Raw genomic sequence first — 46,549 nt, 5'->3', positions numbered from 1 at the left:
CCAGATTCAAGCGATCGAGTGCAAGGGTTTTGAGCCTTTCAACGTCAAAACCTTGCACTTAATTTCTGAAAAAAGGCTCAAAACCCTTGCAGTGATTGGCTTGCTGAGATCTTCAGCAAGCCCTATAATATTTGTAGGGTGGGCACTGCCCACCACATACGTTTCAGCCGATCGAGTCCAATCTAACTCAACACCCAATTCACCAAAGTTCTGACTGGATGACCCGTCGCGCCAGCATTATTCACGCCGCTCTCCTTGTCGCTCCAAACTGGCCCAGCCACGTCTAAATGCGCCCAGGGCGTATCCTTGACAAACTGTTTGAGGAAGAGAGCCGCCGTGATCGAACCACCACCGCGCGGGCCAGTATTTTTGAGATCGGCGATGGGTGACTTAATCCCATCGAAATACTTATCTGCTAAGGGCATTTGCCAGAAGTTTTCACCTGCGAGTTCGGCTGCTGCGAGAATCCCATCGGCGAGGGACTTGTCGGGACTCCACAAGCCGGAAATATCATCACCCAGCGCGACGATACAGGCACCTGTGAGCGTTGCGAGATCGACGATCGCGTCCAGTCCCAATTTATCGGCATAAACTAACGCGTCAGCCAATGTTAACCGCCCCTCAGCGTCGGTGTTGTTGATTTCGATCGTTTTGCCATTGGAAGCAGTGAGGATATCCCCAGGGTGCATGGCGCGACCGCTAATCATGTTTTCAGTCACCGCACTGATGAAGTGGACTTCGACATCGGGTTTGATTTGGCCGATCGCTTTGGCAGCTCCAAACATCGCCGCAGCACCACCCATATCCATTTTCATGGTTTCGATGCCGCTACCTGCGCCTTTGATATTGAGTCCGCCGGAATCGAAGGTTAAACCTTTACCGACGATCGCGATTTTGCGGCGGGGTGTACCTGCGGGTGTATATGTAAGATGGATAAATTTCGGCGGCATTTCCGAGGCTTGAGCTACGCCTAAAAATGCACCCATCCCGAGAGCTTCACATTCTGCTTGCTCCAAGATTTTGAGCGCGAATCCATATTCTTTGGACATCTGTTCGGCGGTTTCCGCCATACTCATCGGCGTGACGATATTCGCAGGTGCGGCGACTAGTTCCCGCGCTAAGATGACGCCATCAGCGATCGCTTGTGCTTTAGCAATCGCCGCATCATTTCCGGCGGACTCTAATAAATGCACTTCGGCGAGCTTGAGCTGACTTTCAGGTTTTACTTCGGACTTGAAGCGATTGTCTTGATGTAGTGCTAGGAGCAGTCCTTCGCTAATGGCTTGAGTAGTTGCAGCAGCATCGCCATTCCAGACGGGGAGACTGATACCTAGGGTTTTTGCTTTTTCGCGTTTGGCGGTGCGGGCAATTGTCGCACCAGCCTTGCGGAGGGTATCGAGCTTCATTTCCGCCTCCTTACCCAAACCCACGAGCATGATTTTTTCGACAGGGGTATTTACGCCGACACGAGTTACGGCACTGCTGCTTGAGCTGCCCTTAAATTCAGTTTCAGAGATCAGTGCTTCGATCGCACCTGATAACTTGATATTTAGTTCGGCAAGATCGCCGCCCAGTTCGACAGCATCCTCATAGAACCCAATCGCCAATAGATTTCCAGCCCATTCTAGACGGGGGGTAGCGATCGCTTTGATATCCATATTTATGTTTACGTAAGGGTAATTTCAATAGTTTTTGGTTGCTGGAGTTTGAAGCAACATCCTGCTAGTACTGACTCCGCGATTCTCCAGTGGAGAGCCGAGAGCGAGTGCAACACGCCCTTATTGTAGCAATTTTGATGAAAATCATCTTTCACTACACCCCATCGGGCAGTTACACAATCGAACGAGACAACCGCATAATTTTGATGTTCGATCGAAGTGGATGTTGAATTTTGCGACGATCTCACCAACAGTCGTCCGATCGACACCAAACATCAGAGTTGCAATATGATTAGATTGATACAACGTTGAAGAACGGTTAAAGGTATTAACGGATGGATAGAGGGGAAGTGCCAAGCCAATCCCCGTACCAGATAATTTGGATGATTTATCAACAAAGCTGAATACATAAGAGGATTTTGGGAATAATAGGACTACTAATCTTGGAGAAAGCCAGTGCGAAAAATATAGATGGACAACTCTCCATACGACTTTGCTAAACAGAAAGCTGCTATTGCAGGGCATATTGAAAGAGACTACGAGTTTACTCTTCAGTGGTTGCCACAGTACATAGATGAGTTCCCACAAGCGATGCAAAATGTGTCACTGAATTGGCAGAAATGTAATTTTATTCGTGATGCTCAAAGCATGGTGCCAGACAACTATGGTGTGTACTGCTTTTCCACCAAACTAGGAATGCCATTTGCCGATGATTTACATATTCCTCTGTACATTGGCAAAGCTGCTCAACAACATCTTTCCGAAAGATTCAAAGACTATCTTACAGAGTCTAAAAATATCAAAGGTCGCGAAAAAGTGGTGATTATGCTTAATAAGTATCATAATCGGCTAGTTTTTTGGTGGGCTGAGTTGCCTCGAATCCATGTAGATGCGATGGAAGAACATTTGCTGATGTGTTGTCGGACTCCATGTAATAAAATTTTTCCCGATCGAAAAAAGCATTGGGGTAAAGCATTTTAATAATAAATATAGTTAATTAGGACAAAAATCATGCCAGATTACGTACCAGCCTTACAAGCCCGCATGGGGGATTGGAAATACTATGTCACTGTGATGAAAATCGGGAAGATTGCTCGTGAATGTAGGCTTGCAGAAGAAATTCATACAGACAAAGATCTCGATGATTTGATCCAAAGAGCAATTACAGATCGTGTTGCAAAAGAGATGGTTCCCTATCTTTTAAATGAACCTCAACGATTTTATGGTGCTTTAGTTGTTGCTGTTTATGGAGGTGAGCCAGAGTTTTCGCTAGTAAGAGTTGATGAGCACGAACTCTTAAATGATAAAGATAGAAGCAGTTATGGCTTTGGGCTACTTCGTTTTGATGGAAGCCAAGTCTATTATGCCTTGGATGGTCAGCATCGCCTAAAGTCTATGCAAGAAGCAATAAGAATGCAACCTGACTTGGCAAAGGAAGAAATTACTGTAATCATCCTTAAACATGAAGAATCGGAAGAAGGATTGCGACGAACCCGTAGATTATTTTCTACCCTTAATAGAACAGCGAAGCTAACGTCTTCTGGAATGAATATTGCTATCGATGAAGATGATGCAGTTGCAATTGTCACACGTCGTTTAGTAAAGGAGAGTGATATATTCAAGGGAATGGTTTCAAATACCTTGGGAAGCAAGCAGATTAACCCAGGCAAGAAAAATGACCCTTATATCACAACACTTACTGTATTATATGAGGTAAATGAAATTTTACTTGGTACTTATAATGAAGGAATGCAAATTGACAATAAATTTAAGCAATTTCGTCCTTCAGATGACAATCTAGATGAATATTATATATTTCTGGAAAATATCTGGAAAGAGATGCTTGATTGTTGTCCTGATTTTAACCATGTTAAAAGTGGAATTAAAAAACCAGGTGAGCTTCGTCTTCTGACTGATTCAAATAGTCAGCCTATCTTGGATGATGGCCAAAAACCTATTCCTGGTGGAAATGTCTTCATGCGTCCAATTGGTCAATATGTCATTGCCGAAGTTGTCAAACAAGCTGGTATTCAAAGAAAGTCAATCCCAGATGTAATCCAAGCAATCATGACCCATGTATCTATGGATATTGATAATGCACCTTGGGTAGATCTAATCTGGGATTCATCCAAAAGAACTATCATGGGTACAAAAAAAGAACAGGCAATTATCGTGGCGATAATCTGTCATGCGTTAGGATTGAAAATACCACACAATGTAAAATCGAAAAAATCGCTCAAAGTGCGCGATCTTAAACAAGAATATCGTGATATGATTGGCGATCAAAAAGCTTCTTTACTTCAACCTATTGATTGGTCTGGTAGAATCACCCAGATTCATGAGAAAGATGAGGAGGAAGAGAATATTTAACGCACCTTGAATTTCAGAGAATGAGACTCAATCCAATTAGCGATCTTCCAAGCTAAATCTCTGAAATGTTTAGTAAATTCCTCCACATGGGAATGTTGTGTGCCACATTCAGCCGAGAGGCTAAAAACTTATGGCATAAGTTTACTCATTTTTAAACCATTTACCAGGTAGCTATCGATTTCAACTATTCAGATAGCATATCGTTAACTCTCGCTCGCGTAGCGTGCCAAAGGCAATCGATCTAATTAACTCAACGTGTCGATATCTTCTGAATCTGCCGTTACAATTTCTGTTTCTTGACCTGAGAGTCTCTCCCCAAGAGAATCTATTTCTATTTCATATTTCCCGATTAGATCTTCCACTTCTTTATTGCTAATATTACTCCTATCTGATTTAGAGTAAATTGTCGTAAGTAATATTGATTCAGGCGTTGCCGTGTAGTATATAACTCGATAACCGCTACTTTTTCCTTTTCGAGTATCACTATTTGGTACTCTAACCTTATAGACGGGATATTTATTTTCAGCAATTCTATCTCCTGGAGTTTCACCAGCTTCTAATTGTTGAATTAGAGGTTTAATATCTTTATCGATCGAACGATATCTTTTGTTTAGCTTTTTTAGCTCTTTTTTATATGAAATACTTTCGTAAATCTTGATTGTCGGTATTCGATCCTGCATGGACTATCTTCTGGCTTCGCTGAGTTCTTTAACAAGAGCCAAATGCTGTTCGTAGCTGTTTTCCTCAAATTCATCGAATTTATTCGGAGATTTAGCATCTTTAATAAACCACATCACAACATCAACATATTGAGGTTTAGTTTCTTTCAGTGGCTGGTCGAGGATAAGCTGCCCTTCTTCATTAATTTCTCCTGTAGTTTTAATCTTAATATCATCCCACATCTCTGAGACAGGGGTACACTCGCCTCTGGAATATTCGCGTAAGCTCTCAACAATATCCGCAAGAATCTCAGCTTTAGTTGGTTCGCGATAATCTTCTTCATCATCGTCACAAAATACAATATCAATTTCAACCTGCTGAGGCTTGATTTCCTTTAGTGACTCATGCAGGATGAGTCGATTATTTCCATCTATTTCTCCTGGTACTTCGATATATCTCATATAGCTTCAGGTATTGTTTTAGCTCAACTCTAGTTTAACATTAACTTCTAAATGAAGTTCTCGATCGCGTAGCGTACCGAAGGTAATCGAATCTCCCACGATCGTCGATTCTTACTGGTGGGGTGGGCGGGTTCGTTCTACATTTGTTGGTAGCAATCTAGACTGACTAGCATAAACCCGCCCCTACAACGTATAGAAATAAGTTTGAATTTGGAATTGCTGTCGAATCCACCCAATTCAATCATTTAACTCATCTTCCTCTAGATCCAAATCGATTCCCTCGTTCGCGGAGCGTCTCTGAAAGAGAATCGAAGCCTCCGCCAATTCCTCATCCACAGGATGAGATTCAACCGCCATAACTTGACGGACAAACGCCGGACATTTCGCAGTTGGATCGACATCGCGCTTGTAGAGGGGACTATCCTCCCCGCGACAGAGATAACCGTCGAAAAACTCGCATACCGCGCAACAATCCATCCCACTCAAGATCGCCGAGTCAACTGCAAAAGATTTATGACTGGCGGGTTTGAGCATCAATCCGCCCTTCGTCCACTTTGCTGATAATAGTCCCGTAGCGGCTAAATGTTGCCAACGGGGATCTTCGAGGACGCTATCGGCGATGCGTAGCCATGCACCATCGAATTCGGCTTCGATTTCGATGTCAAATTCTTGTCCCGCATCGACTCGCGCTACCTGGGCTTTAGAGAGGTGTTCGGGTGCTTGTCCGAAGGTAATGGTATCGCCGACTTCGGGGATGTGAATCCAATATTTATCGCGCAAATCTCCGGCGCGAGAGAGTTCGTGGAGGGCGGATTTGGAGCCGTGGATTAGGATTAGGTGTTGGGGATTAACGCGGTGGATGACTTGGGTAATCCCGACTCGATCGGCATGAGCAGATAGATTGAAGCGTTGAATCTTGGCTCTGACTGTGAGCGGGGTACCGTCGAGTTCGATTTCAGTTCCTGGTTCTAGGCTTTGCAATAAGCGTCCGGGGGACTCTTCATCGGTATAGCCGGAGATGAAAATAGCCGCATTTTTTCGATCTAATAATGTTTTAGCATAGCCGATACTCGCTCCACCTGTCAACATGCCGGAACTGGCGATGATTACTGAGGGATGGGCGATCGCTAGCGGGCGTTCTCTGGGCGAACCGATCGAGATGATCCGTGGTGAGGATTTCTCGCTGAAGAAGGGGGACTGGGTTTTGGCGAAATTCTGGACGGATGCGGGGAGTAAGTCTAATTGCGTCTGGAATAAGTCGGTGACTTCGCGGACTAAGCCATCGACGTAGACGGGGACGTTGATGCTATGGAATAAGGGGCTGGTACGGATGGCGAGGATGATTTCTTGGGCGCGTCCGAGAGCGAAGGCGGGGATTAAGACATTACCACCTGCGCCGACGACTTCAACGATGGCTTTTATCAAATCACTCTCTTGGCTGCGGCGGGATGGGTGGGTATCTGCGCCGTAGGTAGATTCGGTAATGAGGATGTCGGCTTCGGGTAAATCGGCGAGTTTCAAGCCCTCTGCGGTGCGGCTGCTGGTGGTATTGTAGTCGCCTGTATAGAGGATCGATCGATTGCCGTATTGCAGATAGATACAGGCTGCGCCGACGATATGCCCAGCATGAATAAAGCGAACTGTCAACCCTGGGAGAGGCGAAAAGTCCACGCCGACGGGTTGGGTTTGGAGGGTGAACAGGGTACGATCGAGATCGTCAGCAGAAAATACCTGTCCGAAGTCTTCATTTCCCTGCTTTTGCTGGGCTGCTTGGACTTTCAAACCATCAGTCAGCATCACATGGGCGATTTCGCGGGTGCCGTGGGTACAAATCATCGGCACATCGGGAAAATCCCGATGGAAAATCGGTAACGCTCCAATATGATCCAGGTGAGCGTGGGTAATTAAGATTAGATTAGGACGTTCTAATAATTCAAATGCAGGTAAAGGATCGCTCCCTTTGGGGCGAGTCCCTGCATCCATCACGATTTCGTACGGCCCAATTTGCACCCGAAAACAAGACGCACCAATCCCTCGCGCTGCACCTAATGGTGTGACAATTAACCTGTCTAAATACTTATCACCCTCATCGGTGGTTACTTTTTCCCCATCAACAGGGATGCTATTAGCGGGGGCGAATTTACTCTGACGAGGATAAGCATAAACCCGCGCCACTTTTGTCCGCGCATGTACTTGAACTCGCGCTCGTAATTCTGTAGGGACTAAACTTTGGGCTTCCCATTCCCAGATTGGCTCCTTGACTCTGGTAAGGGATAGCTCCCAATCTCGCTCGGTTAGCTCCAAATTCAGGGCGGAGAGGGCGATCGGGGTAATTTGTTGCTGGCGATCGTTGTCGAGGTTGCGAGCATTGTAGACGGTCTTGGGGGCAACACTAGAAAGAGATTTAACGGTCGATTCCTCACTTGCGATCCGATCGAGTTGGGTGGCTTTGAGAATCTCTAAGGTATTGCCCACTCGCTGGGCGACAAGCTGCCACAATTGCCCTGATTTAATCGCTTCAGGCGGATTGAGCAGTGTCGGACGGATAGTTTGTTCGCCGTGTCGATCGATCTTCACCGAGACAATGTTATGCTTGCGACTGACTTGGCAAGTTCTACCAACACAGACAAACTTATCAGCTTCAAGCGCATTCTGAGACTGCTGGGCGACGATTTGCAACCGACTAATATTACCATCGGTTTGCATAATCGGAATCACCCGCCACTGTTTATCGCCCTCGATCGTGCTGACATCGCCCAAAGGTGCAGCGCGAAAATGATAACCATCGGGGGTAGTTAAGACTAGTTTATTCGGATCGCGATCGTCAGGGGCAATAATTCCACTAACTGTCATTTCACAATAATGTTCGAGTGAAACTGCGATCGTGTTGGTGGACATAGGATGATGACGGTTGGGGGTGTGGGAAGTTGGGGATCGTCCAACTTATAACTATTGTATACCTGACAGAGATTTGTCTAACCAAGCTGTCAAGTCATCGGTGGTATTGAAGTCTAATAATGCGTCGCCTAGAGATTCGATCGACTCTAGGGATAGACTGTTGATAAGCTCGATCGAGTCAGCATCCAGTTTTCCGAGCTTACGAGTTAACATTCTAATCATTAACGATTTTCCTTCTTCATTGCGACCTTTCTGAGTTGCGATATCGATTTGTTCGAGATACAAGGGTGATAAATTCATGATTAACTTCCCCAAAGGGACTCAACAGAGTTTCTAGCAAATTGATGTCATCGATTTTTACAGCAATTTCGATTTCATCACTTGACATTGCATTCCATAGATCGACTGATTTTTGACATTCATCCAACCATCTAATTATCTCACTTCGATTAGGATGAGAATATTCAGCAAAATTCTCATACTGAATATTAGTCTGTAAAGGAAGTTGCTTGTTTATATTAAAAATAATAGTTTTGAACTACGATTTGCCAAAAAAGAAGAGATGTTGCTGCGGTAAAACATTCTCATTTTTCAGAAGTTTTAATCCCACAGATTTCATTTCTTGCTGAATTTGTTTTTGAGTGGTTTTGTGCCGAGGCTTGATGAAGACTTTCGGATCTTCACCGCGATATTCTGTCAAGACAACTCGTCCACCTGGTTTGAGTGCGGAGATAATACCTGCCATCATTTCATGGGGATAACTGAACTCATGATAGGCATCTACCATAATGGCGAGATCGATACTGGCTGCGGGTAATTCTGGACTTTGCTCGGTACCCAATTGGGGTTGGATATTGACGATCTTATTTTTGCTCATCCGCTGTTTCAACAGTTCGATCATTTCTGGCTGCACATCAACGGCAAGTACTTTACCTTCAGGTATTTGTTGAGCTAGGAGCTGGGAAATATAGCCTGTACCCGCTCCAATATCCGCTACAACGTCTGTAGATTTCAATCCCAGTGCGGCGATCATTTTTTGGGGTTGCTCCTCTGTAGCGCGATCTGGACGCTCTAGCCAGCCTGCACCTTGATGTCCCATCACCTGGGCGATTTCTCTACCCATGTAATATTTGCCCGTACCGTCAAAGCTGGGTTGTCGATAGCTGTAATATTTGGATTGGATGAGGGCGGTACTAGTTGGGGCAGAAATTTGCCAGCAAACGAGACAGGAGATGAAAAGCTTGAAAAAGTTTTTAAAAAGCATTGAGTGTTAAATGATTGACAGGGAATGTATTTGGTTAGATCGATCGAAATTTAATAGTTTGAATCCATCCGCCAGTCAGATTCGGGAACGCGCTGATAAATACTATTGTCTCTTTGCATCATATTGTAACCTACCAATTCCCGTCGGAGCGTGGCTGTATCGATATGAATGGGTTTGATAATTTGATTCAACTCCTGTTCGGAATACCGTCGTTCTAATTCAAATTTTTGCACTAACCACTTGAGAATAATCCGGCGTTTCTTGCGACTAGCGGGGATTTCTGTGATGAGATCGTTCTCGACAAAGCTACTGAGGACTCGTAGAGCCAAGAGTACCTACAAAAGATACTCTTATGTCTTGGAAAAATGAAAATCTATACATCGGTGGTATCTTGTTCGGCAACTTTGCCAAACAAGTAGCGATCGCCAATATACTTTAAGATTACTCTACCAAACTTCGGATCGTCCCTTTCGATCCTGGGTTTGACTACCACGCCTTCCCTACCGTGAGTACCGCCGATGAGTGAATCACCATCAGAAAATCCGCGAATAACATCTAGTGAAAAAGCACCTTCATATACTAATGGTACCTTTTCTACTTGGTGTCGATCGCATAGAGATTTAAAAATAGGATAATCAACATATTTACCATCCAAGATCAGATCGAAAGCGCGAAAACTTATTCTTTTCGCACCATAGGTATAAGCTTGAATACCTTGTCCGTATACTTCCCCATATAAAATCGCTTGTTTGTGTCCTTGACTTTGCAAATCTGACAGCAAATTTTTGACACCAATTAAGGTGTGGGGAAACCAGTAAGTATTTGCCACCATTGAGATCGGATCTTCCGGTTCTTTCCGCCGCAAGGTTCTCGAACCAGCCATCATTGTCGGCTGTTCTTCGTCAGAATGCCATACGAAACCCACCCGACAATTGGTGCCGTGAATTTTTTCAGTCGCCACGACTAATTCCCCTATTTCTAATAAATTGGGGTAGCTCCGCATATTTTCCAGATTGGTATATTTAGGAAAATATGGATCGTCACTAGCACTATCTCCTGCTTGCGCCTTAACTGGCGGAAAGTATTTTGTTGCGTTGTAAAAATCGGCAACATCCTCACCCAATTTCATCCCCTCTTCGGGATGAACGACTAGTCCAAATGATGGTTCACCGCGTAATTTGATCCGGTGAACTACCAAAACTCGATCGCCATTAATATCAGTTTTCTCAGACAGGTATGCACCAACATTCAACTGCTCGGCAACTTCTTTGGGCAACACAGTACCCTGCTCGAAATACACAACTAAATCGCCAAGTTGATGGACACCTTTTTTGACACACATTTGCCAACCTTGAACGGTAGCTAGTTCAAGGGCATCGGCATTATTGTGAGGTTTGATTTCCAATATTTCGCAGACTTCGACTTTGATTGTACTCATACTCCCTTCCCACTCAAGAAATAGACATCATGATTCACCATTCACCCCCCACACTAGATGTCTAATTGACACTGGAAAGGGAGCAGCTAATTTTCAAAATGCTGTAAATTTACTCTAGACAATATTTGACTAGATTTTTCCACCCTAACAACAGAAATATCAACCTAGCTTACAGTTTGTGTTCCCCCCCATTTCAATCCAGCCGCGAATCAGACCAGAAGTAGACTGCGCCGCAGCACAGCGTCCCGCAGCATCGATGACAATCGCTCCACCCTCGCCATTTACCTTCGCAACCAAGTAATCAATCCCCGCCTGCGCCGCAGCTTGGGCATCCATGCCTCGAAACTGGACGAAATCGGAAATAGTCTTCGCAAACACCGTTCGCAAAAACTGTTCGCCATAGCCCGTTGCAGATACCGCACAGGTGTCATTATCCGCAAAGACTCCCGCCCCGACTATCGGCGTATCGCCAACTCGCCCCCAGCGTTTATTTACCAATCCACCTGTGGATGTCGCCGCCGCGAGATTGCCTTGCAGATCCCGCGCTACTGCTCCAATTGTCCCCAGCTTTTGGGACGGTTTAACTCGCTGGTGATCTAGCGTCATTCCCCCTACTAGCTGCACTTCGGCTAGCTGCTTAATTCGCGCCTCAGTAATAAAGTAATCGTCGGGATAAGTTTCGATCTCGCAAAATTTTGCAAACTCCAAGGCTCCCTCGCCCATCAGTAGGACATGTTCGCCATGCTCCATCACCCGCCGCGCGAGGGAGATCGGATTTTTGATACTTCGTAGACACGCTACCGCCCCAGCTCGCAAATCGCGTCCGTCCATCAGGGCGGCATCCATTTCCACTTTACCATCGGCATTGAGTACTGAGCCGCGTCCCGCGTTGTACAATCGATCGTTTTCGAGGAGGCTAGCGCAATACTCCACTACATCCAAGGCACTATCGCCGCGTTCTAGGCGTTCGCGACCTCGTTCTAAAATCGCGGTAATACTCTCTTGAAATGTTGCTTCGCTGGCTTCACATTTGAGATCTTCTAGGGCACCAGCACCACCGTGAATCATTAATGAGTAGGACATAAATTAGTGAATGGTGAATAGTGGTTAGATTGCTGTTGTTCGTTGGGGTGGAGGGTAGTTCTACAGTTTAAGTATTTCAAAAAAACTTAATTTGACGGATCGGCTCAAGTTTTTAGCACAAGCCAATCTTCAATTACTTTCGCAGGATGTCTACTAATTTTTTTTCAAGGTTGCGAGAGCTATTGTAGCAATACATCTGCTGGTATCCCCAAGCGGTAGAGGTTGCGAATCATCTCTAATGTTAGTGGTTTGCGTTTTGACATCACTTCTGTCACCAAACTTTCACTACCAAAGATCGGAATCAGATTTAATTCCAATGGTACAGTCGATCGACTGTACCAATATCTTGCTAGCGATCGAACATTACGGAGAATTTCGATATTTCGTCAGCACAAAATTAGTCTGCACTAATGTCTCCAGGAATTAGTTCCTCCAAGATCTGAAAGCGAATATGGTTGATGGCGAGATCGCCCATCGAGATATGCTCTGGCTTATCAATTGCTTTCATTTTTTCAAACGAGATCCCTTTACCGATTTCGGTATGATACCAAGCTAAACCCATGAAAAACCGTTGGGGATATGGGCCGCGTTCGATCGTGTCGTCCATGTTGGATTCCATTGGCAGCCAGCCCACTCCAGGCACATAAAACTCCAACCAGACGTGGTTAAAATCGGGCTGAAGGGGTTGATAAAGTCGATCGGGATAGGGGGGACATTTATACCGTCCGATCGTCCTACAGGCAATCCCATTTAGGCGCGATAGGGCGAGTAATACGCCCACGTATTCACCACAGGAGCCAACTCCCCGCGCTAGGGCGACATCGGGGGTGTCGATGCGGGGCTGAATGCCGTAGGAAAGTCTGTCGTAGACATAGTTGCGAATTTTGAGCATCTTTCGCAACACATTTGTTTCTGTGCCGACGGCTTCTTTGGCTGCCTGAAGCATGGTAGGCGTATCCATCGCCAAATCGTCATCATCTAGTAAATATTGCTCTAGCTCGGCGGGGAGGGTGGAATCATCGAGATCGCTAGGAGCGAGGGAGTACTTGAAACCGTACATTTCGATCGTTGCCTTCCAGCCGAGTAGTCCGCCTTGATGGGGATTGAGTCTGTCAAATTTGAAGACTGCTACTTTTTGCCCTGCTTGTGATTCGATCGTCATTTCACTACCGATGGGTTCGATGTGACGAACTTTCTGACGTAGTGTATCGGATGGTAGCGCAATCCGCCACTCAACTTGGTTGAGGGTGACAGCTTCTAGGGGGAGCAGTTCTTCGACGTAGGATAGCTCCACTAGATAACCATTAGAGAGAGTGTAGTGCTCTGCTCGATTGTGGTGGATGTACAAGGGATGGATGAAGGTACGATCGCGGAATGTCAACTGGTATGGGAATTTGGCATTAGGATCGTCCCGAATATAGGGTTCTTCATCGGCATACACGACGTAACAAATCGGCGTACCATCGGCAGGAGCATAAAATGTCATGCCAGTTGGCGAACTGAAGGGAGTGAGTGCGCTAAATTGAATCGATCCATCGGTACGATTGAGACAATAAACAGTCTGCTCTGCACGATCGCACACCCACAGATCGTCTTTGTCGATTGTCATTGTTTCACACCCCACACCAGGCTGGGGTAGTTGCTGCAACTGTTTAGCCGTAGCACGATCGAACACATGGATATAGCCAGACTTCTGACAACTCACATATACCATCTCGCCACAAACCGCCACCCCAGTCACCGGATAGGGTAGCCGCGTAAAAATTGTCGGGGCGATTTGGTGCTGGGGAGAGGCTACACCACTGCACCAGAGCACTTCCTGTCCCTTGGCAAACCAGAAGGTGCCCTCCCAAACTGTCAACCCAGTCACCCCAATCCAGTCGGGAACGTGGTGGGGATTAAGAATAATTGTATCGTTGGTGTGTGGATCGATCGAGACTAGATATCCGCGTACAGTATCGACCGAGATCAACCGCGCTCCATCTGTCGCCAGTCCTGACAGGGCATAGACACCAATCGGTCGAATCGTAGAATGCTGCAATGAAAGATCGGGAAACGCGCCTTCAGGCTTCGGCATAGATTGATGGCTCAAAACATTTATCAAATAGTATAGCCTTCAAGTTCAACCTAAGTTTGCCGCGATCTGGTAGCAATAGAGAGTTACCGTGAGCTTTTGTGACCCATGATACATTCTGCCAGTCTTACCTATGACTAGGATTAGGAGAGGATTGCTCGGCATCGGTATCTCAACGACGCTCAAGCCGATCGCATCGAATGAGCAGCTCATTATTGCAGCATAAGGATACAGCAAACCGTGAAAGTTATTTATGACCCAGACAAGGATATTTTACAAATTACTTTTATCGATAAGACCGTTGAGGAAACGACTCAAATCGCCCCAGGATTGGTGATAGATTATGACGTAGATGGAAATACGATCGGCTTGGAAATCGCCAAGGCATCGACAAAGCTTGATAGTCCTTATGCCATCTGCTACCATGTTGGCGAAGCCAATTTGGATAAGCCCAGACCTAAAGAGAAGAATTAGGCAAGTAGAGCGGTGCTGAAATTAGGGTCTTTAGTCCCGCTAGCGATCGCACCTGGAGATCAATCATTCTCCCAAGATTCTGCCCCGATTAAATCTATAATGCGCCCTCTCAATACATAGTCATATGTATCTAATAGGTGCTCGATGTCCCACCATTGGCAATCGCCAAAATATTTTTTGAGTTCGTAAATTCGTTGCTGTCGCTCGATCGAGCCTCGCGCAACTAGAGTCCGCACCTCATCTTGGAAGTCACTAATGCAATATTGCTCGATTACAGCCACGATCCGATCCTCCTCTGAAAATTAGCAAAACAGACTCAGCAAAAGGTCTATGCTTTTATTGTAGTAGGATCCTTCGCTCTATGTCCATTGACATCATCCGATCGGTATACGTTTGCTCGAATATCGATCGAGAATATCTACCTTCAGATAGATGTCTTGAGGAAATTGGGTGGTAGCTGTACGCACAATTGCTACAATTGACGCAACTAAATCATGGCAGATTAAGGGGATATTTCCGAGTTATCCAGCACGTAGCTACGTCATTGGCACATCTCCCCTGGAGCATCGATGCCTGCACAATCAAATCCCGTTCGATCTTAAATTAAATATGACTAATCCTGTACGAATCTTGATGTGTGCGCCCCATCATTACGAAGTTGATTATGTAATAAATCCGTGGATGGAAGGCAATATTCATCGCTCATCGCGGGAGCAAGCTGAAGCCCAATGGGATAAACTTTACCAAGTCCTGAAAACCTATGCGATTGTCGATCTCGTCGAACCACAGCCGGGCTGGCCAGATATGGTATTTACAGCAAATGCTGGGTTGATCTTGGGAGATACCGTCGTCCTCAGCCGCTTTTTTCACCCCGAACGGCAGGGTGAAGAACCTCATTTTCAACAGTGGTTTGAAGACCAGGGTTACAAAGTCCATACATTACCCAAAAGTCTGCCCTTTGAGGGGGCGGGGGATGCGCTGTTAGATCGGGGCGGACAGTGGTTGTGGGCGGGTTATGGATTTCGATCGGAACTCGATTCCCATGCTTATTTAGCCCAGTGGTTGGATGTCGAAGTACTCTCACTGAGACTGGTAGATCGGCGGTTTTATCACCTGGACACCTGTTTTTGTCCGCTGGCGGATGGATATCTGTTGTATTATCCTCCCGCCTTTGATACCTATTCCAATCGGCTAATCGAGTTGCGCGTTCCGGCTGAGAAACGGATTGCGATCGAGGAAGCGGACGCCGTAAATTTTGCCTGTAATTCGGTCAATATCGATCGGGTAGTAGTGGTCAATAAAGCCAGCGATAGCTTGAAGCAAATCCTGGGGGAGCGCGGCTTTACGATCGTCGAAACGCCCCTGACGGAATTTCTCAAAGCAGGTGGGGCTGCCAAGTGTTTGACGCTCAAGGTGACGGAACCCTACCATGAGTCGCCGCAATTGTCTACGATTCAAAGTCGGACGATCCAACTCGAAGGTCATTTATTGGATTCTGGGCTGGTAAATCAAGTCCTAGATACGATCGTGGCAGGGGGCGGTAGTTTTCAAGTGGTGAATTTTAGTCTCGGCGCACAGCGTCTAGATACCTCAGCGGCAGAGGTCAAGGTTTCGGCCCCCGATGCGGCGGTGATGGCGGACATTATGGGGCAATTGATCGACCTGGGAGCGGTGAGTGCGTCTGAGGATACTGTCAATGCCAATCTGACAGCAGTGGTTCAATCTGGGGTAGCTGCTGATGATTTCTATGCGACGACGATCTATCCGACCGAAATCTCGATCGCGGGCGAGTGGGTAAAAGTACAGGGACAACGGATGGATGGTGCGATTGCCGTTACCCAAACAGCTACAGGTACAGTTGCCCGCTGTAAGCTGTTGCGAGATCTCCAAGTGGGTGAATCTGTAGTAGTCGGTAGCGAAGGGATACGTACCAAACGCAATGCGACGACGATCAAAAAAGTCGCCACCGAAGAATTTAGCTTTATGGGGGCTGGAGTATCGAGTGAGCGGCGGGTGGAACTAGTCGTCGAACAAATCGCCTGGGATTTGCGCCAGATCCGCGATCGTGGTGGTAAAGTTGCGGTAGTAGCGGGGCCAGTGGTGATCCATACTGGCGGCAGCAAGCACCTGAACCAACTGATTCGCGAGGGGTACGTCCACGCCCTATTGGGCGGCAATGCGATCGCCGTTCACGATATCGAGCAGTCGTTGATGGGCACCTCTTTGGGTGTAGATATGCAGCGCGGAGTTTCCGTACATGGGGGGCACCGCCATCACCTCAAAGCGATCAATACGATTCGCCGCTGTGGGAGCATTGCCCAGGCAGTAGAGCAGGGCGTACTCCGCAGCGGGGTGATGTACGAATGTGTCAAACACAATGTCCCCTTTTCCCTCGCCGGATCGATTCGCGACGATGGGCCATTGCCAGATACGCAGATGGATCTCGTCGCCGCCCAAGCGGAGTATGCCCGCTTGATTGAAGGTGCCGACTTGATTTTGATGTTATCGAGTATGCTCCACTCGATCGGTGTGGGCAATATGACTCCCGCAGGTGTAAAAATGGTCTGTATCGATATCAATCCAGCGGTGGTGACTAAGTTGAGCGATCGCGGCTCGATCGAGTCAATTGGCGTAGTCACTGATGTCGGGCTATTCCTGAGCCTACTGGTGCAACAACTCAACAAACTTACCGGACAATACGATCGGGTTTAGCTCCCTTCCTTTGATGGAAGCCATTTGAGATCTTTTAGTGAGCGGCTAATCGGCAAACGAAGAGAATTTGTGGGTTTCGGGTTTTACTTGTGTGGGCAGAACCCGGATCTGGGGGTACTGTCTTGGCTCGCTAAACCCTCGGGTTCCCCGAGGAGCGCGAGCCGCCGCCCCCGTACTAGAGGCGGAACGCTCTCTTGATTCGCTAAACCCTCAGCAGAGCCGTAGACGAGCAAAGCGAGGCGTGTCGTTGGCGTAAGCCTAAATATGCCGTCGCTCATCAGTCAAATTAACAACTCGGCACGAACACCTTGGAAAACCACCAGATGGACAGCCATAAAACACTGAAAAACCCAACTTCCAGCTATGTGGAGTAGGGAGCATCCCACTTTTTATTTAGCGATCGCGAATTAACCCGTTCAGGTAAGCGCAGCGGTGCGCGAGTACTTGAGGAACATTTTCAGCTTTCCACTGCGCCCCAGAGATTTTAGTACGGCGATCGATCTGTTTAATTGTAGACTCGATGGAGCCAGAACTAATGGAACAAATTTGTTCGGCTTGAAAATAATAATAATTAATTATCCGATGACGATGTTTCTCTAGATAAGCACAAAAGTTTTCAGCTTGTTTCAGGCTACAATCACTGAATAATTTAATAGTCTCATCAACTTTTCCATACCATAGCAGCTCTCTAGCCGCAAATAATCTTTGATTAGAGCCTCCAATTTTATGGAGATTTTCCATTAAATGAAACCAGTCGAGAATTTCTCTTCTTTCACCGACAGGTACAAATTCTTTGATAATATTCCATACCCCGTCGTGACCATCACAATCGCAGGTAACAACTGCTGCTAACTCTTGACTATTTACCCAATTAACGATCGTCTCGTTTTCTTGGAATGATGATGCAATTTTTTGCTGTTGATGCAGTACTGCTGCCTTATATCCTTTCCAGCTACACACCTCTCCCTTTGGGGTTCTCACTCGAATATTTCCTCCATCTACACTCAATTCTGCCACAGGTGTCTCGGCTTGAGGTAATTCAAATTCTTGTCGATGAATTAACCTCTGCTGGGCACTCTTCGATATTCTTACTCCGGTTAAATACTCAACTTCTTCTGTTGTCCTTTCATAAGAGACTGATGCACTTATTCGTAAGCAACATACCTCCAAGTATGGACTTATTTGAGTATGACTTTTGATATTTAATTTCGCTGCTTGTTTGCGCGTAATCACCAGTTCTCCAATTATGCTTTGGATCTATCTTTTATATCCTCCCGTTTCAACTGTGATATTTTCGATAAAAAAGCGGATGCAATCGCGCTGAGGTTTCCTCAGCACTGGACGGGTCTCCCGCCCAGTTGTGCGTTGCACCAAGCAATTCCGACTTCTGGCATTACATTTTTTTGCATTCTCTCCCTGACTACTTCTTCTATTTTCCCTCAGCTTGTCAGTTCTTCTTTTGCTGTATTTCTATACAAAATTTTGGCGATAGCTCTAGCATGTTGCTCGATCTCTTTTTGTTCTTCTGGACTCCTTACACCACCTTGATTTGCTTAACCTCATTATCTCAAGATTGCAGTCACTTTGCTTATATTTTTGTCAAATTCCTCAATCCTCTTACTAGTACATAAGATTTATTTCTGCAAGCCAAATAAAAAGTGGGATGCTCCCAGCAGATGTAATTATCTCGCACCCCGATACCCGCGAAGATAACGATAGTGTCAACGAAGCCGATATCTCGGAAGTGCAACGCTTTTGGAAAGATATGATGGTAATTTATGGCACTCCCAAGCAATATCAAGACAAACTGATTGAGAAATTCAAGGGCGGCGATGATGACGATGCACCAGATTTAGTCATCGTCGTCGATAAATTACTAACGGGATTTGACGCGCCGCGCAATGCAGTTTTGTACATCGATAAACGTCTCAAAGAACATAATATCTTGCAAGCGGTCGCGCGGGTAAATCGCGTCTTCGAGGACAAGGCTTAGGGAGCATCCCAATGGTGCGAATAGTACAAATGATTAAGCTGAAAACCGATTGAGATAAGCACATCGCTGCTTGAGAACTCTCCCAACATTTTCAGCTTTCCATTGTCCGCCAGAAATCTTAATTCGGACACCAATCCGCTTGATGGTTGATTCAACAGAACCAGACCCGATACATCATCCTTGCTGCTGGTCGGATTGATAGTCAGGTATTCGCTCCTGGTGTCGTTCTACATATTTCAAAAAATTTGCGACTGGAGCTGGGGGCTGTTCCCAGTCATCAAAAGCTGCCTTAGCTGCGGCTATTCGTCCTTGCCATAAGTCTAGTCTAACTTGCTTGAGTCGTTGCTCTGAGCCGCCAACCTTGTGGAGATTTTCCATCAGATCAAACCAATCTAAAACCTCTCTTGGTTGTGCTGGCTGTCTAATCCCTGTGACTATTTTCCACACGCCTGGGTGTCCGTCGCCAATGCAAGACACAACTGGAGCTAGCGGTTGACTATTTACGGATTCTAACAATGCTTCATTATCCTGAAACCAAGCGTCACATCTGATTCCATGCAAGCTTACTGCTTTATAGTCCAGCCAAACACTGGGGCCTTTCTCTGGTGTTCTGATTCTGGCCTTACCACCATCCAGACTCAGTGCTTTGACGACGACTGTCGCCGTTTCTGCCGTCCAGTCAGTTCGATGTACTAGTCTTTGTTGAGTGCTATGTCCAATCGCTATTCCAGTCAATTCCTCGAAATCTCTAGCCGCATTTTCATAGGATACATTCGCACTCAGTCGTAAACAACTCTTTTCAATCCAAGGACTCAATCTTTTTCTCGGTTTGAGTTGGAGCTTTTTTGCTTGCTGTTCGCTCCCGCTCAGAGTCCCTACACAGGTTTGAATTTGTCGCTTTCTTCCTGCACTTGTCTCGGTGCTGCTGCGTAAAAAAAATGCCCGAATGTTGGATGAACATGTGCCGTGAGCTGGTCACGCAGAGAAATTACAAGACTTTGAAAGTCTTGTAATTTCTCTCTCGGTGTGTTCTTAAACAGAATTGCAGCCGCCGCTTCTAAATGTTTGTTCAGTTCTCTCTTTTCTTTGGGAGTCACTTTAATCGATCGTTAAATAGCTCTTTTATTCTGACTTAATATCGCTGTCATTTTATTGTACTATTGTACTGTTCGCACTATTGGGATGCTCCCCAAGGCTTACGGGCTAGTCATCGACTATCGGGGCATTTTTGGCGAAATGAATCAAGCCCTAGAAATCTACGCCGCCCTGGAGCGGGAAGGGTTCGATCGCGAGGATATCGAAGGTGCCTTGGTAGGTATGCGAGTAGAGATCGCTAAACTGCCCACGCTCCACGCTGCTGTGTGGGACGTATTTAAAGGGGTAACAAATCGCCAAGATCGTGAAAGCTTCCAGCAGTGGCTTCAACCCCAAGACAGGCGAGATGAATTTTATCAATGCTTGCGAGAATTTGCCAAAACTCTTAAACTCGCTCTCAGTAATGCCCACTTCCAAGCCAACACCCCCGAATCTACCAAACAACGCTATACCCAAGACATCAAATATTGGCTCAATCTGCGAAATACAGTGAAGATTCGCTATGGGGAAATTGTTGACTACTCAGACTTTGAGAACCAAATTCGGCGGATGGTAGAAAAAGAAATCGGCGCGTCGGAATTTATCACCATCATCGCACCTGTAGATATTTTCGAGTTGGATCGATCGAATGCCGAAATCGAAAGCATTGCAGGGATAGCAGCTCAAGCTGATGCGATCGCTGCTAGAGTAAAAAAAAGTCGCGATTACCTACGGCAGGCTACGCCAACGAACGGATGGCAGAAGATCCCGTATTAGACCTGCGCCTGAGTCAATTAATTCAAACCGCGATCGATGCCCACCGCGCCAAACGCCTCGGCGATATCGAATATCTCCAACAAATGCAGTCATGTCTAGAAACCGTCCGCAGTGGTGGCGCAAATAACGTTCCCACCCCACTCCAAACCCGTCCCCAAGCACGAGCATTTTACAACGTCTTGCAAGCGAAACTAACTAGTAGCCTAGAGACTAAAGTCTCCGATAGTGATGCAAAGTCCGCCTTCGCGGACTATAGAACGAAGTCAGTTGTTAGTGCAGCAAAATCCACATACATAACAACCCAGTCCGCGAAGGCGGACTTTGCATCACCAGCCTCGATTTCAATCGACGGCGTTATCAACGGCAATAGCCATAATTCAGAAATATTTGTATTATTATCGATCGGCATTGAAGACATTATTACCACACATAAAATCCGCGATTGGCAACACAATCAAGATATTCAAAAGCTAATGATGAACGCAATCGACGATATCGTTCACGACTTAAAAAAGACTCACAATTTATTTATTCTTTGGAGAGATTTAGACGAACTAATTGCCAAGATCCTCAAGATTGCTGAAAATTATGAAGTTAACTGATATTCATCGCGTCCCCTATGGCAGTCAAAATATTACCTTCGCCCTCGAATACTCCCCGCGCAAAACCCTGGCGATCGAAATTCATCCAGACAGTAGTATTATTGTCAAAGCTCCGATAGATGCGACAATAGAATCGATCGAAGCTAAGATCGTGCGTCGCGCCACCTGGATTGCCCGCCAACAACGCCAATTCGCTAAATATGCCCCACCATTACCCGCCCCTGAATGTATCTCAGGCGAAGGTTATCGGTATCTGGGTCGTCAATATCGCCTAAAACTAATCGCAAGTCAAATTGACAAAATTCTGCTGTGGCAGGGCAGATTAGAAGTGAATACTCCGACACCATTTGACAGAGACAAAGTAGAAAAATCGATCGCTAATTGGTTTCGCGGTCGAGCCACGATCGTATTTGATGAACGTTACCACTACTGTACTCAGTTAGTCTCTCCCCATGACATCCAAGGGAATAAATTTGAACTCCGTACTATGTCCAAATGCTGGGGAAGCTGTACCCCAAAAGGTAAAATCTTCCTTCATCCCTTATTGATCGGCGCGCCAAAAGATTGCATTGATTACGTCATCATTCACGAACTCTGTCACCTCCAGTTTCCCAATCACTCCACGAGCTTTTACCAGCTATTAGAAAGCATTCTCCCCGATTGGCACCAGCGCAAAGATCGGTTGAATAGTCAAGTAGAACTACGAAAATAAGCTGAGTGTCTCGTTCCGAGCATCTGAGGCGACATTTATGTCGCCTAATGGATGAAAGAAACTTTGGTTGGGTGTGTTGGGTTTCGCTTCTCTCAACCCAACCTACAAACCTATCAACCAATACGGTTCGGTTGAGCAAGCCAACCCCCAAGTCTGGAGGAGCAAGATCGATAGAAGTCCCCCAGACTTGGGGGATTTAGCGGCTCGCTAATTCTGGAGGTTCCCTCCAGAATTAGCGAGACAAGACAGGGGGCGATCTTCACTATCGAATTGATTAACCGAACCGTATTGAACTATCAATTATCAATTATCAATTATCAATTAATTTAAGATAGTTGATGGTAAACGGCTAAATGCTAGATGCTCATTTTTCACCTCAACAAATACCGTATCGCCTTCCTTAAAATCACCGCGTAGGATTCCTTTGGCGAGGATGGTTTCCAACTCTTTTTGGATCGTCCGCTTGAGTGGACGTGCGCCGTAAATTGGATCGTAGCCAGTATTAACCAAGAAATCAAGGGCAGATTCGGCTAATTTGAGCGACAATTTACGATCGGCTAAACGTTTTTCTAGTCGCGCAACTTGGATTTTGACAATACTCCGCAGTTGATTTTTTTGGAGACTGTGGAAGATGATTGTATCGTCGATGCGGTTGAGAAATTCAGGACGAAAATTGTGACCGAGAGCTTCTAGTACGCGAGCTTTCATCTCATCATATTTAGACTCATCCCCCGCTAGATCTAAAATATATTGAGAGCCAATATTACTAGTCATAATAATTACGGTATTCTTAAAATCTACCGTCCGACCTTGAGAATCAGTCACTCGTCCATCATCTAGCACTTGCAGCAACACATTAAACACATCTGGATGTGCTTTCTCAATTTCATCGAATAGAATCACGGCATAAGGACGACGACGAATACTTTCGGTCAGTTGTCCCCCTTCCTCATAGCCAACGTAGCCAGGAGGCGCACCAATCAAGCGCGAGACGGCGTGTTTTTCCATATATTCGGACATGTCGATGCGAATTAGGGCATCATCGGCATCAAACAGGTAGTTGGCGAGAGTTTTAGCTAATTCGGTTTTCCCTACCCCTGTAGGGCCGAGGAAGATGAAGCTAGCGATGGGACGATTGGGGTCGGATAGTCCCGCCCGCGAACGCTGAATGGCTTCAGCTACAGCAGTGACGGCTTCTTCTTGTCCGATGACGCGACGGTGGAGTTCGTCTTCGAGGAAGAGGAGTTTTTCCCGCTCGGTTTCGACTAGTTTTGTCAGGGGGATTCCCGTCCATTTGGAGATGATTTCGGCGATGTCGGCTTCGGTGACTTCTTCGCGGAGTAGGGATTTACCTGTGGTTTGAGATTGAGCGAGTTTGAGTTCAGCCGTTTCTAGTTGGCGGTGAAGTTCGATTAGTTTGCCATATTTGAGTTCTGCCGCCAGATTGAGATCGTAGTTGCGTTCGGCTTGTTGGATCTCGATATTAATTGCATCGATTTGCTCTTTGATAGTTTGGATATCGGTAATAATATCTTTTTCGGATTGCCATTGGGCGGTGAGAGCGCGTTGCTCTTCTTTGAGATCTGCGAGTTCTTTTTCGATCTTTTGTAGACGTTCGCGTGCTGAAGTAGAGGTATCTTTATTGACCGACAACCGCTCCATTTCTAGTTGGAGGACTTTTCGATCGATCTCATCTAGTTCTTCCGGCTTAGAAGTGATTTCCATCTTCAGTCGAGCAGCAGCTTCATCCATCAGATCGATCGCTTTATCTGGCAAGAACCTGTCGCTAATATAACGTGTCGATAATGTTGCCGCAGCAACTAGGGCATTATCAGAAATTTTCACCCCATGATGCACTTCATAGCGTTCTTTTAAACCGCGCAAAATTGAAATCGTATCTTCCACACTCGGCTGATCGACATATACTTGTTGAAAGCGACGTTCTAGGGCGGCATCTTTCTCAATATACTTGCGATATTCATCGAGAGTTGTAGCCCCGATGCACCGCAGCTCACCCCGTGCCATCATTGGTTTGAGCAGGTTCCCCGCATCCATTGCACCTTGGGTAGCACCCGCACCCACCACAGTATGAATCTCATCGATAAATAAGATAATTTGACCTTGAGATTCTGTGACTTCTTTGAGTACTGCTTTGAGTCTTTCTTCAAATTCGCCGCGATATTTTGCACCCGCAATCAGGGCACCCATATCAAGTGAAATTAAGGTACGATCCTTGAGAGATTGGGGCACATCACCACTAATAATTCGCTGTGCTAAACCTTCAGCGATCGCAGTTTTACCGACTCCAGGTTCGCCAATTAAAACCGGATTGTTTTTAGTCCGCCGCGACAAGATTTGAATCGTGCGCCGGATCTCATCATCGCGTCCAATTACCGGATCGAGTTTACCACGACGGGCAAAATCAGTTAGATCCCGTCCGTATTTAGAGAGCGATTCATACTTACCTTCAGGATTTTGATCGTTCACTTTTTGACTTCCCCGAATTTGTGAGACGATCGTTTTTAACTTACTTTCTTCTAATTTAAATTGTGAAAATAACTGCTTGCCAAAGCGATCGTCTTGAGGGTAAGCTAGTAGTAAGTGTTCGATCGAAATAAAGTCATCATTATATTCTTTACGATACTTATCAGCCCTATCGAGTAAGGTATCTACACTCCGCCCCAGATACACCGAGCCAATCGTCCCAGAGATCTTCGGCTGCTTCTGAATATAGTTCTCCAGCTCTTGCCGAAATTGACTCAGATTTACCCCTGCCTTAGAGAGAATACTAGTTGCCAAGCCATCTTGATCTAACAGTGCTTTGAGCAGGTGCTCTGACTCCATTTGCTGCTGCTGGGCAGCCTTAGCGACATCTAGAGTATTAGTGACAGCCTGCCAAGCCTTTTCAGTGAATTGCTGAGGATTGTTTGGTTGCATAATGCGACTGGGAATAAAATTTTTATATAAGCAACCTTCGAGATGGAGAGATTCACTCTGGTTACTTCTTCATTGTAGTGAGTTCGATCGATCTACTAGGATCGGTATTTACGATATGGCTGCTAAGTATTTCCGAAATTATTAAACAGTTGACAGTTGACAGCGAGGTTTTGAGGATGGGGATTTAGATAGTAGACATCGCGTAGGATGAACATCGCCCACCAGCTAGGGTTTAGGCAATCTCCATCTAACAAATATTTACATCTAGCTAATTATCTGGGAGTTGCCAGTCAATCGTGGATTTACCACTAGCAGTTAAAGCTGCATTAATCGCCGAAAAAGGCTTACTCCCAAAAAAGCCATTGCGGGCAGAAAGTGGCGAAGGGTGCGCCGATTGAATCACTGTATGTCGGGTGGTATCGATTAATTTCAGCTTCTTTTGGGCGTATGCGCCCCAGAATACAAAGATCGCTGGCTTTGATTTTTGGTTGATTTTACCAATCACCGCATCTGTAAACTTTTCCCAGCCTTTATCTTTGTGAGAATTTGGCGTATGTGCTTGGACAGTTAGCACCGCATTTAACATCAAAATTCCTTGTTTAGCCCAAGGTACCAGGTATCCATGATTAGGGATTTTGAATCCGACATCATCCCTGAGTTCTTTATAGATATTTACCAGTGATGGTGGTGTCTTGATACCTGGATTGACTGAGAAACATAAGCCATGCGCTTGTCTATTGTCATGATAAGGATCTTGTCCGAGCAATAAGACGTTGACATTTTCATAAGGTGTCAATTCAAAAGCCGAAAAGACATCTGCTGCGGCTGGGAAGATAGTTTGAGTTTGTCTTGCGGCGATGAGAAAATCTTGGAGCTGTTGAAAGTAGGGTTTGTCAAACTCTGGGGCAAGTACTTTTTGCCAAGAACTAGAAAGTGAGGAGATTGACATGCTGATTGAATAGTTGACAGTTGACATCACAGTACGGAACAGCGATTTCAATCGCTGTTCCGTACTGTGATGTTTAGATAGTGGTGCTAGTTGTTAGGTTGCCCACTTTAGATTTAATTGATGTCAAAAAATTCCTCAGTAACTGTTTGCCGGAATTAGTCAAAATACTTTCAGGATGAAACTGTACCCCTTCAATATGGGGATAATCCCGATGACGAACGCCCATAATCGTGCCATCTTCCACCCAGGCATTAATTTCGAGACAGTCTGGACAGGTGGCTAGATCGATGACTAAACTATGATAGCGAGTAGCTGTAAATGGATTGTCTAAGCCTGTAAATACACCAGTACCATCATGATAGATTTCCGAAGTTTTACCGTGCATCAAAATCGGTGCAGCGATGACATCGCCCCCAAAAACTTGACCGATACTTTGATGTCCCAGGCACACGCCCAATATTGGATACTCTGTACCCAATTGGCTGATAATTTCCAGCGTAATCCCCGCATCTTCTGGACGACCTGGGCCAGGTGAGATCAAGATTCCGTCGGGATTTAGACTTATAATCTCTGAGATGGTGATGCGGTCATTCCGATAAATGCGAATATCTTCAGCAATGGCTAGTTCCTGCCCGAGTTCGCCTAAATATTGAACGAGATTGTATGTGAAGCTGTCGTAATTATCTATAACTAAAATCATGCGTTACACTAGTCCAACCTTACTCAGTGTAACAGGATCGCCGATCGATTCAAAATTAAATATTAATTAGGTAGCTAGAATTACAACCCATCCCCATTAATGAGCAAATAGCAATAAAACTAGTTTAGGTGTAACCAGACAAAAACCTACTAGTACAGAGGCGAAAGCCGAAATTAGCACAGCACCAGCAGCACAATCCTTGGCAATCTTGGCGAGTTCGTGGTAAGTTTGCCCCACAGTGAGATCGACAACAGACTCGATCGCAGTGTTTAATAGTTCCAGGGTCAAAACTAGACCGCTAGTAATGCAAATCACCGCCATCTCCACTCCAGTCAATTGTAAAAGAGCACCGATGGTAATTGCCAATGTACCCATCACGCAGTGAATCCGAAAGTTTCGTTGAGTGTGAAAGGCATACGTTACACCCGCCGCAGCATATTTAAAACTTACACCAATACTAGTGGCTACTCGCCAAGCTTTAATCCGGTTTTGGTGTGAAGAAGTAGATATTTTGCTATTCATATCTGGTTCAATTTGATTATTTAACGATTCGTCCAGTTTAATCTGCATAGACGGTTACTCCCAGAGGGAAAATGATGATTTATTGGTCAGATGAGTCACACAGATAGCTTAAAAGTCTCATTTCCCATTGAGGAATAAGATCTATAGACCGCTACGCGTGAGGAAAGTTTCCTGCTGTTGTAACATTATCAGCAAACTTGGTTCATCGGGGTGATCCCATCCCAACAGGTGTAGTAGTCCATGACTAGCCAACCAAGCCAATTCCTTTCTCAAAGCATACCCATGTTCGGGGGCTTGTCTAACAGCAGTATCAACAGAAATAATAATGTCACCGAGATACAGGGCATCGGCTGCGTCCTCTGGCTGTGGAAAATCGACTTCCATTGCGGCAAAAGATAAGACATCGGTTGGTCGATCTTTTTGGCGAAACTGCGAGTTTAAAGCTTGGATTTCGACATCGGTAGTGAGGCGGAGACTCAACTCATAACTATCGGCTGGTGGTAAGTCTAATCCTGGTGTCTGCAACCAGTTCTGAAACCAACTCACCCAGGTAGTTTCGTCGATGGTACTGGGCTGATAAAGATCTTGGACGATTAATTCTAGATTCATCTACTTCTTTCCCAGTGTCAAATTAGACATCTAGCGTAGGGGGTGAATGGTGGATGGTGGATGGTGAATGGTGGATGGTGGATGGTGATGTGGTTAAAAGCCAATCATCAATAGCTACTTATCTGGTCAGATATGCTAGTCCGACAAATAGTGTCAACAAGCCAATCGCACTCAGAGCGAAGTGCTGGAGTGACTTACCACCCTTTTTGACCATGTTTCGCATCGCGTATTTAACGAATTTGGATTTGAGTTCTTCTGGTGTGGGCGGGGCTTCCATCACCTTAGTCGGTTTGGTAATAGTTTCATCCCTGGGTGCGGCGATGACCGCAGTGGCTTCGGCGATATTTTTATCTGTGGGTGTATCACTCATCATGGCGATCGCTACAATAATTTAGGTTGAGTTTATTTAACTCGATCTTACAGCATCAGTTCTTTGCTTTTTGTAACAAATTTACAAAAAATTCTGAGGATCGACATCAATTGTCATTTTGACCACATTGGAACATCTAGTTCTGAGCAATTCCCAATCAGGTAAGGTTGCAGTACCATTGGCTAGATATTTGAGCATAATTTGCCAACGGTAGCGATTACTGACTCGCATCACTGTCGCTGGTGCGGGGCCTAATACTTCATAGTGCCCACTAATTGCCGCATCATTGAGAGCTACGCCAATTTCAGTCACAGTTTGTTCGACTGCGGCGGCATCCAGGCTACTAAACCTCAGCAAAATTAGTTTGCCATAGGGCGGATAGTCTAGCACCTGACGCTCGGGCAACTCGGCATTAATAAATGCGGCGTAATCATGCTTGGTAACAGCGGCGAGGACAGGATGTTCTGGATTATAAGTTTGAATAATGACCTTTCCCGCTTCATCCCCGCGTCCAGATCTCCCCGCGACTTGGGTGAGGGTTTGAAATGTCCGTTCGGCGGCGCGATAATCCGAGAGGTGCAATAAACCATCAGCAGCAATTACCCCCACTAGGGTGACTTGTGGTAAGTCCAATCCTTTAGTGAGCATTTGAGTACCGACGAGTAAATCAGCTTCGCCACGGACGAATGCGGTCAAAATCTGGCGATGTGCGCCTTTGGTACGAGTAGTATCGCTATCAAACCGCAGACATTTGAGCTGGGGAAACTCTCGGTCTAATTCTTCCACAATTTTTTGGGTACCACTGCCAAAGAATTTGAAATAGGCTGAGTCGCACTCAGGACACTTGCGGGGCTGGGGTTGACAATGGTTGCAGTAGTGACAGCGTAACTGGGCGTGTTCGGCGGCTCCAGGCTGATGATAGGCGAGGGAAACGTCACAGTTGGGACACTCACACACATAGCCACAACTCCGACAGGAGACGAAGGTGCTATGTCCGCGTCGATGGATAAATAGGATCCCCTGTTGTTTGTTTGCCTGCATTTGCCGCAATGCTTGGGCGAGTGGACGACTAAAGATGCTGCGGTTTCCCTGCTGCAATTCCTGTCGCATATCGACGATTTCTACTGGCGGTAGGGGACGAGATTGGACTCGTGTGGGGAGGGAAAGATAGTAGGTAGATGGTTGATTTGTGGTGACATTTACCCAAGTTTCTAATGATGGAGTAGCCGAACCGAGAATCAAGGGACAGGATTCTAATTGGGCGCGCCATTTGGCAATATCTCTCGTCTGATAGGTGGGGGCTGGTTGATCTTGTTTGAAACTAGAGTCGTGTTCTTCATCTAAGATGATAAGTCCTAAATTAGGTAATGGCGCAAAAATTGCCGATCGAGTACCGATGATAATTTGACTGGTTGGGGTCAACATTTGTCGCCAAGTATCATAACGTTCGCCATCGCTGAGGGCACTATGATAAACACAGACTTTATCCCCAAATCTCGATCGAAATCTATCTGTTAATTGTGGTGTTAAACCAATTTCGGGAACTAGCACTAATACCGATCGAGATTGTGATAGGATTTGCTCGATCGCTTGGAGATAAACTTCAGTTTTCCCCGAACCCGTCACGCCGTGTAATAGCACTTGGGCAAATCCTGAGAGCTGATTAATCGTCTCTAATGCCACAGCTTGATCGCTGGTAAGTACCTTCGCTTGTTCTTGTTGGAATATGCCCAGTTCTTGCTCGGAGCGAAGTTTCTCTTTATTAACGATCGCAATATAACCTTTGTCGGCAATAGTTTTTAAGATTGCCGAACTTTTGGTATCGATTAGTTTTAATAAGTCCGACTGCCATAATTCGCCATGATGCTGTTTTAAGATTTCGACTACTTTTCTTTGTCGATCGTTTAAATCGCTGTCTACTAACTCAGATGTTAAAATTACAGCTTTTTGTAATTTGGGATGTTGAGTTTTTCCTGATTCCAAATAAGATTCAACTAGTTTGCGATCGAGTAATTCTCTCAACCCCCTTCTTGCCTGAGGCACCTGCTTTTGGATATGCTGCCAACTATAATTTCTGGCGGGATGTGAATTTAACAAATCGAGAATTTGTTTAGCAATATGGCTGAGGAAAATACCTGAGCTTGAATCGTCTATCGAGTCTGACTCAGAGATACACGCCCGAATTCGTCGCTGCGATCGAGTCAACAATCCAGGCGGCAAAGCAACTTTAATGACTTGAATTAATGGTGTATAATAGTAGTCAGCAATCTGGGTTAGCCACTGCCAATAATTAGCTTTAAATAAGCCAGATGCCACCACATCATCGATATCTTTGATTTTATCGATCGATAGACCATCTGGCAATCGATCGACAAATCTAATCGCAATTCCGCCAACTATTTGCCCACCTAATGGCACACTGAGAATATCACCCGCCCGAATACTCAGTCGTTCCGGTACGTTATATGTAAATAAAGCTTGAGTACCTGGGCAATCTACCAATACTTCTACCAGCCCATGTGCCTTTGTACCGATAGCGTACCCTGTAATCGGTTCGGATACCATACTCGGAGTAGACAGATCGGGATTCCACATTGGATTAGATGTTATGTGTTGGGTATTAGAGATGAGGTATTATAAAATTATTAGACCACGATCGCTCGTTGTTTTAGATATACTTGAAAATTTTAATAAATTTTAAATCAAACCCGATCGCCGATGAAACACTTATTACTAACTAGGCTTCAAGGTGCATTAATTGGTGCAAATACTATCTATATCGATCGGCAACAGATCTCACCAAATCAACTACTGTTAGATACTAATCTAGCATTAATGGACGGGATGAGTAGCTTAACTCGTCATGGTAAATATAAGCCGCAAGATTGGACGGAAAATATTTTTACAGATATTCCCAATCCAGAACGAGCGATGGTCGCAATGCTACCACTCATGTTATTTTTTCATGACGATCGAGTCAAACTTCGCGAAATTTTAGTCAACGTCAGCCATAGTTGGCACCTAGACTGGGAAACCTGCTCTAGCGCAGTTGCCATCGGATATATTATATCTCGATCGCTAACGGAATCTCTCCACCCTAATACGCTCGTCGCCCAACTCCTAGATGAGATTGCCAATCTCCATCCACGCATATTTCAAGAACTTAGCACGATCGAGCGATCTGGCGATCGCACTAGCTTACATCAAGTCGCCCAGAGATTAGCGATCGACTCACACCCGATTATCACCCCAACAGTCCTCGCGATTTACTGCTTTCTATCCACTCCCGAAGACTTTAGTTTAGCCACTCGTCGCGCTTACCATTCACAGTCCCAATCCCAACTTACCTGTGCTTTGACAGGCATCCTCGCAGGTGCTCATAATAGTCTGATGGGCATTCCGCTCAACGGTTACATTGCGACTCAGCACAAGGAGCAGTGGCTATCAGCGGCAGAAAGCCTGTTAGCTGCCTGGGCAGGAGTCTATCATGAATTACCATCGACTAATTCCGCTCCCTTGGCTGTAGCATCACCCAGAGTCATCCAGCGACGAGATTAGTCAAACTTATTTCTACCCACTTCCCAGTGACAAATTAGACATTTGGGGTAGGGGTAAATGGTGGATAGTGGATGGTGAATGGCGAAAAGTGCTGTCTTGGGCTTTGCCCAAGTGAAGCACCTTTTCAAGACAGGCGGACTTTGCAACCTGAGGAGCGGTTTCTAACCGCTTGGGTTAATAACTTCCAACTAAAATCTAAAATGGAGCGGACGCCGCACCACGCTTCACACCAGCCATCCATACGCAGCGACTCGCGCACGCCTTTGTTCCCCGACGGTTTAGCGGCGTTTTTATTCGGGGGGAACCCCCGAATAAAAAAACGAGAAGACAGCGAGTCAAGATAGGAGAGTTTGAGAGGCGGCGTCCCGCCTCTCAACGGGGGGTCCGGGGGTCGGAACCCCCAGATCCAGGTTCTGGCTACACTAAGAAAATCGCCACCCACGAGTTCTATTCGCCTACCGCTTGGCTGAGTACCAGCACTCAACTAAGATCCTCATCATTTACCGCTTGGCATATCACCAACACTTAACTAAAACCCTCACACGCTACTTTCGCGACTTTGCCAAAACTGCTCCGCAAAAGCTACCGTCGGGTGCATCGGAGCCTTAGGCTTCGTCTTGAGCACCATCGCTGTCTCATTGAGATACTTATCCCCCTTCTTGTGATTGCACGTCTCACAGGCAATCGTGACATTATCCCAGGTGTGGGTACCACCTTTGGAACGGGGAATGACGTGATCGATCGTTAATTGCTTGGCACTCCCACAGTACTGACAACGGTGTCCGTCCCGCCTAAGCAGCTCGCGGCGACTGACACTCGGTAGTTTCCACAGTCGTTCGGCGGTGGTTGTTTTTAAGCGAATGTGGTGGGGAACTTCGATCGCGACTGAAGGCGATCGCAAGATCCACACGAGTTTGGTATCCTGGAGATCTAGCGGCTCGGCTCTACCACTAATCAGCAGGGTAATGGCACGTCGGATATTAATCCGCGCCATCGGTAAATAGTTGGTCGAAAATACGACGACAGAGTTATTTAGTACAGATGGAATTGCCGCTCTGAGATCGAGCGATTTACTGTCTGAGATCCCGATTGTGGCAGGTTTCATAGTTTTGAGCCTCCTAACAAACAACCCCCGTTGTCTACGGAAGACAAGCGGGGGTTACAAGAAGATGTAAATTGTTTTCTTGTTATATCTTCAACTGACCAACATCCGTAGTGGTGCTGTAACAGTTGCTGTCCCGCAATGGTAAAATAGTAATAGATGCAGCGATTGGATATCCGTCTCTTCAAAATTATCTCGATTGGCATCCTCTAGCCGCCACAAACTGCTCTGACTGCGCTCTTGGGCAGTAGAATAATTTGGTTTAAGTGATGTAAGAAGATTCAACACAAATTGCAACAGGGAGGGATCGAGCTTGTTAAATAATAATATGTATCTTTGCTAGAAACGGCAGAGCGTTCGAGCCGAGAAAAAGTTACTAGTTTATTTTGCTAAGATTGAAAGAGTCGAGATTTTTTAATAATACCGTAAATTTTATCAAGATGTCCAGTCTGGAGATTTTTCAAGCTAGAACTTGGCATCTGTAGTATGTAGCGATTGAAATGTATGCTATTGTGTGTAAAGATTGTCACATACTTAGCGGAAATGACGATGGGACAATTAGACTCGAAGTAAATATAGCTCCTCTTCACACTATGGGAACGACGATCGTGGATCGAGATTTGACGCTGTTGCAGCAAGCCGATCATCAGCCAGTGACATTGGCTGACTATATCTATCCAGCTATCCAAAAACAATATGTCACGATCCTCACACTCGAAGCCGATGTGCTGGCTGATGACGATCTAGAAGCAGTACATCAGATGCGAGTCAGTTTACGCAGATTGCGATCGCAGATTCAAGCATTTGGCTCGATTTTGGATATCCCCAGAGTTATGGGCGACAAACCGATCGGCAAAATTGCTAGAATATTAGGCAAAGTTCGCGATCTAGATGTCTTGCAAGATCATTTCAAAACTTATCGAGTAGATCTGCCAGATGCCGAGCAAATATATCTAGAAAAGGTCGCTGCAACAATTGCCAAACGCCGCCGTAAGGATATTTTGAAAGTTAAGTTGATGCTCGAAGAACGGGATTATCAATATTTTAAACTGGGGCTGAATAATTGGCTGAATAACCCTCAGTATATGCCCACGGCTCAAGTAGAAATTGGGTCTATCTTACCAGATCTATTATTAACAGTAGTAGGGCAAGTCTTTCTCAATCCTGGGTGGTGGTTCGATTTAGATCTAGGCTTAGAGCCAGAATTGGCAGTTACTCAGATGTTGGCGATCCACGGCGAGACATTACACAGTCTTCGCAAACAAGTTAAAGCGATCCGCTACTTGATGGAAATGTTTCCCGATCGATATCCACCTCGATATCGTGAGTATCTCAAAGATTTCAAACAAATTCATCAACTATTTGGGAATATTCAAGATAACATAGTACTAGATGAATTTATTCGTAAGGCTTTGGGTAAGCGCGCCGCAACTAAGTTACCCACACTGTACGATCGCATGGCTCGGAGTAATTATCTAAATTGGCAAACTTGGCAACCAATCCAGCATCGATATCGGCAATCGTCAACCAAGCGAGAATTGCAATTATTACTAATTCAAGATATCATCCATAATTTAGATGGATAGTGACAATAGCTCGATCGATTACGCAAGTTTAGAGTGGTTGGAATTACCACCGCTAGATCCTGATACGATCTGGGCGATTATTAATGAATCAATTAGCGATCTGCAAGTAAATCAAATCCTCTGGCACTATTTGGGCTATCGCTACAATCGGGTAGAAAATACCTGGGATCTCAGTCAAGTGGATCTAGATTGGCAAGAGGCTTATGCCACACCACCAGATTTTATCGCAAGTCGCCCAGCAACAGTAAAACTCACTCGATCGATTCAGCCCGAGCATAAGCAACTACTCAAGCAACAACTCGGTTTTAAGGGTTATAAAATTGGTGAATTTGGCCCCCGTCAAACCAGACGAGCGACGGCGGCGAGTTGGTTGTTAGCCTACATCGCTAGCAGGGTATAGTAACTTTGGACGGTTTGAATCACACAGTCACTTTATTCAGGAAAGACAATATGGCACGGGTAATGATCGTGGGTGCAGGTGGAGTCGGAAATGTTGTCGCACACAAGTGCGCTGCACAAGCCGAATTTACAGATATTTTACTGGCAAGTCGGAGCGTCGATAAATGCGATAAAATTGCGGCAGCGATCGGATCGCCAAAAGTCACGACAGCTTCATTAGATGCTGATGTGGCAGCAAATACAGTCAAACTGATAACAGAGTTTCGCCCTGACATCTTGATCAATGTCGCACTCCCCTATCAGGATTTGGCTTTGATGGATGCTTGTCTGGAAACTGGTATTCACTATCTAGATACTGCTAACTATGAGCCAATCGATGTCGCCAAATTTGAATACAGTTGGCAATGGAAATATCAAGATCGGTTTAAAGCAGCCGGATTGACAGCAATTCTCGGCTGTGGTTTCGATCCTGGCGTAACGGGCGTATTTAGTGCTTACGCGCTGAAACATTACTTTGATGAAATCCACTATCTAGATATTATCGATTGCAATGACGGCAATCATGGTAAGTCATTCGCCACCAACTTCAATCCAGAAATTAATATCCGCGAAATCACTCAAGTCGGGCGATATTTTGAAAACGGTGAGTGGGTAGAAGTACCAGCATTGTCGATTCACCGCCCAATTCCTTATCCTGAAATCGGCGATCGCGAGTCATATCTGCTTTATCATGAAGAACTAGAATCCCTAGTCAAAAACATTCCCACCCTCAAACGAGCGCGGTTTTGGATGACATTCTCAGAGAATTATATTACTCACCTGAAAGTATTAGAAAATATTGGCATGACTCGGATCGACCCGATCGATTATGAAGGTCAACAAATTGTACCATTGAAGTTCCTCAAAGCTCTACTACCAGAACCTGCTTCGCTGGCTACAAATTATACCGGACAAACATCGATCGGTTGTCATATTAGTGGGATCAAAGATGGTGTAGAGCGGACATATTATGTCTACAATAACTGTCAACATGCCGCAGCATACGAAGAAGTAGGATCGCAGGGAATTTCTTATACAACTGGCGTACCTGCTGTAGTTGGTGCGCTGATGGTAGTAAATGGAAATTGGCAAAAGCCTGGGGTATTTAATGTCGAAGAATGCGATCCAGATCCTTTTATGAAGCTACTAGGTTCTCTGGGTTTACCTTGGCATGAAGTCATCGATGGAGTATCGCCATTCGAGCATTAAACAGTTGATAGTTGACAGTTGACAGTTTGCACTGTCGGCGAAGCCGTTGGCGTTAGCCTCACCAAAGGCACAGTGTTGACAGTTGCAAGCATTGTTGTTAGTGTTCCGTTTTAAATCTCCCTAATAACAACTATCGCACCCAGACAGCAGAAAGCTCTAAACCCCTGCTGTTTGGGTAACAACTTGAGTTTAGATAGCATAAGAGGAAAGTTATGACATCAGTAATTCTGGATTCCACCGCTAATAGAGCCACCCAAACCGAAATCTTTTACCCAAGTTCCGACGGAGAACCCTTGGCTGAATCTTACGACCATCTCTATGTCATCATGACCACTCTGGCGATGCTCCTAGCTCACCTCAGAGGTCAACAAGCGACAGTCTTAGCCGACCAATTTTTATACTATGCTCAGGGATTCCCGCGCTTGAGAGTCGCGCCTGATGTGATGGTAATCTTTAACGTGGAGCCAGGTGGACGCGATAACTACAAGATTTGGGAAGAAGCTCAAGTGCCCTCCGTCATATTTGAAATGACATCTCCAGGTACTCGCAGTAGAGATGATGTCGAAAAAAAACATCTGTATGAGAGCCTTGGGGTGGCTGAATATTGGCAATTCGATCCACGCGGCGAATGGATTCCCGAAAAGCTACGTGGATATCGGCTTCAAGGAGATAAGGAACCAGTTTATGTCCAGATTACTACCGATCGCAGTGATGTATTACAGCTCCGTTTAGTTGCTGAAGATAAAATCATTGCTTTTTATCGGTTAGATAACGGTGCGAAATTGCTGCCTTTAGCAGAATTAAATATCGCTTTAGAGCAACAGATCGCCCAAACGGAAGCAGCATCCCAACGGGCCGATGCAGCATCCCAACGTGCTGATGCAGAATCCCAAAGAACGCGAGAGCTAGAAGCACAGATCGCAGAATATCGACAGCAATTGGGCTTACCTCCCAATTAGAAGAATTTAATCATCCGCCAATTCTTGAGTAAACATGACCCAAACTAACGACCTCACAAATATTCCATCGCCTTGTTTTGTATTAGAAGAGCAACTGCTCGATCGAAATTTAGCAATATTCGATCGAGTCCAAACAGCGGCTCCAATTCGGATTATGCTGGCACTCAAAGGGTTTGCACTCTTTCATGCCTTCCCGCAGATTCGGACTACCCTCAAGGGTGCCTCAGCCAGCTCTCTGTGGGAAGCACGACTCGCCGCCGAGGAATTTGGCACCGAGGTACACATCTATTCGCCAGCCTATCGTGCTGAAGATATCGGCGAGATTCTCACCTATGCCTCGCACATGACGTTTAATTCGATCGGTCAATGGGAGCAATTTCGTGCCCAGGTTGAAGGCTCTGCGCCCCACAGACCCTCGATCGGACTCCGCATCAATCCAGAGTACTCACCAGTCGAAAACCCGCTCTACAATTCCTGTCAACCATCGACACGGTTGGGGGTATCCGCAGTACACCTCGGCGATACTTTACCAGCCGGAATCGATGGTTTCTTGTCGCACAATCTCTGTGAGAGCGACTCATTTGCACTGGAAAAAACTCTCGCCAATATCGAAACATTGTTTGGGCGGTTTTTACCACAGCTCAAGTGGCTAAATTTGGGCGGTGGTCATTTAATGACGCGTACAGATTATGATGTGAATCATGCGATCGAGGTGTTAAACGCGTTTCACACTCGTCATCCCCACATTCAACTCCTGATGGAACCAGGTTCGGCAATTGTTTGGCAAACAGGGTTTTTGATGGCGACTGTGTTGGATCTAATTTCTACCGACGAGCTGACAAATGTGATGTTAGACGTATCATTTACAGCGCATATGCCCGACTGTCTGGAAATGCCCTACAAGCCAGCGATTCGCGACGCACACGAACCGCAAGCGGGAAAAACAGTCTATCGGATGGGTGGCTCTAGTTGTCTAGCTGGCGACTTTTTGGGTGACTATAGTTTCGAGCGGGAATTGGCGATCGGCGATCGGCTGCTGTTTGAAGATATGATGCACTATACAATGGTCAAAACTTCGATGTTTAATGGCGTGGTGCATCCCTCGATCGGGGCACTCGATAAAGATGGTAAATTTAAGCTATGGCGAGAGTTTTCCTATCAAGACTATCGATCGAAGTTAGGGTAATAGTTGATAGTCGATCGAATACTGTAGGGTGTGTTATCCCGAAGGGTAACGCACCAGAGCCAATGTAAATCTCACGAATCATTTAGTTGATCTAGGGTGTGTTCGGCTGCTGCATTAGCATCAGTTTGGTTGTTATCTAAAACCAATACTTCCCAGAGATAGTCAAAGAATATCGATCGAATGATGTTAAATATATTGCAAGATGGGCTGACTCTAAGTGCGAACCATCCGTGGCTAGTAGCGATCGGCTTAAACTCGATTTTACTAGCGATCGCGACAATTATCCCCAAGAAACTATTAACCCCAGCCGGAGCGATTAACGCTTGGGGATTGGGAGTAGTTGTCTGGGGGACTTTAGGTTGGCGCGGCTATGGAGTAGTGATGTTTTACTTCCTCGTCGGCTCGGCGGTAACTCGAATTGGCATGGTGCAAAAAGAAGCTGAGGGAATCGCTGAAAAACGGGGTGGTGCTAGAGGACCCGAAAATGTTTGGGGTTCGGCTTTTGCGGCGACTGTCTGTGCGATTGGTGTCGCGGCGATTAGGTTAGGGTGGCTCGATCCTGGCTGGGAATCACTATTATTATTAGGCTATGTGGCGAGTTTTAGTACTAAATTGGCGGATACAACTGCTAGCGAAGTTGGTAAAGCTTATGGTAAACGGACATTTTTGATTACGACATTTCAACCAGTGCCCAGAGGTACTGAAGGTGCCGTTAGTTTGGAAGGTACACTTGCAGGTATTGTTGGGGGAGTACTGATTTGTTTAGTTGCTTATAGCTTGGGGATGATTACGCTGAGTGGAGTAATTATTTGCACGATCGCCGCTTTTATTGCTACAAATCTAGAAAGTGTAATTGGTGCTACCCTACAGTCTAATATTGATTGGTTGAGCAATGAACTTGTAAATGTTATCAATACCATCATTGGCGCAGTAGTAGCGATCGCGATCGCGATTTGGTGGCATTAAATTAATTGATAATTGATAATTGATAATTGACAGCGATTCGTTAAACCATCCGCTTTGCCGAGGATTTAGCGAATCGAGACTAAGTTACGACAGGAATTTAAACTCCCGATCTTCATTAATTTCTAATATATATTCTCATTTCTTACCTAAACCCTAACTCCCAATTTGCGATGCCAAATAAAATGCCTAATCCAAAGTCAAAGTTAGATACTAAGACAATAAAATATCGCCGCCGACAGGTTTTGGTTGGTACTGGAGTAGCGATGACAGTTGGGCTGATGGCGATCGGGATTGGGAAGCTCTTACCAGGGAGTAGTAAACTAGATACGAGTAATGGGGTAAATTTACTACCTCCAGATACTTTATTATCCGTCTCAATTTCCACCGAGCCAGAGCGATGGCAGAAATTCACCGAGTTTGGTATTCCCACCAGTCGGGCTGTATTTGAAAAACAGTTAACCAAATTTCAAACTGACTTTTTGACGAGTTATGGTTATGACTATCGACGAGATATTCAACCTTGGATTGGTAAGCAAATCTTAATCGGCTATCTCAATAATCCAAGTGCGACTCCCAGTAAATCGGCACAGCCAAAAGTTCCGACTCAACAGACAATTGCGATCTTACCAATCGCCGATCGAGGTGCCGCCCAAAAAGTCGCCCAACAACACCAAACCCCGATCGATGCCAATTTAGTCGAAACTAATTACAAAGGGATTGCCATTAGAGAATTCAGGCGGAAAGCGGGGACAATGGCGATCGCGATCCTCGACAATTTTATGGCGATCGCGACCGATCGATCGGCACTACAACGAGTCATCGATACCCAACAAAACGGCAAATCGCTACTCACCGTACCAGGATATACCAAAGCTCTCACCGAGATTGAGATCGATCGTCCCTTTGCTCGAATATATGCAAATATTCCCGTGGCTACTGCTGTGGCTGCGGCAAATTCACCGCAAACGTTAGCAGCAGATAAATTAGCCACAGCCCAGATTCAGCAGGGAATTGCCGCCAATGCCACTCTAGAAACAGAGGGAATTGCGTGGAAAGGGATCTCTTGGCTCAAACCCACCACCAAGCAGAAACTAGTAGTCGAAAATCAAGGTCAAAACTTCGCGGCTAATCTCCCTGCTAATACCCTCGTCATGCTCTCTGGCGGTAACTTACAGCGATTGTGGCAAGATTATGTTCGCAGTGCTGACACCAACCCGCTAGCACCCTTTCAACCTCAAGATCTGGCTAAAAATCTCACTAGTCTGACTGGGCTGGAATTAGAATCAGAAATCCTCAACTGGAGTAAAGGTGCATTTGGGGCGGCGATGATTCCCAAACCCGATAAGATCGATACAGAATTTGGGGCGGGACTAGTCATGCTCCAACAATCTAACGATCGATCCGCCGCAGACAAAGCCTTTGCCAAACTAGATACTACAATGAGCCAAAAGCAAGCATTTAAGATCGCCCAAACAAAATTAGGTGGTAACGATGTCATAAATTGGACATCGCCGCTAAGTGGTACGGCGGCTACTCATGGCTGGCTTGATGGTAATCTAGCTTTCTTGACATTGGGGGCACCTGTAGCGAGTACTTTTATCCCCCAACCCCAGCAGCGGCTATCAGATACACCGCTATTTCAACAATCGACTCGATCGAGTTTAACTCCCCACAACGGTCAATTTTTCATCGATATCGATCGAACCATTAATGCTGGAAATTTACCACTACCCTATCTATCCCCAGAAGTTACCGCTGGGTTCAAAGCCGTCAGCAGTTTGGGTATTACCAGTGCGATCCTGGATGAATCCAGCAATCGATTCGATCTATTCGTCGCCCTCAAAAAAGTCCCTGGAGTAGCCAAACTACCGATCGTACCGTCCAAAATGAAGCCAGCACCCAGTCTCAACAGACCATCAAAATCGATTCCTACCGCGCCTTAGCACCTTTTGAATCCTGTTTTATTTACTCCCTCCCCCACTAGAAACCCTAGATCTCTAATTTGATACTGGGATGAGAAGACGATCGCGATCGATTTATTCGATCGTGGTAATAAGTGATGAAATTTGGGCACTTTAGTATTAAGGCAATTGACTACTTCAGCTTCGCTCAATCCTCAGCTTCGATTCAGCCAAATGGCTGTATCTTGTTGGAACGTTTTCGCCCAAACTACTAGGGCACGACACTACAGCCCAAGTAGTATTGCTACTTTTTACTTAAAATAAGGAAACCCATCGTGAAATTAACATCTTTGTCATTAGTTACAGGTATTGCAATAAGTGGGATTGTCGCTAGTGGATCTTTCACTCCAGCTCAAGCGGTCGGTATGCTACTTACTACTCAAACTGGATACACTGGGCCAGCTCTAGATCTAGATGAGTACGCTACGGGCGAGAACAACTACACCAATGGTCCTTTAGCAATTCCTGGTGGGATTACTTTTACCTCAACTGCCCCTTTTGGTTCAACGCTCGGACAAAACAGTGCCGAAGCTGAGTTTTATGAATTGCGTAGCAATGGTATCATCGGCAGAACGCCTGTATTCGCTGGACTTGACTCGCCAACTGGCGAACTGGTATTCAGCTTCGACACACCAGTTCGGCAGTTTGGGGCATTCTTAAATTATGCTCCTGGCACTAGTACCGATCCAACTATCAGCACCTATGACAGCTCAGGTGGTTTTCTAACGGCCTTTAACTTAAGGACGGATGGGGGATCGATTTCTACTCCTAATGGAAACAATCGATTTTTATTTCGCGGTATTGCTGAAGAATCTGCTGTCATCTCTAGCTTTAGGCTCAGTGGTAGTTTCATTGTAGCCGCAGGTCGCGAATACGCACCAGATCTCACAGTAGATCCCACAGCAGTTCCCGAACCTTTTACCATCATCGGGACGATCGTCGGCGGTAGCGCAGCACTGCGGATGAGAAAAAAACTCAAATCCACCAAAGTCTAAGCACAGCCATTTTCATCCAGCTCGGAGATCCGATCTGATGAAACTCGCTCTTACCTGAAGCTACTTCAATCTACGACGATTGTACAGACACTGTATCTAGATACGGTGTCTTTCCAGTTTGAAGGTATAGCATATATACACTGACGTTAATTACACTTCTCAAACAGCTGCTCAGATCGGCCAAGTAAAATAGAAAGTTGTGCCCCGTGCGCCGATCGGATCTGCCGAATCGAGCTGGGACTCTAACCAAATCGTACCGCCTTGAGCTTCGACGATTTTTTTGACAATTGCCAACCCGACCCCCGTACTGTCCGAGCGATTTTGAGGGTTTACTGCTTGGAAGATCCTAAACACGCGTTCGCGATCCTTTGGGGCGATCCCTGGGCCGTTATCAGACACCGCAAATTCGTAGAAATTTCCGGCTACTCGACTGGAAATTTGGATCGAGCCATCCTGACGATCGTGATGTTTGATACCATTACCGATTAAGTTGGCAAACACTTGGGACAATAATAATCGCTTGGTGGGGAAATTTGGTAAGTTAGGAGCAACCTCGATCGTAAATGTCGGCGGTGGTGCGATCGAAGCGATGACTTCAGCTAGTAGTTGAGATAGGACTACTGGCTCGATCGATACGTCCATTTGTCCGGTACGGGCATAGTCGAGCAGTCCATCGATAGTGGCTCCCATCCCTTGGACTCGACTGCGTAATAGTGCCATTTGCTGTTGACTATAAGCCGAAAGTGTGCCTTGGAAGTCTTCTTCGATCCACTCGGATAGATTTGAAACTGCACGTAGGGGAGCTTTGAGATCGTGGGAGACGATATGTACAAAGGAATCTAGATCTTGGTTGCGCTGTTCTAGAATAGCTTGAGCCTGTTTGCGCTCGGTGATGACTTCCGAAAAAATCACGATCCCGCCAATTTCATCGGGGTTGGCGTACCAAGGACAAATTTCCCAGTGCAGCCAATCGATCGAGCCATCCGCACGCGGAAATGGATCTTCTTGGCGGGATTCGATCGCTCCGGCTAGACAGCGACGGTGCGTTTCTTGCCAATGCACTGATAGATCGGGACAGACATCGTAGTACGATCGACCGATAATAGCTCGATCTGTCAGCTCGTAGCTGTCGATCCAGCGATCGCTAGCCAGGAGAAAGCGCATTTGGAGATCGAACATCGCGACTCCTGCGGGTGTATGTTTGACAAATAGCTGCAATTGTAATTCACGTTGCAGTAGCTTCGCTTCTGCTTGTTTGCGTTCGGTAATATCATGCCCAGCTGCATACCATGAATTGCGCTCGGTATAGGGCATCGTACTCCACAACAGCCAGGGATACGAGCCATCTTTGCAGCGATAGCGACTTTCATAACTAATTCCGATATCGCCTGCACTCAACCCTGTAGTACTAGCGATCGTCGCCTGTCGATCGTCAGGATGAACAAAGTTCAGCACAGGTTGGCTCATTAGTTCGGCATTAGTAAAGCCCAAAATTTTCTCCCAAGCTGGATTGAGCCGAGTGAAATAGCCTTCAAAATTACCAATTGCCAGCAGATCGATCGACAAATTGAAAAAGCGATCGCGTACAGATTCCCCTAACCGCGATTCACTCCGATCTAATTGCCGCTGCAAGCAGGCACGATCGTTGGCAGAGCCTCTCCCCTGGAGAATCGCACTACGCATTACTGACTGCAATAGTTTTGGCGTAAAGTTACTTTTGACTAAATAATCTTGGGCACCCAGTTTCATCGCTTGCACCGCGATCCGTTCGTTACCATGCCCCGTCATCATCACCACAGGTGGCATCCCAACATCACTTTGGGCATACAGCCGCTCCAAAAATGCCAGCCCATCGGCATCAGGTAGAGCATAATCTAGCAAAATTGCATCGATCGATTTTGTATTGCATAGTTCCAGCCCCTCCGCCACTGATTCCGCTTCCAACAGATCGTAAGCACAACTCAAATCATCGAGTAGGCATTGTCGATATACTTCTCGATTTGCTGGCAAGTCCTCAACAATCAGCAGTGTGAATGATCGCATTCTTGGCAGCCAATCCGATTAGCGTTACCAAACCCACTTGGCAATAGATATCATCTACCACCTTTGGGAACAGACTATCCGCCATAAAGATATTCGATCGAATCCAAATCGCCGTCATCGCGCCCAAGATCGCCAGCGGTACAGTGAGCAAGATAATCAGCGGGTCGGTATAGCTCTCATACTGCGCCGCCAATACCAGAAAGACGATGACGATCGCGATCCCAAAAATCAGCCCTGTGGCACCGCCAGAAGCCTTCTCCTGGAGATAAGTCCCCGTCCACTCATACCCAAATCCTTGCGGTAAGGTTGCTGTGGCTACTTCCTCCATCGCCTTAATTGCTTGTCCCGAACTGGCACCAGGAGCTGGATTACCTTGCACTTTGATCGATCGATACAGGTTATAGTGCGAAATCGTTTTCGGCCCCACAAGTGGCGTAATCGTCACTAGACTGCTCAACGGAATCAGTGTCCCAGTCGTGCCAGTTGTCGCTGCTGCCCCAGGGACACCCCGCGAACGCACGTATAGTTTCCCGATATCGTCAGGATTGGCGCGAAACTTGCCATCAGCTTGGAGGTAGACGCGGTACTGGCGTTGTCCCTGCAAAAAGTCGTTGACATATTGCGAACCCAAATAAGCCTGTAGAGTAGTGAAGATTTGATTGACATCGACATTGAGAGCTTTAGCTTGGTTGCGATTGACTTGGATGTCAAATTGTGGCGTATTGGCAGTGAACTGAGTAAAGACGCGTTGCAGTTCTGGACGTTTATTGGCAGCAGCAATAAATTTTTGGGCATTTTCGACCAAAGTTTCGATCGGTGCCGTCCCCGTCCGATCTTGGATCGGGAACTTAAACCCGCCTGTCGCACTCAGTCCGCGCACAGGTGGTGCATTCACCGCCAGCACTCTGGCTTCAGTGATGCCCGATAGTTTTTTGTTGAGATTCTTCAGCAAACCATAGACAGACTGAGTTTCTAGTGTTCGCTCTTTCCAAGATTTGAGACTGACAAAACCCAGCCCCACATTGGAAGCACCACCATCAAATCCAAACCCCGTAATCAAAAATGTCGCTTGAACTTCGGGAATCACGGTGACTTCTTTGGCTACCCGATCCATAATTGCTGCGGTATATTGCAGTGCTATCGGGGCGACAAGCCACCTATAACGCTGATAAGATAAGTCTCATAGCTCTCAATCCTTGTTGATAATTAGGTAGTTTGTGTGGGGACAAAGACATTAATTCAACAACAACCTGCCAATTACTAGACATTGACTCGACCCATGATTCACCCCAGAGTCCAATATAGAAAGTGCTATGTCTAGCATATTTTCTGTGACTTTCTGTTTTCCTGCCTAGATATTCTTGAACTTGCTTTGATTTGATATCTATCCCTTGAATGATACTTTTAAAATAGGCTAGTGACAGTAAAATTAATAACTTACTCAATCGATCGCTTGTTAAATTAGTCTTTTCTAAGTTATATCCTCCGCCCTTAAAGTCTCTAAACATCTCTTCAATTCCAAATCTCTTCGCATAAGCATCAACTGCTGCTTGTAGATCTGCCAAGCTTGTCAGAATATACCAAGGCTATGCGTGTAGTAACATTTCGATATTTCCCCAGCCATTTACCTGCTAGATTAAATCCCTCAATGGGTGCCGTTTTTCTAATTGTTACCTCTTGATTGAAAAAGCTATTTCCTGGATCTAATCCTAGCATTTTTAGTTCAGTCCATAACTCTATTGCTATGTATATAACCTCATTCTGTTTGACACTGCCTTTAATCCAACCAATCGCCAGTGACAACCAAATATTATCTAAATCCCATTCATCATCGGACAAAAATCTCTGAACTTTTTTCTTCTACTTTCAAATTTAATGGGCATTGCTAGCTTTGTTGCTATGCTTTCTAATGTGATTTCCTTAATTGATTGCACTACTTGAATCAACAAAATTGTCAATAAGTAATTAGAGCGTGTGAGTTTTTCTGACAAATGAGCATGATATGATTCTGGTAACATTTAATTGTTTTTTGGGTAAGAAGCACATCGATCCCTATCTTTTTTCAGGCTATACTTTACATGGTCATAATCTGAGCTTTGTCGAAATGCTGAAAGCGGAGTGTCAACAAGGAATCAAGCTCTTTTTTATGTTCCAGATGAGCATCATTCAAACATCCAGAGATAGCTGATGAGAATTGAGTAAAATCTTC

45 protein-coding genes and 2 pseudogenes are annotated in these 46,549 nt (G+C 45.7%); 18 read left to right on the top strand and 29 right to left on the bottom strand.

Features of this window, described 5'->3' with window-relative positions; genetic code table 11:
* Positions 1-214 (top strand): hypothetical protein (locus tag ACEW9J_RS11785; protein ID WP_373545310.1); only part of this gene is annotated, 214 nt, incomplete at its 5' end.
* On the opposite strand, the gene ACEW9J_RS11780 is transcribed toward ACEW9J_RS11785, so the two are convergent.
* Positions 183-1,658: a leucyl aminopeptidase gene (locus ACEW9J_RS11780; protein WP_373545309.1), complete on the bottom strand. Its 1,476-nt coding sequence runs from the start codon at positions 1,656-1,658 to the stop codon at positions 183-185. The two genes, ACEW9J_RS11785 and ACEW9J_RS11780, sit on opposite strands and share 32 nt — an antisense overlap.
* A 471-nt stretch (positions 1,659-2,129) precedes the next feature.
* On the opposite strand from ACEW9J_RS11780, the gene ACEW9J_RS11775 reads away from it, so the two are divergent.
* Both ACEW9J_RS11775 and ACEW9J_RS11770 read left to right on the top strand, forming a co-directional pair.
* The gene (locus ACEW9J_RS11775) at positions 2,130-2,639 is read left to right on the top strand and encodes a hypothetical protein (RefSeq protein WP_373545308.1); all 510 of its coding nucleotides are present in this window, start codon (positions 2,130-2,132) and stop codon (positions 2,637-2,639) included.
* Positions 2,640-2,669: 30 nt separating this feature from the next.
* Entirely contained in the window at positions 2,670-4,028 is a 1,359-nt protein-coding gene (locus ACEW9J_RS11770) for a DNA sulfur modification protein DndB (RefSeq protein ID WP_373545307.1), read from the top strand.
* Between the two features lie 245 nt (positions 4,029-4,273).
* Here the strand turns inward: ACEW9J_RS11770 and ACEW9J_RS11765 are convergent, their stop codons facing one another.
* The 10 genes from ACEW9J_RS11765 to ACEW9J_RS11720 all read right to left on the bottom strand — a co-directional run bounded on the left by ACEW9J_RS11765 (position 4,274) and on the right by ACEW9J_RS11720 (position 13,909).
* The gene (locus ACEW9J_RS11765) at positions 4,274-4,708 is read right to left on the bottom strand and encodes a type II toxin-antitoxin system RelE/ParE family toxin (protein WP_373545306.1); all 435 of its coding nucleotides are present in this window, start codon (positions 4,706-4,708) and stop codon (positions 4,274-4,276) included.
* 3 nt (positions 4,709-4,711) lie between these two features.
* On the bottom strand, positions 4,712-5,149 hold the full coding sequence (locus tag ACEW9J_RS11760) for a hypothetical protein (protein WP_373545305.1): 438 nt from the start codon (positions 5,147-5,149) through the stop codon (positions 4,712-4,714).
* Between the two features lie 237 nt (positions 5,150-5,386).
* Positions 5,387-8,047 (bottom strand): MBL fold metallo-hydrolase, encoded by a 2,661-nt coding sequence (locus ACEW9J_RS11755; RefSeq protein WP_373545304.1) that lies wholly within the window; start codon positions 8,045-8,047, stop codon positions 5,387-5,389.
* Between the two features lie 51 nt (positions 8,048-8,098).
* Positions 8,099-8,347, bottom strand: a complete 249-nt coding sequence (locus tag ACEW9J_RS11750) for a DUF4351 domain-containing protein (RefSeq protein ID WP_373545303.1) — start codon at positions 8,345-8,347, stop codon at positions 8,099-8,101.
* Positions 8,348-8,585: 238 nt separating this feature from the next.
* Entirely contained in the window at positions 8,586-9,311 is a 726-nt protein-coding gene (locus ACEW9J_RS11745; RefSeq protein WP_373545302.1) for a class I SAM-dependent methyltransferase, read from the bottom strand.
* A gap of 50 nt (positions 9,312-9,361) precedes the next feature.
* On the bottom strand, positions 9,362-9,640 hold the full coding sequence (locus ACEW9J_RS11740; RefSeq protein ID WP_373545301.1) for a DUF2087 domain-containing protein: 279 nt from the start codon (positions 9,638-9,640) through the stop codon (positions 9,362-9,364).
* 44 nt (positions 9,641-9,684) lie between these two features.
* Positions 9,685-10,749: an RNA ligase (ATP) gene (locus ACEW9J_RS11735; protein ID WP_373545300.1), complete on the bottom strand. Its 1,065-nt coding sequence runs from the start codon at positions 10,747-10,749 to the stop codon at positions 9,685-9,687.
* A gap of 159 nt (positions 10,750-10,908) precedes the next feature.
* On the bottom strand, positions 10,909-11,832 hold the full coding sequence (locus tag ACEW9J_RS11730; RefSeq protein ID WP_373545299.1) for an isoaspartyl peptidase/L-asparaginase family protein: 924 nt from the start codon (positions 11,830-11,832) through the stop codon (positions 10,909-10,911).
* Positions 11,833-12,011: 179 nt separating this feature from the next.
* On the bottom strand, positions 12,012-12,149 hold the full coding sequence (locus ACEW9J_RS11725; RefSeq protein WP_373545298.1) for a DNA-binding protein: 138 nt from the start codon (positions 12,147-12,149) through the stop codon (positions 12,012-12,014).
* An 80-nt stretch (positions 12,150-12,229) separates the two neighbouring features.
* Positions 12,230-13,909: a transglutaminase domain-containing protein gene (locus ACEW9J_RS11720; RefSeq protein ID WP_373545297.1), complete on the bottom strand. Its 1,680-nt coding sequence runs from the start codon at positions 13,907-13,909 to the stop codon at positions 12,230-12,232.
* Between the two features lie 237 nt (positions 13,910-14,146).
* On the opposite strand from ACEW9J_RS11720, the gene ACEW9J_RS11715 reads away from it, so the two are divergent.
* Positions 14,147-14,380, top strand: coding sequence for a DUF2283 domain-containing protein (locus ACEW9J_RS11715; protein WP_373545296.1), 234 nt, complete (start codon positions 14,147-14,149; stop codon positions 14,378-14,380).
* A 59-nt stretch (positions 14,381-14,439) separates the two neighbouring features.
* Here ACEW9J_RS11715 and ACEW9J_RS11710 read toward each other — a convergent pair whose 3' ends face one another.
* Positions 14,440-14,661 (bottom strand): DUF4327 family protein, encoded by a 222-nt coding sequence (locus tag ACEW9J_RS11710; RefSeq protein WP_373545295.1) that lies wholly within the window; start codon positions 14,659-14,661, stop codon positions 14,440-14,442.
* 328 nt (positions 14,662-14,989) lie between these two features.
* Between ACEW9J_RS11710 and ACEW9J_RS11705 the strand changes: the two genes are divergently transcribed.
* Complete coding sequence (locus ACEW9J_RS11705; RefSeq protein WP_373545313.1) at positions 14,990-17,092, top strand: TIGR00300 family protein; 2,103 nt, start codon at positions 14,990-14,992, stop codon at positions 17,090-17,092.
* A gap of 393 nt (positions 17,093-17,485) precedes the next feature.
* Here ACEW9J_RS11705 and ACEW9J_RS11700 read toward each other — a convergent pair.
* Positions 17,486-18,603, bottom strand: a pseudogene (locus ACEW9J_RS11700) (ISKra4 family transposase).
* 152 nt (positions 18,604-18,755) lie between these two features.
* On the opposite strand from ACEW9J_RS11700, the gene ACEW9J_RS11695 reads away from it, so the two are divergent.
* Positions 18,756-19,085 (top strand): hypothetical protein, encoded by a 330-nt coding sequence (locus ACEW9J_RS11695; protein WP_373545294.1) that lies wholly within the window; start codon positions 18,756-18,758, stop codon positions 19,083-19,085.
* Between the two features lie 174 nt (positions 19,086-19,259).
* Here ACEW9J_RS11695 and ACEW9J_RS11690 read toward each other — a convergent pair whose 3' ends face one another.
* Complete coding sequence (locus tag ACEW9J_RS11690) at positions 19,260-19,901, bottom strand: hypothetical protein (protein WP_373545293.1); 642 nt, start codon at positions 19,899-19,901, stop codon at positions 19,260-19,262.
* A 59-nt stretch (positions 19,902-19,960) separates the two neighbouring features.
* Entirely contained in the window at positions 19,961-20,182 is a 222-nt protein-coding gene (locus ACEW9J_RS11685; protein ID WP_373545292.1) for a hypothetical protein, read from the bottom strand.
* An 85-nt stretch (positions 20,183-20,267) separates the two neighbouring features.
* Here ACEW9J_RS11685 and ACEW9J_RS11680 point away from each other — a divergent pair, with 85 nt between their 5' ends.
* From ACEW9J_RS11680 to ACEW9J_RS11670, 3 genes are read left to right on the top strand one after another with little or no spacing between them, the layout of a single operon-like run.
* Positions 20,268-20,936, top strand: coding sequence for a hypothetical protein (locus ACEW9J_RS11680; protein ID WP_373545291.1), 669 nt, complete (start codon positions 20,268-20,270; stop codon positions 20,934-20,936).
* Positions 20,915-21,538: a hypothetical protein gene (locus tag ACEW9J_RS11675; RefSeq protein WP_373545290.1), complete on the top strand. Its 624-nt coding sequence runs from the start codon at positions 20,915-20,917 to the stop codon at positions 21,536-21,538. Before ACEW9J_RS11680 ends, ACEW9J_RS11675 begins: the two co-directional genes overlap by 22 nt.
* Positions 21,525-22,250 (top strand): M48 family metallopeptidase, encoded by a 726-nt coding sequence (locus tag ACEW9J_RS11670; protein WP_373545289.1) that lies wholly within the window; start codon positions 21,525-21,527, stop codon positions 22,248-22,250. The genes ACEW9J_RS11675 and ACEW9J_RS11670 overlap by 14 nt, the downstream gene beginning before the upstream one ends.
* 321 nt (positions 22,251-22,571) lie before the next feature.
* Here ACEW9J_RS11670 and clpB read toward each other — a convergent pair whose 3' ends face one another.
* The 7 genes from clpB to priA all read right to left on the bottom strand — a co-directional run bounded on the left by clpB (position 22,572) and on the right by priA (position 30,932).
* On the bottom strand, positions 22,572-25,187 hold the full coding sequence (clpB, locus tag ACEW9J_RS11665; RefSeq protein ID WP_373545288.1) for an ATP-dependent chaperone ClpB: 2,616 nt from the start codon (positions 25,185-25,187) through the stop codon (positions 22,572-22,574).
* 268 nt (positions 25,188-25,455) lie between these two features.
* Positions 25,456-26,136, bottom strand: coding sequence for a uracil-DNA glycosylase (locus tag ACEW9J_RS11660; RefSeq protein WP_373545287.1), 681 nt, complete (start codon positions 26,134-26,136; stop codon positions 25,456-25,458).
* A 73-nt stretch (positions 26,137-26,209) separates the two neighbouring features.
* Positions 26,210-26,836 (bottom strand): aminodeoxychorismate/anthranilate synthase component II, encoded by a 627-nt coding sequence (locus tag ACEW9J_RS11655; protein WP_373545286.1) that lies wholly within the window; start codon positions 26,834-26,836, stop codon positions 26,210-26,212.
* 96 nt (positions 26,837-26,932) lie between these two features.
* Complete coding sequence (locus ACEW9J_RS11650; RefSeq protein ID WP_373545285.1) at positions 26,933-27,406, bottom strand: diacylglycerol kinase family protein; 474 nt, start codon at positions 27,404-27,406, stop codon at positions 26,933-26,935.
* Between the two features lie 93 nt (positions 27,407-27,499).
* Positions 27,500-27,967, bottom strand: coding sequence for an rRNA maturation RNase YbeY (ybeY, locus tag ACEW9J_RS11645; protein WP_373545284.1), 468 nt, complete (start codon positions 27,965-27,967; stop codon positions 27,500-27,502).
* Between the two features lie 118 nt (positions 27,968-28,085).
* Positions 28,086-28,244 carry a DUF3285 domain-containing protein gene (locus ACEW9J_RS11640; protein WP_373545312.1) on the bottom strand — a complete coding sequence of 53 codons (159 nt, stop codon included), beginning with the start codon at positions 28,242-28,244 and terminating at the stop codon, positions 28,086-28,088.
* Positions 28,245-28,418: 174 nt separating this feature from the next.
* Entirely contained in the window at positions 28,419-30,932 is a 2,514-nt protein-coding gene (gene priA, locus ACEW9J_RS11635; RefSeq protein ID WP_373545283.1) for a primosomal protein N', read from the bottom strand.
* 123 nt (positions 30,933-31,055) lie between these two features.
* Here priA and ACEW9J_RS11630 point away from each other — a divergent pair, with 123 nt between their 5' ends.
* The gene (locus ACEW9J_RS11630; RefSeq protein ID WP_373545282.1) at positions 31,056-31,895 is read left to right on the top strand and encodes an ADP-ribosylglycohydrolase family protein; all 840 of its coding nucleotides are present in this window, start codon (positions 31,056-31,058) and stop codon (positions 31,893-31,895) included.
* A 538-nt stretch (positions 31,896-32,433) separates the two neighbouring features.
* Here ACEW9J_RS11630 and ACEW9J_RS11625 read toward each other — a convergent pair.
* The gene (locus ACEW9J_RS11625; protein ID WP_373545281.1) at positions 32,434-33,000 is read right to left on the bottom strand and encodes an HNH endonuclease; all 567 of its coding nucleotides are present in this window, start codon (positions 32,998-33,000) and stop codon (positions 32,434-32,436) included.
* A 90-nt stretch (positions 33,001-33,090) separates the two neighbouring features.
* Complete coding sequence (locus ACEW9J_RS11620) at positions 33,091-33,285, bottom strand: hypothetical protein (RefSeq protein WP_373545280.1); 195 nt, start codon at positions 33,283-33,285, stop codon at positions 33,091-33,093.
* A 212-nt stretch (positions 33,286-33,497) separates the two neighbouring features.
* Between ACEW9J_RS11620 and ACEW9J_RS11615 the strand changes: the two genes are divergently transcribed.
* From ACEW9J_RS11615 to ACEW9J_RS11580, 8 genes are all read left to right on the top strand, one after another.
* Complete coding sequence (locus tag ACEW9J_RS11615) at positions 33,498-34,583, top strand: CHAD domain-containing protein (RefSeq protein WP_373545279.1); 1,086 nt, start codon at positions 33,498-33,500, stop codon at positions 34,581-34,583.
* Positions 34,576-34,983, top strand: a complete 408-nt coding sequence (locus ACEW9J_RS11610) for a DUF1823 family protein (RefSeq protein WP_373545278.1) — start codon at positions 34,576-34,578, stop codon at positions 34,981-34,983. The genes ACEW9J_RS11615 and ACEW9J_RS11610 overlap by 8 nt, the downstream gene beginning before the upstream one ends.
* A 50-nt stretch (positions 34,984-35,033) precedes the next feature.
* Positions 35,034-36,230 carry a saccharopine dehydrogenase family protein gene (locus ACEW9J_RS11605; RefSeq protein ID WP_373545277.1) on the top strand — a complete coding sequence of 399 codons (1,197 nt, stop codon included), beginning with the start codon at positions 35,034-35,036 and terminating at the stop codon, positions 36,228-36,230.
* A 212-nt stretch (positions 36,231-36,442) separates the two neighbouring features.
* Positions 36,443-37,189, top strand: coding sequence for a Uma2 family endonuclease (locus ACEW9J_RS11600; protein WP_373545276.1), 747 nt, complete (start codon positions 36,443-36,445; stop codon positions 37,187-37,189).
* Between the two features lie 34 nt (positions 37,190-37,223).
* Complete coding sequence (nspC, locus tag ACEW9J_RS11595) at positions 37,224-38,375, top strand: carboxynorspermidine decarboxylase (protein ID WP_373545275.1); 1,152 nt, start codon at positions 37,224-37,226, stop codon at positions 38,373-38,375.
* A gap of 183 nt (positions 38,376-38,558) precedes the next feature.
* Positions 38,559-39,341, top strand: a complete 783-nt coding sequence (locus tag ACEW9J_RS11590) for a TIGR00297 family protein (protein ID WP_373545311.1) — start codon at positions 38,559-38,561, stop codon at positions 39,339-39,341.
* 182 nt (positions 39,342-39,523) lie between these two features.
* The gene (locus ACEW9J_RS11585) at positions 39,524-41,284 is read left to right on the top strand and encodes a DUF3352 domain-containing protein (RefSeq protein WP_373545274.1); all 1,761 of its coding nucleotides are present in this window, start codon (positions 39,524-39,526) and stop codon (positions 41,282-41,284) included.
* 293 nt (positions 41,285-41,577) lie between these two features.
* Positions 41,578-42,297 (top strand): PEP-CTERM sorting domain-containing protein, encoded by a 720-nt coding sequence (locus tag ACEW9J_RS11580; protein WP_373545273.1) that lies wholly within the window; start codon positions 41,578-41,580, stop codon positions 42,295-42,297.
* A 171-nt stretch (positions 42,298-42,468) separates the two neighbouring features.
* Here ACEW9J_RS11580 and ACEW9J_RS11575 read toward each other — a convergent pair whose 3' ends face one another.
* From ACEW9J_RS11575 to ACEW9J_RS11555, 5 genes and pseudogenes are all read right to left on the bottom strand, one after another.
* On the bottom strand, positions 42,469-44,340 hold the full coding sequence (locus ACEW9J_RS11575) for a PAS domain S-box protein (protein WP_373545272.1): 1,872 nt from the start codon (positions 44,338-44,340) through the stop codon (positions 42,469-42,471).
* Positions 44,312-45,454 (bottom strand): efflux RND transporter permease subunit, encoded by a 1,143-nt coding sequence (locus tag ACEW9J_RS11570; RefSeq protein WP_373545271.1) that lies wholly within the window; start codon positions 45,452-45,454, stop codon positions 44,312-44,314. The genes ACEW9J_RS11575 and ACEW9J_RS11570 overlap by 29 nt, the downstream gene beginning before the upstream one ends.
* A gap of 43 nt (positions 45,455-45,497) precedes the next feature.
* Positions 45,498-45,905, bottom strand: coding sequence for a hypothetical protein (locus ACEW9J_RS11565; RefSeq protein WP_373545270.1), 408 nt, complete (start codon positions 45,903-45,905; stop codon positions 45,498-45,500).
* The gene (locus ACEW9J_RS11560; RefSeq protein ID WP_373545269.1) at positions 45,880-46,179 is read right to left on the bottom strand and encodes a hypothetical protein; all 300 of its coding nucleotides are present in this window, start codon (positions 46,177-46,179) and stop codon (positions 45,880-45,882) included. The genes ACEW9J_RS11565 and ACEW9J_RS11560 overlap by 26 nt, the downstream gene beginning before the upstream one ends.
* A gap of 235 nt (positions 46,180-46,414) precedes the next feature.
* Positions 46,415-46,549 (bottom strand): annotated as a pseudogene (locus ACEW9J_RS11555) (IS630 family transposase); the annotation flags it as partial.

Source organism: Chamaesiphon sp. (assembly GCF_041737865.1).
Lineage (GTDB): Bacteria > Cyanobacteriota > Cyanobacteriia > Cyanobacteriales > Chamaesiphonaceae > Chamaesiphon.
The sequence above is the reverse complement of the archived record's forward strand: the minus strand, read 5'-3'. Positions and strand labels throughout refer to the sequence as shown.

Excerpts from the sequence above, each read along its gene's own strand:
- nspC (WP_373545275.1), top strand. The coding sequence starts at position 37,224 with ATGACCCAAACTAACGACCTCACAAATATTCCATCGCCTTGTTTTGTA.
- ACEW9J_RS11680 (WP_373545291.1), top strand. The coding sequence starts at position 20,268 with ATGCTCCCCAAGGCTTACGGGCTAGTCATCGACTATCGGGGCATTTTT.
- ACEW9J_RS11615 (WP_373545279.1), top strand. The coding sequence starts at position 33,498 with ATGTATGCTATTGTGTGTAAAGATTGTCACATACTTAGCGGAAATGAC.
- ACEW9J_RS11750 (WP_373545303.1), bottom strand. The coding sequence starts at position 8,347 with ATGAATTTATCACCCTTGTATCTCGAACAAATCGATATCGCAACTCAG.
- ACEW9J_RS11590 (WP_373545311.1), top strand. The coding sequence starts at position 38,559 with ATGTTAAATATATTGCAAGATGGGCTGACTCTAAGTGCGAACCATCCG.
- ACEW9J_RS11765 (WP_373545306.1), bottom strand. The coding sequence starts at position 4,708 with ATGCAGGATCGAATACCGACAATCAAGATTTACGAAAGTATTTCATAT.
- ybeY (WP_373545284.1), bottom strand. The coding sequence starts at position 27,967 with ATGAATCTAGAATTAATCGTCCAAGATCTTTATCAGCCCAGTACCATC.
- ACEW9J_RS11670 (WP_373545289.1), top strand. The coding sequence starts at position 21,525 with ATGAAGTTAACTGATATTCATCGCGTCCCCTATGGCAGTCAAAATATT.
- ACEW9J_RS11640 (WP_373545312.1), bottom strand. The coding sequence starts at position 28,244 with ATGGAAGCCCCGCCCACACCAGAAGAACTCAAATCCAAATTCGTTAAA.
- ACEW9J_RS11775 (WP_373545308.1), top strand. The coding sequence starts at position 2,130 with ATGGACAACTCTCCATACGACTTTGCTAAACAGAAAGCTGCTATTGCA.
- ACEW9J_RS11745 (WP_373545302.1), bottom strand. The coding sequence starts at position 9,311 with ATGCTTTTTAAAAACTTTTTCAAGCTTTTCATCTCCTGTCTCGTTTGC.
- ACEW9J_RS11650 (WP_373545285.1), bottom strand. The coding sequence starts at position 27,406 with ATGCAGATTAAACTGGACGAATCGTTAAATAATCAAATTGAACCAGAT.
- ACEW9J_RS11600 (WP_373545276.1), top strand. The coding sequence starts at position 36,443 with ATGACATCAGTAATTCTGGATTCCACCGCTAATAGAGCCACCCAAACC.
- ACEW9J_RS11575 (WP_373545272.1), bottom strand. The coding sequence starts at position 44,340 with ATGCGATCATTCACACTGCTGATTGTTGAGGACTTGCCAGCAAATCGA.
- ACEW9J_RS11730 (WP_373545299.1), bottom strand. The coding sequence starts at position 11,832 with ATGTCCTACTCATTAATGATTCACGGTGGTGCTGGTGCCCTAGAAGAT.
- ACEW9J_RS11660 (WP_373545287.1), bottom strand. The coding sequence starts at position 26,136 with ATGTCAATCTCCTCACTTTCTAGTTCTTGGCAAAAAGTACTTGCCCCA.
- ACEW9J_RS11585 (WP_373545274.1), top strand. The coding sequence starts at position 39,524 with ATGCCTAATCCAAAGTCAAAGTTAGATACTAAGACAATAAAATATCGC.
- ACEW9J_RS11720 (WP_373545297.1), bottom strand. The coding sequence starts at position 13,909 with ATGCCGAAGCCTGAAGGCGCGTTTCCCGATCTTTCATTGCAGCATTCT.
- priA (WP_373545283.1), bottom strand. The coding sequence starts at position 30,932 with ATGTGGAATCCCGATCTGTCTACTCCGAGTATGGTATCCGAACCGATT.
- ACEW9J_RS11735 (WP_373545300.1), bottom strand. The coding sequence starts at position 10,749 with ATGAGTACAATCAAAGTCGAAGTCTGCGAAATATTGGAAATCAAACCT.
- ACEW9J_RS11695 (WP_373545294.1), top strand. The coding sequence starts at position 18,756 with ATGCTCCCAGCAGATGTAATTATCTCGCACCCCGATACCCGCGAAGAT.
- ACEW9J_RS11755 (WP_373545304.1), bottom strand. The coding sequence starts at position 8,047 with ATGTCCACCAACACGATCGCAGTTTCACTCGAACATTATTGTGAAATG.
- clpB (WP_373545288.1), bottom strand. The coding sequence starts at position 25,187 with ATGCAACCAAACAATCCTCAGCAATTCACTGAAAAGGCTTGGCAGGCT.
- ACEW9J_RS11760 (WP_373545305.1), bottom strand. The coding sequence starts at position 5,149 with ATGAGATATATCGAAGTACCAGGAGAAATAGATGGAAATAATCGACTC.
- ACEW9J_RS11655 (WP_373545286.1), bottom strand. The coding sequence starts at position 26,836 with ATGATTTTAGTTATAGATAATTACGACAGCTTCACATACAATCTCGTT.
- ACEW9J_RS11770 (WP_373545307.1), top strand. The coding sequence starts at position 2,670 with ATGCCAGATTACGTACCAGCCTTACAAGCCCGCATGGGGGATTGGAAA.
- ACEW9J_RS11570 (WP_373545271.1), bottom strand. The coding sequence starts at position 45,454 with ATGGATCGGGTAGCCAAAGAAGTCACCGTGATTCCCGAAGTTCAAGCG.
- ACEW9J_RS11605 (WP_373545277.1), top strand. The coding sequence starts at position 35,034 with ATGGCACGGGTAATGATCGTGGGTGCAGGTGGAGTCGGAAATGTTGTC.
- ACEW9J_RS11705 (WP_373545313.1), top strand. The coding sequence starts at position 14,990 with ATGACTAATCCTGTACGAATCTTGATGTGTGCGCCCCATCATTACGAA.
- ACEW9J_RS11630 (WP_373545282.1), top strand. The coding sequence starts at position 31,056 with ATGAAACACTTATTACTAACTAGGCTTCAAGGTGCATTAATTGGTGCA.
- ACEW9J_RS11675 (WP_373545290.1), top strand. The coding sequence starts at position 20,915 with ATGGCAGAAGATCCCGTATTAGACCTGCGCCTGAGTCAATTAATTCAA.
- ACEW9J_RS11610 (WP_373545278.1), top strand. The coding sequence starts at position 34,576 with ATGGATAGTGACAATAGCTCGATCGATTACGCAAGTTTAGAGTGGTTG.
- ACEW9J_RS11625 (WP_373545281.1), bottom strand. The coding sequence starts at position 33,000 with ATGAAACCTGCCACAATCGGGATCTCAGACAGTAAATCGCTCGATCTC.
- ACEW9J_RS11780 (WP_373545309.1), bottom strand. The coding sequence starts at position 1,658 with ATGGATATCAAAGCGATCGCTACCCCCCGTCTAGAATGGGCTGGAAAT.